General features: G+C 52.0%; 54 protein-coding genes and 1 pseudogene (2 of these 55 cut by a window edge). 29 read left to right on the top strand and 26 right to left on the bottom strand.

What is annotated here, in order from left to right; all coding sequences use genetic code 11:
• A protein-coding gene (gene dcp / locus KE671_RS15505) for a peptidyl-dipeptidase Dcp (protein WP_206163673.1) crosses the window boundary here: on the top strand, positions 1 to 1098 show its 3' portion. The gene continues 948 nt to the left of window position 1, outside the view; the window shows 1098 of its 2046 coding nt (coding positions 949-2046); its start codon lies beyond the left edge, outside the window; it ends in the stop codon at positions 1096 to 1098.
• A gap of 124 nt (positions 1099 to 1222) precedes the next feature.
• Positions 1223 to 2389 carry a serine hydrolase domain-containing protein gene (locus KE671_RS15500; RefSeq protein ID WP_206163672.1) on the top strand — a complete coding sequence of 389 codons (1167 nt, stop codon included), beginning with the start codon at positions 1223 to 1225 and terminating at the stop codon, positions 2387 to 2389.
• 411 nt (positions 2390 to 2800) lie between these two features.
• Here the strand turns inward: KE671_RS15500 and KE671_RS23090 are convergent, their stop codons facing one another.
• From KE671_RS23090 to ftrA, 3 genes are all read right to left on the bottom strand, one after another.
• Positions 2801 to 2899, bottom strand: coding sequence for a hypothetical protein (locus tag KE671_RS23090; RefSeq protein ID WP_432759336.1), 99 nt, complete (start codon positions 2897 to 2899; stop codon positions 2801 to 2803).
• Positions 2899 to 2994: a protein MgtS gene (gene mgtS, locus KE671_RS15495; protein ID WP_000901367.1), complete on the bottom strand. Its 96-nt coding sequence runs from the start codon at positions 2992 to 2994 to the stop codon at positions 2899 to 2901. The genes KE671_RS23090 and mgtS overlap by 1 nt, the downstream gene beginning before the upstream one ends.
• A 104-nt stretch (positions 2995 to 3098) precedes the next feature.
• Positions 3099 to 4091 (bottom strand): transcriptional regulator FtrA, encoded by a 993-nt coding sequence (gene ftrA / locus KE671_RS15490; RefSeq protein WP_206163671.1) that lies wholly within the window; start codon positions 4089 to 4091, stop codon positions 3099 to 3101.
• Positions 4092 to 4164: 73 nt separating this feature from the next.
• On the opposite strand from ftrA, the gene KE671_RS15485 reads away from it, so the two are divergent.
• On the top strand, positions 4165 to 4566 hold the full coding sequence (locus KE671_RS15485; protein WP_206163670.1) for a rhodanese-like domain-containing protein: 402 nt from the start codon (positions 4165 to 4167) through the stop codon (positions 4564 to 4566).
• Between the two features lie 151 nt (positions 4567 to 4717).
• Positions 4718 to 5821: a cobalamin-independent methionine synthase II family protein gene (locus KE671_RS15480; protein ID WP_206163669.1), complete on the top strand. Its 1104-nt coding sequence runs from the start codon at positions 4718 to 4720 to the stop codon at positions 5819 to 5821.
• Positions 5822 to 5889: 68 nt separating this feature from the next.
• Here KE671_RS15480 and KE671_RS15475 read toward each other — a convergent pair whose 3' ends face one another.
• Positions 5890 to 6207 carry a DUF1493 family protein gene (locus KE671_RS15475; RefSeq protein ID WP_206163668.1) on the bottom strand — a complete coding sequence of 106 codons (318 nt, stop codon included), beginning with the start codon at positions 6205 to 6207 and terminating at the stop codon, positions 5890 to 5892.
• Positions 6207 to 6659 (bottom strand): annotated as a pseudogene (locus KE671_RS15470) (STM2901 family protein). The gene KE671_RS15475 and the pseudogene KE671_RS15470 overlap by 1 nt, the downstream one beginning before the upstream one ends.
• 257 nt (positions 6660 to 6916) lie before the next feature.
• On the opposite strand from KE671_RS15470, the gene urtA reads away from it, so the two are divergent.
• The 5 genes from urtA (at position 6917) to urtE (ending at position 12524) form a co-directional block, all read left to right on the top strand.
• Positions 6917 to 8188, top strand: a complete 1272-nt coding sequence (gene urtA, locus KE671_RS15465) for an urea ABC transporter substrate-binding protein (RefSeq protein ID WP_206163667.1) — start codon at positions 6917 to 6919, stop codon at positions 8186 to 8188.
• A gap of 183 nt (positions 8189 to 8371) precedes the next feature.
• Entirely contained in the window at positions 8372 to 9946 is a 1575-nt protein-coding gene (gene urtB, locus KE671_RS15460; protein ID WP_206163666.1) for an urea ABC transporter permease subunit UrtB, read from the top strand.
• On the top strand, positions 9946 to 11019 hold the full coding sequence (gene urtC, locus KE671_RS15455) for an urea ABC transporter permease subunit UrtC (RefSeq protein ID WP_206163665.1): 1074 nt from the start codon (positions 9946 to 9948) through the stop codon (positions 11017 to 11019). The genes urtB and urtC overlap by 1 nt, the downstream gene beginning before the upstream one ends.
• Positions 11019 to 11816 carry an urea ABC transporter ATP-binding protein UrtD gene (gene urtD, locus KE671_RS15450; protein WP_206163664.1) on the top strand — a complete coding sequence of 266 codons (798 nt, stop codon included), beginning with the start codon at positions 11019 to 11021 and terminating at the stop codon, positions 11814 to 11816. The genes urtC and urtD overlap by 1 nt, the downstream gene beginning before the upstream one ends.
• Before the next feature lie 9 nt (positions 11817 to 11825).
• Positions 11826 to 12524: an urea ABC transporter ATP-binding subunit UrtE gene (gene urtE / locus KE671_RS15445; RefSeq protein WP_206163663.1), complete on the top strand. Its 699-nt coding sequence runs from the start codon at positions 11826 to 11828 to the stop codon at positions 12522 to 12524.
• Between the two features lie 34 nt (positions 12525 to 12558).
• On the opposite strand, the gene ydeE is transcribed toward urtE, so the two are convergent.
• Positions 12559 to 13746, bottom strand: coding sequence for an efflux MFS transporter YdeE (gene ydeE / locus KE671_RS15440; protein ID WP_206163662.1), 1188 nt, complete (start codon positions 13744 to 13746; stop codon positions 12559 to 12561).
• Positions 13747 to 13942: 196 nt separating this feature from the next.
• Here ydeE and eamA point away from each other — a divergent pair, with 196 nt between their 5' ends.
• Entirely contained in the window at positions 13943 to 14842 is a 900-nt protein-coding gene (gene eamA / locus KE671_RS15435) for an O-acetylserine/cysteine exporter (RefSeq protein WP_206163661.1), read from the top strand.
• 35 nt (positions 14843 to 14877) lie between these two features.
• Here the strand turns inward: eamA and marB are convergent, their stop codons facing one another.
• Genes marB through marR form a run of 3 tightly spaced genes read right to left on the bottom strand, consistent with a single transcriptional unit; the run spans position 14878 to position 15964 of the window.
• Entirely contained in the window at positions 14878 to 15096 is a 219-nt protein-coding gene (marB, locus tag KE671_RS15430) for a multiple antibiotic resistance protein MarB (RefSeq protein WP_043000725.1), read from the bottom strand.
• A gap of 33 nt (positions 15097 to 15129) precedes the next feature.
• Positions 15130 to 15510: an MDR efflux pump AcrAB transcriptional activator MarA gene (gene marA, locus KE671_RS15425; RefSeq protein WP_139155862.1), complete on the bottom strand. Its 381-nt coding sequence runs from the start codon at positions 15508 to 15510 to the stop codon at positions 15130 to 15132.
• A 19-nt stretch (positions 15511 to 15529) separates the two neighbouring features.
• On the bottom strand, positions 15530 to 15964 hold the full coding sequence (gene marR / locus KE671_RS15420; protein WP_046480788.1) for a multiple antibiotic resistance transcriptional regulator MarR: 435 nt from the start codon (positions 15962 to 15964) through the stop codon (positions 15530 to 15532).
• A 259-nt stretch (positions 15965 to 16223) separates the two neighbouring features.
• Here marR and KE671_RS15415 point away from each other — a divergent pair, with 259 nt between their 5' ends.
• Positions 16224 to 16886: a MarC family NAAT transporter gene (locus KE671_RS15415; protein ID WP_206163660.1), complete on the top strand. Its 663-nt coding sequence runs from the start codon at positions 16224 to 16226 to the stop codon at positions 16884 to 16886.
• A gap of 35 nt (positions 16887 to 16921) precedes the next feature.
• On the opposite strand, the gene KE671_RS15410 is transcribed toward KE671_RS15415, so the two are convergent.
• Both KE671_RS15410 and ptrR read right to left on the bottom strand, forming a co-directional pair.
• On the bottom strand, positions 16922 to 18118 hold the full coding sequence (locus tag KE671_RS15410) for a sugar transporter (protein ID WP_206163659.1): 1197 nt from the start codon (positions 18116 to 18118) through the stop codon (positions 16922 to 16924).
• Positions 18119 to 18211: 93 nt separating this feature from the next.
• A complete protein-coding gene (ptrR, locus tag KE671_RS15405) occupies positions 18212 to 19072 on the bottom strand; it encodes a putrescine utilization regulator PtrR (protein ID WP_206163658.1) in 861 nt (286 codons plus the stop codon).
• A gap of 99 nt (positions 19073 to 19171) precedes the next feature.
• Here ptrR and sad point away from each other — a divergent pair, with 99 nt between their 5' ends.
• The 10 genes from sad to KE671_RS15355 all read left to right on the top strand — a co-directional run bounded on the left by sad (position 19172) and on the right by KE671_RS15355 (position 32259).
• Positions 19172 to 20560 (top strand): succinate-semialdehyde dehydrogenase, encoded by a 1389-nt coding sequence (sad, locus tag KE671_RS15400; protein ID WP_206163657.1) that lies wholly within the window; start codon positions 19172 to 19174, stop codon positions 20558 to 20560.
• Between the two features lie 99 nt (positions 20561 to 20659).
• Positions 20660 to 22249: a methyl-accepting chemotaxis protein gene (locus KE671_RS15395; RefSeq protein ID WP_206163656.1), complete on the top strand. Its 1590-nt coding sequence runs from the start codon at positions 20660 to 20662 to the stop codon at positions 22247 to 22249.
• A gap of 62 nt (positions 22250 to 22311) precedes the next feature.
• A complete protein-coding gene (gene glsB, locus KE671_RS15390) occupies positions 22312 to 23238 on the top strand; it encodes a glutaminase B (RefSeq protein WP_206163655.1) in 927 nt (308 codons plus the stop codon).
• Positions 23238 to 23597, top strand: a complete 360-nt coding sequence (locus KE671_RS15385; RefSeq protein ID WP_206163654.1) for a DUF4186 domain-containing protein — start codon at positions 23238 to 23240, stop codon at positions 23595 to 23597. The genes glsB and KE671_RS15385 overlap by 1 nt, the downstream gene beginning before the upstream one ends.
• Before the next feature lie 183 nt (positions 23598 to 23780).
• Positions 23781 to 25217: a sensor domain-containing diguanylate cyclase gene (locus KE671_RS15380; protein WP_206163653.1), complete on the top strand. Its 1437-nt coding sequence runs from the start codon at positions 23781 to 23783 to the stop codon at positions 25215 to 25217.
• 75 nt (positions 25218 to 25292) lie between these two features.
• Positions 25293 to 25820 carry a GNAT family N-acetyltransferase gene (locus KE671_RS15375; RefSeq protein WP_206163652.1) on the top strand — a complete coding sequence of 176 codons (528 nt, stop codon included), beginning with the start codon at positions 25293 to 25295 and terminating at the stop codon, positions 25818 to 25820.
• A 106-nt stretch (positions 25821 to 25926) separates the two neighbouring features.
• Positions 25927 to 27378 (top strand): tagaturonate reductase, encoded by a 1452-nt coding sequence (locus KE671_RS15370; protein WP_206163651.1) that lies wholly within the window; start codon positions 25927 to 25929, stop codon positions 27376 to 27378.
• Positions 27379 to 27584: 206 nt separating this feature from the next.
• The gene (locus KE671_RS15365) at positions 27585 to 28499 is read left to right on the top strand and encodes a bestrophin family protein (protein ID WP_206163650.1); all 915 of its coding nucleotides are present in this window, start codon (positions 27585 to 27587) and stop codon (positions 28497 to 28499) included.
• 223 nt (positions 28500 to 28722) lie between these two features.
• On the top strand, positions 28723 to 31512 hold the full coding sequence (locus tag KE671_RS15360; RefSeq protein ID WP_206163649.1) for an autotransporter outer membrane beta-barrel domain-containing protein: 2790 nt from the start codon (positions 28723 to 28725) through the stop codon (positions 31510 to 31512).
• Positions 31513 to 31776: 264 nt separating this feature from the next.
• The gene (locus KE671_RS15355) at positions 31777 to 32259 is read left to right on the top strand and encodes a CaiF/GrlA family transcriptional regulator (RefSeq protein WP_206163648.1); all 483 of its coding nucleotides are present in this window, start codon (positions 31777 to 31779) and stop codon (positions 32257 to 32259) included.
• A 2-nt stretch (positions 32260 to 32261) separates the two neighbouring features.
• On the opposite strand, the gene tam is transcribed toward KE671_RS15355, so the two are convergent.
• On the bottom strand, positions 32262 to 33020 hold the full coding sequence (gene tam / locus KE671_RS15350; RefSeq protein ID WP_206163716.1) for a trans-aconitate 2-methyltransferase: 759 nt from the start codon (positions 33018 to 33020) through the stop codon (positions 32262 to 32264).
• 91 nt (positions 33021 to 33111) lie between these two features.
• On the opposite strand from tam, the gene KE671_RS15345 reads away from it, so the two are divergent.
• Positions 33112 to 33477, top strand: coding sequence for a hypothetical protein (locus KE671_RS15345; protein WP_206163647.1), 366 nt, complete (start codon positions 33112 to 33114; stop codon positions 33475 to 33477).
• A gap of 154 nt (positions 33478 to 33631) precedes the next feature.
• Here the strand turns inward: KE671_RS15345 and KE671_RS15340 are convergent, their stop codons facing one another.
• A complete protein-coding gene (locus KE671_RS15340) occupies positions 33632 to 34885 on the bottom strand; it encodes an enolase C-terminal domain-like protein (protein WP_206163646.1) in 1254 nt (417 codons plus the stop codon).
• A 337-nt stretch (positions 34886 to 35222) separates the two neighbouring features.
• On the opposite strand from KE671_RS15340, the gene KE671_RS15335 reads away from it, so the two are divergent.
• The 4 genes from KE671_RS15335 to KE671_RS15320 all read left to right on the top strand — a co-directional run bounded on the left by KE671_RS15335 (position 35223) and on the right by KE671_RS15320 (position 39305).
• Complete coding sequence (locus KE671_RS15335) at positions 35223 to 35990, top strand: SDR family oxidoreductase (RefSeq protein ID WP_206163645.1); 768 nt, start codon at positions 35223 to 35225, stop codon at positions 35988 to 35990.
• 83 nt (positions 35991 to 36073) lie between these two features.
• Entirely contained in the window at positions 36074 to 37435 is a 1362-nt protein-coding gene (locus KE671_RS15330) for an MFS transporter (protein ID WP_125368091.1), read from the top strand.
• The gene (idnD, locus tag KE671_RS15325) at positions 37404 to 38495 is read left to right on the top strand and encodes an L-idonate 5-dehydrogenase (RefSeq protein WP_206163644.1); all 1092 of its coding nucleotides are present in this window, start codon (positions 37404 to 37406) and stop codon (positions 38493 to 38495) included. Before KE671_RS15330 ends, idnD begins: the two co-directional genes overlap by 32 nt.
• A gap of 90 nt (positions 38496 to 38585) precedes the next feature.
• Positions 38586 to 39305: a FadR/GntR family transcriptional regulator gene (locus KE671_RS15320; RefSeq protein ID WP_206163643.1), complete on the top strand. Its 720-nt coding sequence runs from the start codon at positions 38586 to 38588 to the stop codon at positions 39303 to 39305.
• A gap of 116 nt (positions 39306 to 39421) precedes the next feature.
• Here the strand turns inward: KE671_RS15320 and KE671_RS15315 are convergent, their stop codons facing one another.
• From KE671_RS15315 to KE671_RS15260, 12 genes are all read right to left on the bottom strand, one after another.
• Complete coding sequence (locus KE671_RS15315) at positions 39422 to 40033, bottom strand: DJ-1/PfpI family protein (protein WP_206163642.1); 612 nt, start codon at positions 40031 to 40033, stop codon at positions 39422 to 39424.
• A gap of 513 nt (positions 40034 to 40546) precedes the next feature.
• Complete coding sequence (yjjJ, locus tag KE671_RS15310) at positions 40547 to 41851, bottom strand: type II toxin-antitoxin system HipA family toxin YjjJ (RefSeq protein ID WP_206163641.1); 1305 nt, start codon at positions 41849 to 41851, stop codon at positions 40547 to 40549.
• A 128-nt stretch (positions 41852 to 41979) separates the two neighbouring features.
• The gene (locus KE671_RS15305; protein ID WP_206163640.1) at positions 41980 to 43638 is read right to left on the bottom strand and encodes a PglL family O-oligosaccharyltransferase; all 1659 of its coding nucleotides are present in this window, start codon (positions 43636 to 43638) and stop codon (positions 41980 to 41982) included.
• A 74-nt stretch (positions 43639 to 43712) separates the two neighbouring features.
• Entirely contained in the window at positions 43713 to 44606 is an 894-nt protein-coding gene (locus KE671_RS15300; protein WP_206163639.1) for a fimbrial protein, read from the bottom strand.
• Positions 44607 to 44620: 14 nt separating this feature from the next.
• Positions 44621 to 45166 (bottom strand): fimbrial protein, encoded by a 546-nt coding sequence (locus KE671_RS15295; RefSeq protein WP_206163638.1) that lies wholly within the window; start codon positions 45164 to 45166, stop codon positions 44621 to 44623.
• A 9-nt stretch (positions 45167 to 45175) separates the two neighbouring features.
• Positions 45176 to 45676 (bottom strand): fimbrial protein, encoded by a 501-nt coding sequence (locus tag KE671_RS15290; protein ID WP_206163637.1) that lies wholly within the window; start codon positions 45674 to 45676, stop codon positions 45176 to 45178.
• 10 nt (positions 45677 to 45686) lie between these two features.
• Positions 45687 to 46250: a fimbrial protein gene (locus KE671_RS15285; protein WP_206163636.1), complete on the bottom strand. Its 564-nt coding sequence runs from the start codon at positions 46248 to 46250 to the stop codon at positions 45687 to 45689.
• Complete coding sequence (locus tag KE671_RS15280) at positions 46243 to 46845, bottom strand: fimbrial protein (RefSeq protein WP_206163635.1); 603 nt, start codon at positions 46843 to 46845, stop codon at positions 46243 to 46245. The genes KE671_RS15285 and KE671_RS15280 overlap by 8 nt, the downstream gene beginning before the upstream one ends.
• Positions 46846 to 46857: 12 nt before the next feature.
• Positions 46858 to 47607 carry a fimbria/pilus periplasmic chaperone gene (locus KE671_RS15275; RefSeq protein WP_206163634.1) on the bottom strand — a complete coding sequence of 250 codons (750 nt, stop codon included), beginning with the start codon at positions 47605 to 47607 and terminating at the stop codon, positions 46858 to 46860.
• Positions 47608 to 47666: 59 nt separating this feature from the next.
• Positions 47667 to 50171, bottom strand: coding sequence for an outer membrane usher protein (locus KE671_RS15270; protein ID WP_206163633.1), 2505 nt, complete (start codon positions 50169 to 50171; stop codon positions 47667 to 47669).
• 2 nt (positions 50172 to 50173) lie between these two features.
• Entirely contained in the window at positions 50174 to 50650 is a 477-nt protein-coding gene (locus KE671_RS15265; RefSeq protein WP_211986792.1) for a fimbrial protein, read from the bottom strand.
• A 183-nt stretch (positions 50651 to 50833) separates the two neighbouring features.
• Positions 50834 to 51361 carry a fimbrial protein gene (locus KE671_RS15260; RefSeq protein ID WP_206163631.1) on the bottom strand — a complete coding sequence of 176 codons (528 nt, stop codon included), beginning with the start codon at positions 51359 to 51361 and terminating at the stop codon, positions 50834 to 50836.
• A gap of 341 nt (positions 51362 to 51702) precedes the next feature.
• On the opposite strand from KE671_RS15260, the gene KE671_RS15255 reads away from it, so the two are divergent.
• Positions 51703 to 53031: a glycoside hydrolase family 10 protein gene (locus KE671_RS15255; RefSeq protein WP_206163630.1), complete on the top strand. Its 1329-nt coding sequence runs from the start codon at positions 51703 to 51705 to the stop codon at positions 53029 to 53031.
• 153 nt (positions 53032 to 53184) lie between these two features.
• Here KE671_RS15255 and KE671_RS15250 read toward each other — a convergent pair whose 3' ends face one another.
• Complete coding sequence (locus KE671_RS15250; RefSeq protein WP_206163629.1) at positions 53185 to 54297, bottom strand: DUF2235 domain-containing protein; 1113 nt, start codon at positions 54295 to 54297, stop codon at positions 53185 to 53187.
• A 564-nt stretch (positions 54298 to 54861) separates the two neighbouring features.
• On the opposite strand from KE671_RS15250, the gene KE671_RS15245 reads away from it, so the two are divergent.
• Both KE671_RS15245 and dosP read left to right on the top strand, forming a co-directional pair.
• On the top strand, positions 54862 to 56244 hold the full coding sequence (locus KE671_RS15245) for a diguanylate cyclase (protein ID WP_206163628.1): 1383 nt from the start codon (positions 54862 to 54864) through the stop codon (positions 56242 to 56244).
• A gap of 26 nt (positions 56245 to 56270) precedes the next feature.
• Positions 56271 to 57671 carry the 5' portion of an oxygen-sensing cyclic-di-GMP phosphodiesterase DosP gene (dosP, locus tag KE671_RS15240; protein ID WP_206163627.1) on the top strand. It continues 1005 nt past the right edge of the window, so 1401 of the gene's 2406 nt are visible here — the first part of the coding sequence; its start codon is at positions 56271 to 56273; the stop codon falls past the right edge of the window.

The following is a 57671-nucleotide window of genomic DNA, read 5'->3' as shown; positions in this document are numbered from 1 at the left end:
GCCGATATCCAACAGGTGATTGACGATGAACAGGGCGGGTTTACCGCCCAGGCCTGGGACTGGTCTTTTTATGCCGGGCAGGTACGGCGTGCGAAATATGCGTTAGATGAATCGCAGCTCAAACCGTATTTCGAACTGAATACCGTTCTGCACGAAGGGGTGTTCTGGACCGCCAACCAACTGTTTGGCATCAAATTTATCGAGCGCTTTGATATTCCGGTCTACCACCCGGATGTGCGCGTCTGGGAAATCTTCGATCATAACGGCGTCGGGCTGGCGCTTTTTTACGGCGATTTCTTTGCCCGGGATTCAAAAAGCGGCGGTGCCTGGATGGGCAATTTTGTCGAGCAGTCGACGCTTAACGAAACTCAACCGGTTATCTACAACGTCTGTAATTATCAGAAGCCTGCCGCGGGACAACCTGCACTGCTACTCTGGGATGATGTTATCACGTTGTTTCATGAGTTCGGTCATACTCTGCACGGACTGTTTGCGTCACAGCGCTATGCGTCGCTGTCGGGAACCAATACGCCGCGTGATTTCGTCGAGTTTCCGTCGCAAATCAACGAACACTGGGCGAGCCATCCGCCGGTATTTGAGCGCTATGCCCGCCACGCGGTCACCGGCGAAAAAATGCCAGAGGCATTACAGGATAAAATGCGTAAGGCAAGCCTGTTCAATAAAGGCTATGACATGAGCGAACTGCTCAGCGCCGCGCTGCTGGATATGGGCTGGCACCGTCTGTCTGTTGACGAGCCCCTTCAGGACGTTGAAACGTTTGAAAAACAGCGGCTGGCGGCGGAACAACTCAGTCTTCCGGCGGTGCCGCCGCGTTATCGCAGCAGCTACTTTGCCCATATTTTCGGCGGCGGATACGCGGCGGGCTACTATGCCTATCTCTGGACGCAGATGCTGGCGGATGACGGCTTTCAGTGGTTTGTGGAGCAGGGTGGCCTGACGCGTGAGAACGGCCAGCGTTTTCGTGACGCGATTTTGTCTCGGGGCAACAGTGAAGATTTAGAACGCCTTTATCCGGCATGGCGGGGTAGTGAGCCGCAGATCGGCCACATGCTCAAACACCGAGGCCTGGCGGGATAACACAATCAACACCTCATTATTAGCAACTTGATGTACAATGCGGGCTCCTTTTTCCGGAGTCCGTATTGTACATGTCTGTTTTCCTGCTTTTCTGCGTTGATATCCTTCTGGCGACTTTCTGCTCATGAACGCGTTCGCGCCTCTCCTTCTTTCTTCTGTTTTGTTGCTGAGCGGTTGTAGCAACAGCACCTTATCGCAGTTGGATATGCCAGCCGAACAGAGAGCGCAGGCGGTGGTGGGGTACTACGCGCGCGGCATCGATCCGATGATCCGTCAGTATATGCAGGAAAAACAAGTGACCGGAATGGTGGTGGCGGTCATTCAACATAACGGCCCGGTGGAGTTCCACAGTTACGGTGTGACCGACAGCCGACATCGTTATCCGATCACCCCGGACACGCTGTTTGCGCTGGGGTCGCTGAGTAAAGGGGTGACGGCCGAAATCACTACCGTGCTGGTGAACCAGGGGGTGTTGCAATGGAACGACACGCTGGCGCAACTTCTCCCGGCGAATACACCGCTGAGCGATGACGCCAGAAAAATTACCCTGCTGCAACTGGCGACGCATACCTCCGGGCTGCCCAGGCAGCCGATGGATCTTCTGACTCTGGAAAACCTTCTGCGCTATTTCAGTACGGGTGAAAATTTCTATACCCAACTGGATAACGATACGGTGCTGACTTCTCTTGCCGATTTCACCGCGCCCGAGGCACGTGTACCGCACTATTCCAATATCGGCTATGCGCTGCTGGGTTACATCGTGCAGCGTCGTACCGGCGAGTCGATCCCGTCGCTGGCGAATCGTCTGATCTTCCAGCCATTACAGATGAACAACAGCAGCTTTGAGCCCATGACGCTCAAAGCCTATCCGTATCGCGCATTAGGCCATGCGGGAGATCAGCCCAGGTTCATTCGCCGCGGCCAACTGACGCCAGACTGGACGTTTACCCACAACATGGTCGGGGCGGCGAGTTTATACAGCAGCGCACGCGATCTGGCGGGCTATGCGCGAGCGCATTTTACGTCGCAAGACAACGCCTTGCTTGCCCGCGCCTTTGTGGACGTCGCCCGTACCCAGTTTTATCGTCAGAAAGAAGCCGCGAATATCGCGTGGGTAACCGATACGTTAGCCGATCGTCAGGTCACTTATCAGGTCGGATATATTGGCGGTTATTCCAGTTATATTGGCTTTGATAAACAGAACCAGAATGCGGTGGTGGTTCTGCAAAATAGTTTTAACTGGAGTAATTATCTGGGGCACACCATTCTGAGTCAGTTAGCGCCGCTGTAAATAATACGTGGTGGGTTCCGTCTTTACAAAACAGACGGTTTATTGACATTAACCTGCACTCGTTATGCTAAATTCCCATCAACAAGTTGATTAATGGACTAAAACAGTGACAACCGGAGGTAATATGCAGCTGTTCATGCGCAAGAAATTACAGAGAAAACGCTGGAATTCCCGCCCCGAATCGCAGGACTTGCAAAACACACGTTCTGCACAGCCGTGGTCTTCCCGTACTGCCTGTTGTCAGAGTAAAAAAGAGTGGAAACGAGAAACGCCTGAATCTTAGCGCCTGTCGTTTAACGTTCATTGAGAATCGGCGTGGTAGGGTGTAAGCGATCCATTGTCGCTGCCGGGATTGGCGGGACAGTGGAAAAAGTAAAATACAAATCTATCCATGCAAGCATTCACCGTCGGTTATCCGGCGGTTTTTTTTTGCCCATCAGACATAAAAAATGGCCCCTTGTGCAGTGATGCGACAAGGGGCCTTATCGGTTCAGGACTTTCTCCGTTCATTAGTCATCCCATTTGTGGCTGAAATACGCGGCCAGAAATCCAGAAAATAAAATAATTCCCAGAACGGCCATAAATACGTTCATATTACCCAGCATTGTTGCCTCCATCTAATTGATAGTGTTTTTCCTCGCTTACCTTAATTTCGTTTGGTGAAAGAGATAATAGCAGCTTTAACCTAAACAAAAGCTGAATTAGGTGATTATTTAGCGATAACAGTAAATTTCTTTCGATATTGTGAAGGGGACAGACTATACGTGTGTCGAAAGTGGTGGCGAAATAACGCGGCGCTGCCAAAACCGGTTTGTTCCGCGATCAGTTCCACGCTGAGCGGTGAATTTTCCAGGTAATCGCGCGCCCGTAATAAGCGTTCGTTGAGGATCCAGCGTGCAGGCGTAGTGCCAGTACAATCGGTAAAGCGGCGCAAAAACGTTCGTGGGCTCATCCCGGCGCGTTTGGCCAGCGAGGCGGTATCGTGATTTACCGTCAGATTCTGATGCAGATAATCAAATAACCGGCCCAGCGTCTGGTTTTCACGCTGCCGGGCAACAGGACGGAGAAGGTGCTGCGGCTGTGCGCCGTCACGATGAGGCTGCACCACCAGCCGTCGGGCAACGCAGTTAGCAGCGTCAAGACCGTAGTCTTCGCGGATCAGATAAAGACACAGATCGATCCCCGCGGCGCTGCCTGCCGAGGTCAGCAACTGTCCGGCATCATGGTAAAGAACGTCATCAAGCACTTCGATCGCCGGAAAACGCTGCCGGAGCGTGTCCGTGTATCGCCAGTGAGTGGTGGCTTTGTGCCCGTCCAGCAACCCTGTTGCTGCCAGCACAAACACGCCAGAACAGATCGACAACAGACGGCAACCTCGCGCCCATGCGGCACGCAGCGCGGCACACAAGGCTTCTGGTACCGGCGCCTCGCAGTCCCGCCAGCCTGGAACCACAACGATATCGGCCTCCGCCAACAGTTCCAGCCCTCCATCGACCATCATCCGCACGCCGCCTGTAGCGCGAAGTGCGCCTGCATCGACTGACGCGACGGCAAAGCGATACCAGTCGGCGCCCAGTTCCGGGCGCGGCAGGCCAAAGATTTCGACCGCCACGCCAAACTCGAAGGTGCACAGTCCGTCATAGGCGAGAGCGACCACCAGCGGACGCGGTGATTTTGGCATAATCCTGGTGTTTTTTGGCATGGTTGAAGGCGGTATGTGCGGTCAGGGATGGTTAAATTATTGTAAACACAATCGTCCCTGAGGAGAAAGCAGAATGAGTCATGTCACTGAGTTTCCAGTCGCCGCATCCGCCGTTGCGGTCAACCATTTCCTGTCGCGTCTGAGTCTGGAAACGGATTGCGCCGATGTTTATGAGAGCATCCATAGCGGCGAGCCTGATTTCGTTTTACTCCACGTGGTGGGGAAACCGGAGACGTTTGCTCGTCGCCATCTTCCAGGGGCGATTCATCTGCCGCATGCCATGATGACCGCCGAGCGGATGGCGCAGTGGCCTGCTGATACGCTGTTCGTGGTTTACTGCGCCGGGCCTCACTGTAACGGAGCGGACCGCGCGGCATTGAAGCTCGCAAGGTTGGGCATAGCGGTGAAGGTGATGATTGGCGGCATCACCGGATGGGCAGATGAAGGCTACGCGTTTGCCTGTCCCGCAGACTGAAGATGAATTTTTTTCAGCATTCATGAATTTATCTCGTTTGCCTGGACGGCCATTGCGTGTCAATTTGGACGCATAGACATCCAGAAGTCTGAAAGTTCAAATAAGAAACTATCACGTCAGGCAATCTTTGCCTGACGACGGAGGAGATCACATGCAAAGACAACAGGCCCCATTTCGCGCAGAAGTCGTTGGCAGCTTTTTACGTCCCGACGACATCAAAGTTGCTCGTCAGCAGTTCTCACGCGGCGAGTTAACCGCACCGCAGCTGCGCGCCATTGAAGACAACGCCATTCGTCGGGTGGTCGAACAGCAGTGTGCCTGTGGTCTGCACGTGGTGACGGACGGTGAGTTCCGCCGGGCCTGGTGGCATTTTGATTTCTTTGATGGTTTACAAGGGGTTGAGCGCTATGACGCACAGCAGGGCATTCAGTTTAATGGCGTTCAGACCAAAGCGCACGGTGTGCGGGTTACCGGCAAACTGGCGTTCGGCGATCATCCGATGCTGGAAGATTTTCGCTATCTGAAGCGCATCAGCGGTAGCGCCCAGCCGAAGATGACCATCCCCAGCCCCAGCGTGCTGCACTTTCGCGGCGGACGTAAAGATATCGATGCGACGGTCTATCCGGATCTGAAGGACTATTTTGACGATCTGGCGACCACCTGGCGCGATGCGATCCACGCCTTCTACGCCGCGGGCTGTCGTTATCTGCAACTCGATGACACGGTGTGGGCTTATCTCTGTTCCGATGCTCAGCGCCAGCAAATTCGCCAACGTGGTGACGACCCTGACGCGCTGGCACGGATATATGCCGATGTGATCAACCGTGCGCTGGCGGATAAACCTGCCGACCTGACGGTGGGACTGCACGTCTGTCGCGGTAACTTCCGTTCAACCTGGATCTCAGAAGGTGGTTATGAACCGGTTGCGGAGATCCTGTTTGGCACCGTTAACGTTGATGCATTCTTCCTGGAGTACGATAACGATCGCTCTGGCGATTTTGCGCCGCTGCGTTTTATCCGTCCAGGCCATCAGCAGGTGGTTCTGGGGCTGGTGACCACCAAAAATGGCGAACTGGAAAACCCGGATGGTGTGAAAGCGCGGCTGCAGGAAGCGGCGCAATATGTCGACAAAGCGCAAATTTGTCTCAGTCCGCAGTGCGGTTTTGCTTCAACGGAAGAGGGAAACACGCTCACGGAAGCCCAGCAGTGGGACAAAATCAAACTTATCACCGAAATCGCTCAACAGGTCTGGTAAGTTGCCTCAATAATGCACACCGCGTTGCACATAAATAATGCAACGCGGATCCATTTTGGTTCATTTTCTTAGTCATACAGCCAGCATCCAGCCTTTGCTGATTCAATAATCATTTCGAGCGTCAGCGGCTTCAGTTGGCGACCTTTCCACTCTTTTTTGCGCTTCCATTGCCACCAGAACAGTTCAGGCTCAAAGTAGTTATCGAGTGTAAAATTAGCGTGCTCAATGCCATATCTCGTGAATAAGTCAATGAGCATATCCTCCAGATCTTCAGGCACGAGATTAAAAAACTCCTGAAACGTCCATTCCTTGCGGACAGGGCGTTTGTGCTCGCTATAGTTATCGGTGACGTAGTTTAAGAACTCTTGCTCATCGGGTAATAGCATCAGAAATATATCCAGGCAATACGATCTTTGGGTTTTACTATCAGGTTGTATTTATATCTCGTTTCTCTGGCAACAAGGCTAAATATTAGCGCTGCTTGCGCATAGCCGACATATGGAACGGCTCTACCTATTGCAGATCCTATTTAATTAGTGAACCGACTCTTACCCATACCTATCGTGGTTTCAACTCTAATGCCATCCGGGAATCGGGCGTCCTTGAAAATTTTACGAGCGAGTTTTGATGCTAAACTGGTTCGGGAGCCTGATGCTCCAAGGACTTTACGCTTAGGTATAAGGGGCAATCCGGTTAAAATCGTTGCCGCTGTCTCTATGGATATCCCCAAGTGATTTGCCAGGCCTTCGGCGAATATTAACCAGAACAGTTCTTGCGGTGTTACATTTGCATTGCCTTGATAAAAATAGGTGCTACCAAGTTCCTCTGTTGTATCCATAACCTAAATCTCATTCAGATAGTTACCTCAAGTTAAAACGTCTATTTTTTTGTGGCAATAAGGCAAGTTTGAGGCAAATGTAACTGCGTCTTTCACACAGCCTTGAATAAGGACAAATAGCCCGATAAAAGAGTTTTGATCCTGAAAAATCGTTCTGGCATCTTTTTTGCTTTATTCCTCCTGAACTCATTTTTGCGCCGTGTTGTTTGTCGGGTCGCACCAGAACTCACAGCATTTTTCTTTTCAGGAGTGAAATTATGCAGCGTCGTACCTTACTCAAAGCGTTTGCCCTCTCGGCCTCGGTTGTCGCCATGGGCCTCAGTTTTAGCGTTCAGGCCGCCGATACCATCAAAGTGGGCATTATGCACTCACTGTCCGGCACGATGGCGATCTCCGAAACGCCGTTAAAAGATGTGGCCCTGATGACGATTGATGAGATCAACGCCAAAGGGGGCGTACTGGGCAAAAAGCTGGAACCGGTGGTGGTTGATCCGGCCTCAAACTGGCCGCTGTTTGCCGAGAAAGCCCGACAACTGTTGAGCCAGGATAAGGTGGCGGTGGTGTTTGGCTGTTGGACCTCTGTGTCACGTAAGTCGGTATTGCCGGTTTTTGAGGAGCTGAATGGCCTGCTGTTCTACCCCGTCCAGTACGAAGGGGAAGAGATGTCGCCGAATGTCTTCTACACCGGCGCGGCACCCAACCAGCAGGCGATCCCGGCGGTGGAATATCTGCTGAGTGAGGATGGCGGAAGCGCTAAACGCTTCTTCCTGCTGGGCACCGACTATGTTTATCCGCGCACCACCAACAAAATTCTGCGTGCGTTCCTGCATTCAAAAGGGATTGCCGATAAAGATATTGAAGAAGTCTACACGCCGTTTGGTCACAGTGATTATCAGACCATTGTCGCGAACATCAAAAAATTCTCCGCCGGCGGCAAAACGGCGGTGGTATCAACCATTAACGGCGATTCCAACGTCCCGTTTTATAAAGAGCTGGCAAACCAGGGGCTGAAAGCCACCGACGTACCGGTGGTCGCGTTTTCCGTGGGCGAAGAGGAACTGCGTGGGATTGATACCAAACCGCTGGTGGGTAACCTTGCCGCCTGGAACTACTTCGAATCGGTTGATAACGCCACTAACCAGAAATTTGTCGCCGATTATCGTGCATACGCCAAAGCCCACGCGCTGCCTAATGCCGACACCGTTGTGACTAATGACCCGATGGAGGCGACATACGTTGGCCTGCATATGTGGGCGCAGGCCGTTGAAAAAGCCGGGACGACGGACGTAGATAAAGTCCGGGCGGCAATGGCCGGTCAGTCCTTCCCGGCGCCGTCGGGCTTCACGCTGACGATGGATGCCACCAACCACCACCTGCATAAACCGGTGATGATTGGCGAGATTGAAGGCAACGGTCAGTTCAACGTCGTCTGGCAGACCGAAGAACCGGTTCGCGCTCAGCCGTGGAGCCCGTTTATTGCCGGTAATGACAAGAAATCAGAACAGCCGGTGAAAACAGCCAGCAACTAAAATCAACCGCTTCGGCGGATGCAGACGGCGAAATGCCCGATGGCGCAAGCTTATCGGGCCTGGACAGAGCATGGGTAAGCAGATGTAGGCCGGGTAAGGCGTAAGCCGTCATCCGGAGAAAGCGTCGCAAGGTTTGTCAACGTTTTATCCCTCCCGCGGAGGGGGACTTCTGGAGATCACGACATGAAGGTCATGAGCTTTATTCGCGGCTTGCTGCTGGCGCTCGGACTCCTGCCAGGGTTCGTGCAGGCCAGCGATGCCGACGCGTTTGCCGCCGCCAGCCGTACCGGTCAGGCGCAACTGCTCGAAGAGTGGGCGGCAACACCTGACCCCCAGCGTTTGCCGCTGCTGACGGTTCTGAGTCGGGAGGCGCTGCTCACCGACAGCACTAAACAGGCTTTCACCCGTGAGGGGACGCAGGTTGTGGCTCTGGGAGCGGCCAGTCGTCCAACAGGGAGCTTAAAACCCCTGCGGCTGACCAACCGACTGCGGATCCTCGTTGCCGGCGCGCTGGCGACGCATCAGCTTGTGAGTGACAGTGTCACACAAAGACTGGCGGCTACCCGTACGCTACAGCGCGACGCCCAGCCGACCATGCTGCCTTTTATCCAACAGCGACTGGCGCAGGAAACGGATACGGAAGTGAGATCACGCCTGACCCGCGTTCTGGCTAATCTGCAACTGAGCAGTCCGTCGGCGCAGATCCGCCGTCAGGCGATCTTGCTGCTGGGTGATTCCAGCGATCCGGAAATGCAGGCGCGGTTGCAACCGTTTACCGATAACGCGCATGAACCGGATGCCAGCGTGCGAGCGGCGGCCAGTGACAGCCTGGCGCGCATTCACCAGCGGATGGTGATTGGCGATCTGCTCGGGCAGGCATTTATGGGGCTGTCGCTCGGATCGGTGCTGCTGCTGGCGGCGCTCGGTCTGGCGATCACCTACGGCCTGTTGGGGGTGATCAACATGGCGCATGGCGAAATGCTGATGCTCGGGGCTTACTGCACGTGGCTGGTGCAACAGGCGATGTCGCAGTTTGCACCACAGTGGCTGGCCTTTTATCCGCTGATCGCTTTACCGGTCGCCTTTATGTTTACCGCTGGTGTGGGAATGATTCTGGAACGCGGGGTGATCCGCCATCTATATGGACGCCCGCTGGAGACGCTGCTGGCGACCTGGGGCATCAGCCTCATGATTATCCAGCTTGTGCGGATGACCTTTGGAGCACAAAACCTGGAAGTGGCGAATCCCGCGTGGTTGTCAGGTGGCGTACAGGTTTACGCCAGTCTGGTGCTGCCGTGGAACCGCATTGTGGTGCTGGGTTTCGCGCTGCTGGTGCTGTTCTTCACCTGGCTGTTGCTGAATAAAACGCGGCTGGGCATGCGCGTTCGCGCCGTGACCCAGAACCGCAGTATGGCGGCCTGCTGCGGCGTTCCGACCGGGCGTGTGGATATGCTGGCCTTCGGACTGGGTTCAGGCATTGCCGGACTTGGCGGCGTCGCCCTGTCGCAACTGGGTAACGTCGGCCCGGAACTGGGCCAGGGCTATATCATCGACTCTTTTCTGGTGGTCGTGCTGGGGGGCGTCGGTCAACTTGCGGGTAGCGTGGCGGCAGCGTTTGGTCTTGGTGTGTTCAACAAAATCCTCGAACCGCAGATGGGCGCGGTACTCGGGAAGATAGTCATACTGGTGCTGATCATTCTGTTTATCCAGAAGCGACCCCAGGGACTGTTTGCTCTGAAAGGGAGAGTCACTGAATAATGACGATGCCAATGACCTTAACACTGGCGCGTAAAGCGCCGCGCATCAGTCGGGCGCTGGGAGGGATTATCCTGCTGGCGCTGATAATCCTGCCGTTCCTTGCCTTGCTGCCTGCCGATCATCCGCTCGCGATTTCCGTGTGGACGTTGACGCTTGCCGGAAAAATTCTCTGCTACGCGGTGGTGGCGGTCGCGCTGGATCTGGTCTGGGGTTACGCCGGGATGCTGTCGCTGGGACACGGTCTTTTCTTCGCGCTTGGCGGTTATGCGATGGGGATGTATCTGATGCGCCAGGCCTCCGGTGACGGGTTGCCCGCATTTATGTCCTTTCTCTCCTGGAGCGAGTTGCCGTGGTTCTGGTGGGGAACCCAGCATTTTGCCTGGGCGATGGCGCTGGTGGTACTGGTGCCCGGGGGACTGGCGCTGATCTTTGGCTACTTTGCTTTCCGCTCGAAGATTAAAGGCGTCTACTTTTCGATCATGACTCAGGCGTTGACCTTCGCCGGTATGCTGCTGTTCTTTCGCAATGAGACCGGTTTTGGCGGCAACAACGGGTTTACTGGGTTTACCACGCTCCTGGGGCTGCCGGTCACTGCCACTACCACGCGTATAGGGTTGTTTCTGGCAACGCTATTGTTGCTGGTTCTGGCGCTGTGGCTGGGGGTTGCGCTGGCACGCAGTAAGTTTGGTCGGATCCTCACCGCCGTGCGCGACGCGGAGAATCGGCTGATGTTTTGCGGCTATGATCCGAAAGGTTTCAAACTGCTGGTCTGGACGCTTTCCGCCATGCTGTGCGGGTTGGCCGGGGCACTGTATGTGCCGCAGGTCGGGATTATTAACCCCAGCGAAATGTCGCCCACTAACTCTATCGAAGCCGCTATCTGGGTGGCGCTCGGCGGGCGTGGCACGCTGGTCGGCCCGGTCATTGGCGCAGTGGTGGTGAACGGCGCCAAAAGCCTCTTCACCGTTATCATGCCGGAGTACTGGCAGCTGTTTTTGGGGCTGATCTTCATTGGCGTCACGCTGTTTTTACCCCGTGGCGTGATTGGCCTGTTCCGCAAAGGAGACAAATAATGCAGCCAGATGAAGGACTTTTTACCCGCCAGGTTCCCGGCGATCGCTATCGCCAGCAGACGGATCCGGTGCTGCAACTGGAAAACATCAACGTCAGCTTTGACGGTTTTAAGGCGTTAACCGATCTCACGCTGAATATTGGCGTCGGCGAGCTGCGTTGCGTTATTGGCCCTAACGGCGCCGGGAAAACCACACTGATGGATGTGATTACCGGCAAGACGCGTCCGCAAAGCGGCAAGGCGCTGTATGACCAGTCAACCGATCTGACCACGCTGGATCCGATTGCTATTGCCCGCAAGGGCATAGGCCGTAAGTTCCAGAAGCCGACGGTGTTCGAAGCGCTGACGGTGGAAGAAAACCTCGAACTGGCGATGAAAAACGATAAATCGGTGTGGGCGTCACTGCGCGCAAGGTTAAACAGCGAACAGCACGACCGCATCGATGAAATGCTCGGTTTGCTCCGCTTGCGGGCAGAAAGAGGGCGCCGTGCCGGGATGTTGTCACACGGCCAGAAGCAGTTTCTCGAGATCGGTATGCTGCTGGTACAGGAACCGCACCTGCTGTTGCTGGATGAACCCGCCGCCGGCATGACCGATGCGGAGACGGAATATACTGCGGAACTGTTTCGTACGCTGGCGGGCAAGCATTCGCTGATGGTGGTGGAACATGATATGGGTTTTGTCGAAACCATCGCTGACCACGTCACGGTACTCCATCAGGGAAGCGTGCTGGCAGAAGGCAGTCTGCGTGAGGTACAGGCCAACGAACAGGTGATTGACGTCTATCTTGGGCGCTAAGGAGAACAGATGCTACAGGTAACTGAACTGAATCAATATTATGGTGGCAGCCATATTCTTCGCGGCGTCACTTTTGATGCCAGCCCTGGCGAAGTGACCTGCCTGTTAGGACGTAACGGTGTCGGTAAAACCACCTTGCTGAAGTGTCTGATGGGGCTGATACCGGCTCGTAGCGGAACGGTGAACTGGCAGGAGAAGAATATCACCCATCGTAAGCCGCACCAGCGGGTACAGGCGGGTATCGCGTACGTACCGCAGGGCCGCGAGATATTCCCGCGACTCACGGTCGAAGAAAACCTGCTGTTGGGGTTGTCGCGTTTTTCGTCGCGTGATGCCAAAACGGTACCGGAAGAGATCTACACGCTGTTCCCGGTACTGAAAGAGATGAAACAGCGACGCGGCGGCGATCTGTCGGGCGGTCAACAGCAGCAACTGGCGATTGGTCGCGCGCTGGCGAGTCGTCCACAGTTGTTGATCCTCGATGAGCCGACGGAGGGGATTCAGCCGTCCGTTATCAAAGAGATAGGCCAGGTGATCGCTCAGCTCGCCCGTCGTGGTGACATGGCGATTCTGCTGGTTGAACAGTTCTACGATTTCGCGGCGGAACTGGCGGATAATTATCTGCTGATGTCCCGCGGTAGCATTATTCAACGCGGACGCGGCGAAAATATGGAATCGGAAGGGGTACGCGGTTTAGTGGCTATCTGACAGACGTGCAGGCCTGGACCTGCACGAAATAAGGTCAGCACAACGCAGGTTGCCCCCACGGTTTGACGCGCATACCTTTTAGCATCAACACCCACGCGGCAATAATCGCCACTATCAGGACGATAAACAGCGTCCAGGCGGGGAAGGAGGTCAGAATGACGCCGCTGACCAACGGGTTAAACGCCGCGCCCAACCAGCCCAGCGACTGCGCCGAGAAATAGCTGGCCTTCATACCTGGCGGAGCGATGTTATCGATCAGCATGTATTCGCCCGGCGCGTAGATCACTTCGCCAAGCGTAAAGATCGCGGTGGATACGCCCCAGAGCAGCAGGCTGTTGCCGGAGATCATGAACCCGCCGATGCCAATGACAAAACAGACGGTGCCAAAGCCCATCAGAGGACGAATGTTAGCCGGCGTCAGTCTGCGTCCCACGGCATACTGTAAGCCGACGACCACCGTGGCGTTGACGGGTAACACTACCGCCACCACTTTCTCTGCAAAATCGCCATCGGCGACGACCATAACATACTGGGAGAGGCAGGAGGCAAACGCGCCGGAAACAAACGAGGCCAGAAACGCTGACAGCGTAAACCAGAACAGCGCTTTATCGTGCAGCAGTACCGCAGGCGACCACGCGACGCTGTTGTCGCGATTAACGGCGGCGGCAGAACGCTTAACCAGAAACTGGATAAATACCAGCGGAAAGGCGGAGCAGAAGGCGGCAAGCCAGAAGGGTAAGTTGATGCTCTGCATCACCAGCAGCGTGCCGAGCGGCGGGCCAACGGTCCAGCCGATATTCAGTACCGTATAGTTGAGCGAGAAGATTTTTGCCTTCGCGCCGGGTGAGAGATGGTCAGCAAACCAGGCCTTCAGTACGGTGGCAAACACCGAATAAGCGCAGTTGATCAGGGCAAAAAGCAGCACCACCAGCACCACGCTGTCAACCAACGGAATAGCGATAAAGCCAAAGGCAAAGGCAGAAATCGCCAGCAGCATATAGCGCTTCTTGTCGAATTTGTCCGCCAGAATACCAAAGCCCAGGCTAAAGACCACGCCGATGGTTAACGCAATAGTCATGGCATAACCGATCAGATCCACGCTCAGGTCGTACTGGCGACTCAGATAAATGGTCATGAAAGGCAGCGTTGCGCCACGACCGATCGTCAGTAACAGTGAGGAGGCAAGTAAAGCGAGGGTGGATCGTCTCAGCGTCTTGTTCATTTATCTGCCCGACAGTGCAATTCGTTATGTTTTTTTTAGATATGTAAAGGAATAGCACGGCAAAAGTGTGATGTATAGCGGATAAATTGTTCTATTGTGCCAGGCAAACCCTACCAGAATTAATGATCTGTTACGTGGTTATGATTTCCGTTACTTTAACTTGTTTACAAAAATTTAAACTTCGCGGAGCGGTGGTATGACGCGCAAAGACGGGCTGTTGGCATTACTGGTGGTGGTGGTTTGGGGGCTGAATTTTGTCGTCATTAAGGTGGGCCTGCATGCGATGCCGCCGCTGATGCTGGCGGGACTACGTTTTTTACTGGTGGCCTTTCCGGCGATATTTTTTGTTGCGCGCCCGCGTATTCCGCTTTCCCTGCTGCTGGGTTACGGTCTGACGATAAGCTTCGGTCAGTTTGCCTTTCTGTTTTGCGCGATCAAATTTGGCATGCCGGCAGGGCTGGCGTCGCTGGTATTGCAGGCTCAGGCCTTTTTCACCATCGTGCTGGGGGCGTTTGCCTTTGGCGAACGTTTGCAGGGTAAACAGATTACCGGGATTGCGCTCGCCATCTTTGGCGTGCTGGTGCTGATTGAAGGCAGTCTCAATGGGCAGCATGTCGCGCTGCTCGGCTTTATGCTTACCCTGGCGGCGGCATTCTGCTGGGCCTGCGGCAATATCTTTAACAAAAAAATAATGGGACATGCCTCGCGTCCGCCGGTGATGTCGCTGGTGGTCTGGAGTGCGCTGATCCCTATACTGCCATTCTTTGCAGCCTCGTTATTCCTTGACGGTACGGCGCAAATCGTTGAAAGCCTGATTGCCATCGATCTGACCACGATCTTATCGCTGGTCTATCTGGCCTTTGTTGCCACGATAGTCGGCTACGGGATCTGGGGCACGTTGCTCGGTCGCTATGAAACCTGGCGCGTCGCGCCGCTCTCCCTGCTGGTGCCGGTGGTGGGGCTGGCAAGTGCGGCGCTGCTGCTCGATGAAACGCTGAGCGCCTTACAATTATTGGGGGCAGTGCTGATCATGGCAGGTCTGTACATCAACGTGTTTGGTTTTCGCTGGCGCAGGACGGCGCAGGTGAGAGGATAAAAAAAAGCCCCGCTTTTCAGCGGGGCAAAAACGAATCACAGGCTGTGCCGGTTGTAATAGGGCACGCCCAGTTCGTCGGACTTATCGCTTCCCGCGCCCATATGGTTAAAATCAAACGGTGATTGTTCCTGAGAAGTGGGGACAATCATCGTGTCACGACTGTTTGTCGTGGTGGGCTGCGCGGATTGCTCCGCAACGCTCTGACCTGAGACAACAAGCAGCAGGGCCAGCATTGCAGAAGACAACAGTTTCATGATTTCCTCGATTACGTCGTTTACAGGCGATGGTTAGTTACAATGATTCAGCGGAAGCAAATACCGTGATTCGCCGCGCATATTGGTAATACGGTATTTATGCGGCGGTACGTCGAAATAGTTTTTGAATGTCCGGGTCAGCGTCTGCTGCGACTCGAAACCGTAACGTTCGGCCAGATACAATATCGGCTCGTTACTCTCTTTTAATTTTTGCGCTATTTCGGTCATTTTACGGCTGCGGATGTACTGGCCTAATGAATGGCCGGTCTCTTTTTTGAACATCCGTTGCAGGTGCCATTTGGAGTAACCTGAACGCTCTGACACTTTTTCCAGTGAGAGCGGCGATTCCAGGTTATCTTCGATCCAGTCCAAAATGCTATGAATGGTGATAGCGTCAGTATTGCGTCTGGACATCGTCATACCTCTTCTTGTTTTACGGCAGTACTTTCTTAAGCAAATGCTCAAGCGTTGCCACTTCGTCCGCCGTTAAGTTTTTTGTTAATTCCTGGTGCAGGTCTTGTCCTACTAATTGATGACATTGCTCACAAATTGCCGCGCCGTGTTCGGTGAGCTTCACCAGCACACCACGCTTGTCATTCGGGTTAGGAAGTCTGTCGATCCAGCCTTTGCAGACCAGACGGTCGAGCATGCGCGTCAAGGCGCCGAGATCGACAGACAGTACTTTTTTCAGTTCAACCGGGGTAATGCAGCCCGCACAACGGATAGAGCAGAGCACCTTAAACTGTGCTGCCGTGATATCCAGCGGTGAGAGATAGTCGTTCAACAGACGATCTTTCTTCTGATTGACCATGTAGATCAAGCGACCCAGTGGGATGATTTCATTGAATAAGTCACTGGTGCTTTTCACAATGGTTGCCCTGGCAAGTATTTAGTTACGGCAGATAATATTGCCCAGGCAACTATAAGTCAAACGAATGGATTTACCGATCACACGTTTTGCTAAAAGAGAAAAGACCCGCGCCATATCACATTTTATTTTGTTAATGATAATTACTAGTTATCTATCTGGCCGCTAACGAATGCTTACAGCACCAGAATGGCTAACGTCATGGTTTTCCACTTATACTTGCCGCTAACCAATGAGTGAAACAGGAATGACGGCCAATATGATGGATTTGTTTAAAGCAATAGGGCTGGGGCTGGTGGTGATTCTCCCTCTGGCGAATCCGCTGACGACCGTCGCGTTGTTTCTCGGTCTGGCCGGGAACATGAACAGCGCAGAACGAAATCACCAGTCGCTAATGGCATCGGTTTACGTGTTTGCCATCATGATGGTGGCCTATTATGCGGGCCAACTGGTGATGAATACCTTCGGCATCTCCATTCCGGGTCTGCGTATTGCCGGGGGATTAATTGTGGCTTTCATTGGTTTCCGCATGCTGTTTCCACAGCAAAAAGTACATGAGTCGCCTGAGGCGCGAAGTAAGTCGGAAGAACTGGAAGACGAGCCGACCGCCAATATCGCCTTTGTGCCGCTGGCAATGCCAAGCACGGCGGGTCCGGGCACCATTGCGATGATTATCAGCTCCGCCTCCACGGTACGTCACGGAACGGATTTTCCTGACTGGGTGATTACCGTCGCGCCGCCGATCATTTTTGCCCTGGTGGCGGTGATCCTGTGGGGATGCCTGCGCAGTTCCGGGGCGATTATGCGGCTGGTGGGCAAGGGCGGCATTGAAGCGATATCTCGCCTGATGGGCTTTTTGTTGGTCTGTATGGGCGTGCAGTTCATTATTAACGGTGTGCTGGAAATTATAAAAACCTACTGATAAAAAAAGCCCGGTCGGGATGACCGGGCTTCCTGTCAGGAATGCTGTGGCTGCTCTTCCAGTGAGACCGGCCATTTGCGGAAGATGATGACCGACCAGATAAGCGCGGCAAGGGCCGGGACGGCGCCCACATAGCCAATCGTTGACATTGACCAGTGCAGACTCACCTGATTTCCTACCAGCGCACCCGCGCCAATGCCAATATTGAAAATACCGGAAAACAGCGCCATCGCCACATCCGTGGCGTCCGGGGCCAGCGCCAGCACTTTCACCTGCATCCCGAGGCCAATCACCATGATGGCAATCCCCCAGAAAATACTCAGGACAGCCAGATGAGATTCACTGTCAGCGGCAGGAAACAGCAGCACCAGACAGACCAGCAGCAGCGAGATGGCGCCGCTGATGAGCGCCGACGCGTGGCGATTGCCGAGCTTACCAAAAATAATACTGCCGATAATACCCGCGCCGCCCAGAATCAGTAACAGTACTGTGGCGAAGTTCGCGCTCAGCCCGGCAACAGTTTGCACAAACGGTTCGATATAGCTGTAGGCGGTGTAGTGCGCTGTCACCACGACCACCGTCAACAGATAGAGGCACATCAGCGCCGGGCGGCGGAACAGCAACGGCAGACTTTTCAGCGAGCCGGAGTGTTCACTTGGCAACGTCGGCAGCAGCTTGATCAGGCAAATCAGGGTAATTAGTGCCCCCATCCCGATGGCGAAGAAGGTCGTTCGCCAGCCAAAATACTGACCAACAATACGACCGAGCGGTAAGCCCAGCACCATCGCCAGCGCCGTTCCGGTGGCGAGTAAACTTAACGCCTGAGCGCGTTTGCCTGCCGGGGCAAGGCGGATCGCCAGTGAGGCGGTTATCGACCAGAAGATTGCGTGGGCAAAGGCAATCCCGATGCGGCTTATCACCAGCACGGTGAAATTCCACGCCAGAAACGAGAGCACATGGCTGGCGATAAACAGCACAAACAGGCAAATTAGCAGCTTACGCCGCTCAACCTGACTCGTTAGCAACATGAACGGCAGAGACAGCAGCGCGACAACCCAGGCGTAGATTGTCAGCATGATCCCGACCTGTGCGGTCTGCATTGCAAAACTCTGTGCGATGTCGGAAAGCAGTCCCACGGGGACAAATTCGGTGGTATTGAAAATAAACGCAGCAATAGCCAGCGTAACGACCCGTAACCACGCGACTTTGCGGGAAACCGTTTGAGTTGTCATAAAAATGAATCGGTTCGTTGCGAAAAGGAGAGGATGAGATCTTAAAACGTTTACTGATGAAAAGACAACCGTTTTGTGATTCAGATCTCGTTTTTAGCCCTGTTCCGTCAACAGTTCAATGAACGCTTCCAGTTGCCGCATCTTCGCGCCGCGCCGCCAGACCAGCCAGGTCGTTAGCCAGCGCCAGTTCCCGGCCAGCGGCCAGGCGTCCACCTGCTGATGTCCAGGCATACTTTCCAGCATCGAACGGGGGATCAGCGCGATACCGGCACCGGCAATCACACAAGCCAGCATGCCATGATAGGACTCCATTTCGTGGATCGTGCCCGGCATTGCCCGGTCGGCATGAAACCAGCTTTCGAAATGGCGACGATAGGAACAGTTGGCGCGAAAGGCGTAAATGTTACTACCGTTGACCTCGCTGGCACATGTCACCGGCGCATGACCTCGCGGCGTGACCACCATCATCTCTTCCTGATACACCGGCATCCCTTCAAGACCGGGGTGGGTAATCGGTCCGTCCACAAAGGCAGCATTGAGATGACCTTCAAGCACGCCATCCAGCATGTTGCCAGAGGGGCCAGTCGCCAGAGAGAACTGGATTTTGGGGTATCGCTGATTGTAGCGGGCAAGCGTGGCCGGTATGCGCACAGCGGCCGTGCTCTCCAGCGCGCCCAGCGCAAAGAGTCCCTGGGGTTCATCGCCCGCGACGACCATGCGCGCCTCGTCAACCAGCGCGAGGATCTGCTGACTGTAGCGCAGAAAGTTATGCCCGGCCGGGGAAAGCCGCAGACGCTGGTTCTCACGTATGAACAGATCGACACCAAGATCGGCCTCCAGTTGGCGAATACGGGTGGTGAGATTGGAAGGAACACGATGCACCTTCGCCGCTGCCTGGGTGATACTGCCCGTTTCGGCGACCGCGTTAAACATCTCCAGTTGGGTCAGATCCATGATTTTCTCTCTTTGTGAATAACCTGGTTAATATTATTCATTTTCAGGAAAGAGTAAACGCGTCCATGATGATGACATCTGGAACGACGGAGAGACTGTATGACGATTTCATCGGCAACCCATGCCATTTCCATCAACCCTTACAATGGCGAACACCTTTCTGCGCTGCCGTGGGCGGCGGCTCAGGAGATCGAGCTGGCGCTAGGGCTTGCGGCTGCGGGATATCACGGCTGGAAGCAAACTTCGGTGGCATATCGGGCGCAGAAATTACGCGACATCGGCCACGCCTTGCGCCTGCGTGGCGAAGAGATGGCGCAGTGCATTACCCGCGAGATGGGCAAACCGATTAAACAGTCACGTGCGGAAGTCGCCAAATCGGCGGCGCTGTGTGACTGGTATGCCGAACACGGCCCGGCGATGCTGGAAGTCGAACCGACACAGGTGGAAAACGCCCAGGCGGTGATTGAGTATCGTCCGTTAGGGACCATTCTGGCGGTCATGCCGTGGAACTTTCCGCTGTGGCAGGTGCTGCGTGGCGCGGTGCCGATTTTACTGGCCGGGAATGGGTATCTGCTTAAGCCTGCGCCCAACGTCATTGGCTGTGCGCAACTTATAAGCCAGGTCTTTGCCGACGCAGCGATCCCCGCTGGCGTCTACGGCTGGCTGAATGCGGATAATCAGGGCGTCAGCATGTTGATTAACGATGCGCGCATTGCGGCCGTGACGGTGACCGGTAGCGTCCGTGCCGGGGCGGCTATTGGCGCTCAGGCCGGTGCGGCGCTGAAAAAATGTGTGCTGGAACTGGGGGGTTCCGATCCGTTTATTGTCCTTAACGATGCGGATTTGGATTTGGCGGTGAGGGCGGCAGTGGCCGGACGCTATCAGAATAGCGGGCAGGTTTGCGCGGCGGCGAAACGCTTTATCCTTGAAGAGGGGATCGCAGAATGCTTTATCGAGCGCTTTGTGGCGGCGGCAGGCGCGTTGAAGCAGGGCGATCCGCTGGCGGAGGAGACCGAACTCGGACCGATGGCGCGAGCTGACCTGCGCGACGAGTTGCATCAGCAGGTGCAGGCTACGATTGCCGAGGGCGCTCAGCTATTGCTTGGCGGTGAGAAGCCTTCCATTGGCGGGAACTATTATCCGGCCACCGTGTTGACGAACGTGACTCCAGAGATGACCGCATTTCGCGAAGAACTTTTCGGGCCGGTTGCGGCGATCGCTGTGGCGAAGAGTGCTGAACATGCGCTGGAACTGGCGAATTGCAGTGACTTTGGTCTGTCGGCAACCCTTTTTACCGCTGATGAAGCCCTGGCACTGGAGATGGCGGCGCGTCTGGAATGCGGCGGTGTCTTTATCAATGGTTTTAGCGCCAGCGATGCCCGGGTAGCGTTTGGTGGGGTGAAGAAGAGCGGTTTTGGGCGTGAACTTTCGCATTTTGGTCTGCATGAATTCTGTAATGTGCAGACGGTCTGGAAGAATCGACGCTAATCTTTCTGGCGCTGCGGCGCGCCTTGTCACAATTCTGCCATAGTTTTGTCATTTACGCTTCGTAGACTCGCGTTTAACGTGTTGATACTGAAGAATATTATGAACTTAACTCAAACTTTACGTCACCTTGCGCGCCGTTTTCTGCCTCAGCAGTTTGGCCTGTTGACCGGGATCTTTTGCATTATCGCGCTGTTTTCCGTGCTGCAAATGACGTCGTCACTGATGCTGTCGATTTCGGTTAGCCAGGCCCGGGAAAATGAACAGCGTAACCAGCAGGCGTTGCGTCAGCAGACAACAGTCGAAGAGGCGCGGATTGCGCTTCTGACGGCGAGCGATCTGCTCAACCGGGCGGGAGTCTACTTTATGCAGGACGCCGCTACGGGTTCTGAAGGCAGTTGGCAGCCGTTGATCGACGAAGCCCGGCAGGCGTTAACCCAGTCTGGTGTGGCGTGGCAGGCATGGCGCGAGATGAACCCGCAGGCGGACGAAGGGCTGGTCGACAGTTATCTGCGCTTCAGTGGTGGTATCCAGGAACAGGTGACAGGGCTAAGCCAGACGCAGTCGATCGATGCGTTCTTTGCCGTGCCCATTCAGGCGTTTCAGTCCGACTTCAATGATAACTATGCCAGAGTGCAAAAGGTTAATGCACAGGCGCGAGAAAGCGGACGACAGCAACTGCTGGATCATCTACTCGATCTCCAGCATCTGTTCCTGCTACTTCCGGTGATGCTGCTGGTCATTGCAGTTGCGGTCTGGTGGGGAATGTCGCGCTGGGTAATTTCTCCGCTACGTCGGCTGATTGCGCATATCGATATTCTGGCGGCGGGCGATCTCTCACAACCGCTTCCCGTCGTACCCGGCTCCAGTCGGGAAGTGTCACAACTTCACGTGCGTATTGGCGCGATGCAGCAGGGGTTACGTGAGCTGGTCCAGCAGGTCAGTGAGGCAACGACGGCGATGGCCGACAATATCGAAAGGCTCGCGCAGAACAATACGCGCCTGTATCAGCAGTCGGCGAAACAGAACGAAGAGTTAAATAACGTCACCTCGCACATTTCTGTGCTGGAAACGCACGTTGAAGATAACAGCGGGTTTGCCCAACTGGCGAATCAGCGGGCGGCGGAAGCCCGCGCCATTGCGGCTGGCGGTGACCGAATGATGGATACCGTGAATCGTTCAATGCAGGCGATTGTGACGCGCTCGGCGGAGATGCGCGGGATTATTGCGCTGATTGATAACGTCGCCTTCCAGACTAACATTCTGGCGCTGAACGCGGCTATTGAAGCTGCCCATGCTGGCGAGCAGGGACGCGGCTTTGCGGTGGTGGCCCGAGAGGTGGGACTGTTGGCACGTAAGAGCAGTCAGTCCACGCAGGATATTCAGGCGCTGATCTATCACTCCTTACAGGGGATTGAAGAAGGGTCGAGCGCGGTGACACGGCTGGAAGAGAATTTACAGCAGGTTATCGCGCTGGTGGAAAATCTGGGAGCCTCGCTGAATGATATTTCAGCCGCGACGTTGCATCAGGGAACCCGGATCCATCAGATGACGCGTCAGCTACAGGTGCTGAACCTGGTTGCCCGCGATACCCGCGAACTGGTAGACACGGCATCGGCCTCCTCGCAGCAGTTGCATAATGAATCTCACCAGTTGATTCACGCCGTGGCGAGATTCCGACTTCCGGCCTGACGTGAGTATTCCGCTCTGCTATACTCGCAGCCCTTTTCAGACCGGCAGGCAAGGAGCGTGGTGTGGCAATCACCCTGGACAATTCAATTTTAGAGACCATTCTGGCGGAGGTTCGCCCGCTGATTGGTCAGGGCAAGGTGGCGGATTATATTCCTGCACTGGCCTCGGTTGAGGGTTCCCGTCTGGGTATTGCGATTTGCACGGTAGACGGTCAGCTCTGGCAGGCCGGGGATGCGACTGAACGCTTCTCCATTCAGTCGATTTCAAAGGTGCTTAGTCTGGTGGTGGCGATGCGCCACTATTCAGAGGATGAGATCTGGCAACGGGTGGGGAAAGATCCGTCCGGTTCGCCGTTTAATTCGCTGGTGCAGTTAGAAATGGAGTACGGTATTCCACGTAATCCGTTTATTAATGCCGGGGCGCTGGTCGTCTGCGATATGTTACAGGGGCGACTCAGTGCACCGCGTCAGCGTATGCTGGAAGTGGTTCGCGCACTGAGCGGCGTGCCAGATATTGCTTATGATGCCGTGGTAGCCCGTTCGGAGTTCGAGCATTCCGCCCGCAATGCCGCTATTGCCTGGCTGATGAAATCATTCGGCAATTTTCATCATGATGTTACGACGGTTCTGCAAAACTATTTTCATTACTGTGCGCTGAAAATGAGCTGTGTGGAACTGGCGAAGACGTTTGTCTTTCTGGCGAACCAGGGGAAAGCGTTTCATCTTGATGAACCCGTGGTAACGCCGCTGCAGGCGCGACAGATTAATGCATTGATGGCGACCAGCGGTATGTATCAGAACGCCGGGGAATTTGCGTGGCGCGTCGGCCTGCCCGCAAAATCAGGCGTGGGTGGGGGAATTGTGGCGATAGTGCCGCATGAGATGGCGATTGCCGTGTGGAGCCCGGAACTGGATCCGACCGGTAATTCGCTGGCGGGTATCGCCGCCCTGGAACAGCTTACCCAACGATTAGGACGCTCAGTTTACTGATGAACAGGTTTGATCCGCTTTTTGCCCGACTGTCTCGTTCGCCGTTTCGCTCCCGTTTTCGTCTGGGTACGAAAGAGAGACAGTATTGCTGGGACAAAGGGGCAGAGGTGATTGACAGGCATGCTGCGGATTTTGTGGCAAAGCGACTTGCTCCAGCCCTACCGGTCAATGACGGCAAACAAACGCCGATGCGCGGTCATCCTGTCTTTATCGCTCAACATGCCACGGCGACCTGCTGCCGCGGCTGTCTTGCCAAATGGCATAATATCGCTCAGGGTCAGCCGTTAAGCGATGAGCAACAACAGTATGTGGTCGCTGTTATCCATCACTGGTTGGTGATCCAAATGAATAAACTGTAATAATTAAACGGTTACGTTAATCCCTTAAAATAAGCAGGGTTTATTGCTGTTGGATTTAACAAATAAAAATGTTAACGCGGCGGGAGCACTGCTATCTTTGAGAATAAATCATGCTATTCTCTTTAATATTATAACCCATAAGCAGAGATAATTGCCGACGGCAATTATATGGATAGATATTTAATGCACGCACTCCGTATCCCTCCTTTCCGGTTGTTTCAGGAAGGTCATCCACTGCGTAATGCCAGCGCTATTTTCGCGTTAACGACACTGTTTTACTTTATTGGTGCGGAACTGCGTCTGGTGCATGAACTTTCTCTGTTCTGGCCGCTCAACGGCGTGATTGCCGGGGTTTTTGCGCGCTATGTCTGGCTAAATAAACTGCATTATTATGCCGTCAGCTACGTTGCAATGCTGGGCTATGATGCGATCACCACCGAGTGGGGCTCGGCGTCGTTAGTCATTAATCTTTCCAACATGGTTTTTATCGTAATTGTCGCTCAGTTGGTGATCCGCGATAAACGACTGGGGAAAAATAAATACGAGCCCATCAGTGCGTTACGGTTATTTAATTACTGTCTGATTGCGGCGCTGTTCTGCGCAATAATTGGCGCGATGGGTTCTGTTGGCATCGATCGACTGTCATTCTGGCCACTGGTGGCTGACTGGTTTAGTGAACAATTCTCGACCGGGGTGCTGATTGTGCCCTGTATGTTGACGCTGGGTATACCGGGTGCGGTAAAACGCTTCAGGGCTGAACAGCTAATGCCAGTGGCGGCGTTAATTATCTCGGTACTGGCCTCGGTCATTATTGGGGGAGCCGGAAGCCTGGCCTTTCCGCTGCCGGCGCTAATCTGGTGCGCGGTGCGCTATACCCCGCAGGTTACCTGTCTGCTGACCTTTATTACCGGCGCCGTTGAAATTGTGCTGGTGGCAAATTCGATTATCAATATCGCGGTGGCGTCACCGCTATCGACGCCGCAGATGTTCTCTGCGCGACTGGGAATTGCCACGATGGCGATTTGCCCCATTATGGTTTCGGTCAGCGTGGCGGCGATTAATTCCTTGATGAAGCAGGTTTCACTGCGCGCCGATTTCGATTTTCTCACCCATGTCTATTCACGTTCCGGACTCTATGAAGCGCTGAAGCGTCAGGCGTATCCGCACTCGCAGCATATTACCGTTATGCTGCTGGATATCGACTATTTCAAGAGCATTAATGACAATTTCGGTCATGAATGTGGCGATCGGGTGCTTAGCGTATTTGCGCAGCGTATTCAGCAGATTATCGGCGACCGGGGACTGGTGGCGCGTATGGGAGGGGAAGAGTTTGCCGTTGTGGTTCCCTCAAAGCATCCCGAAGAGGGTATGCAGCTGGCGGAAAATATTCGCCACGCTGTCGCTCATGAGCCCTTCACCTGGAACCAGCAGAACATCTATCTGACAGTGAGCATTGGCCTTGGTAATGGCAGTATTGGCGCCCATTTGCTGACAGAGGTGTTCAACAAATTGTTAGTTGAAGCGGACGAGTGTCTTTACCGTTCGAAGAAAGAAGGCCGTAATCGTACCAGCGACCGGCGAACAGACAAGGCCATCTTCGCTGAAAGCGATCTGGCATAACAATATCCTATGTCACCCGCTGTTGTGTTATCACAATGTTGATTGCATGGTGTTGTCTCACTTTAAGGAGACAACATGCCCCCATCAAAACCCTGTTATGTACTGGATGCAGCCGCCATCGAAGCAAGAATCGATGAGCTTTGTGATGTCCTGATCGACTGCGTTGCACGTGGCGCATCGGTCAGTTTTCTTTTACCGTTTACACAGTCAAAAGCACGTGTGTTCTGGCATGATGTCGCGCAAAGCGCAGGCAGAGGGGAGCGCGTTGTTCTTGCAGTCGATAACCCTTCAGGCGTGATTGTCGGCACGGTGCAACTCATTCTTCAGCAACCGGAAAACCAACCTCATCGCGCTGACGTGGCAAAACTGCTCGTTCATTCCAGCGCGCGTCGCCAGGGATTAGCCCGTCAGCTGATGATGGCGCTGGAAACATGCGCAGTACAGCAGCAAAAAACGCAGCTGGTGCTGGATACCGCAACGGGAAGCGATGCTGAGTTGTTCTACCACTCTTGCGGTTGGCTCAAAGCCGGTGAGATCCCCGATTATGCGCTGATGCCCGATGGAAAGCTGACAGGGACCACGCTTTTCTATAAATCTCTATAAATAGTTGTCATGAATTGATCAAAACAGGGTTTTACTCTCGAAAAGTTTTGCTAACCTGTTCTACCAATTTAATCAGGTTGTATGACTAATCGAAAGGGAACCCATTGTGAAAACACTTAACCGTCGCGATTTTCCCGGTGCTCACTATCCTGAACGCATCATTCAGTTTGGTGAAGGTAACTTCCTTCGCGCCTTTGTTGACTGGCAAGTTGATCTACTGAATGAACATACCGATCTGAATTCTGGTGTGGTCATTGTTCGACCTATCGAAAGTACATTCCCACCGTCACTCAGTACGCAGGATGGCCTTTACACGACAATCATTCGTGGTTTGAATGAACAGGGCGAAGCCGTCAGCGATGCTCGTTTGATTCGTTCGGTAAATCGTGAAATTAGCGTTTACGGTGATTACGATGCGTTCCTGAAACTGGCGCACAATCCTGAGATGCGTTTTGTATTCTCTAACACCACGGAAGCGGGCATCAGCTATCATGCCGGTGATAAATTTGATGATGCGCCAGCGGTCAGTTATCCGGCGAAACTGACGCGTCTGTTGTTTGAACGCTACAGTCATTTCAACGGCGCGCAGGATAAAGGCTGGATCATCATCCCTTGCGAACTGATTGATTATAATGGTGATGCGCTGCGTGAACTTGTGCTGCGCTATGCTCAAGAGTGGGCACTGCCTGCGGCTTTTGTCACCTGGCTGGATCAGGCCAACGTCTTCTGCTCCACGCTGGTGGACCGAATCGTCACGGGCTACCCGCGCGATGAAGCGGCGCAACTGGAAGCCGACCTGGGCTATCACGACGCTTTCCTCGATACCGCCGAACATTTCTACCTGTTTGTCATTCAGGGGCCGAAATCACTGGCCACAGAACTGCGTCTCGACAAATATCCGCTTAACGTTCTGATTGTGGATGATATTAAGCCGTATAAAGAGCGTAAAGTCGCCATCCTTAACGGCGCGCACACCGCGCTGGTACCGGTGGCATTTCAGGCCGGACTGGATACCGTCGGTGAGGCGATGAATGACACAGAGATTTGTGCCTTCGTCGAAAAAGCGATTTATGAGGAGATCATCCCGGTTCTCGATCTGCCGCGTGATGAACTGGAATCATTTGCCAGTGCGGTAACCGGACGCTTTCGCAACCCGTACATCAAGCACCAACTACTGTCGATTGCGCTTAACGGGATGACTAAATTCCGTACCCGTATTCTTCCGCAGTTGCTGGCAGGGCAGAAGGCGAGCGGAAAACTGCCGGCTCGTCTGACTTTCGCGTTAGCCGCTTTGATTGCTTTCTATCGCGGTGAGCGTAACGGAGAGGCTTACCCGGTTCAGGATGACGCGCACTGGATCACCCGTTTCCAACAGCTCTGGAGCCAACATGGCGATCGTCAGATCACGACTCAGCAGCTTGTGAATGATGTTCTGGCGGTAGAAGCGCACTGGGAACAGGACCTGACGAAAGTCACGGGGTTGGTTGAGCAGGTGACTGCCGATCTCGATGCCATTCTGTCAAAAGGCATGCGTGAAGCGGTGAAGCCGCTGTGCTAACACAGTGACCCGGCTAAAGCCGGGTTTTTTATACCATCATTATAGTTACAACATACAACATGATTAATAAAATATACCCGCAGTAACACCTGTGCATAAAAAGGTCAGTCAACGCCTGACAGGTGACAACGTCACGCGCAATGGACTTGAATGTTTGATCCAGATCACGTTTAATAGCGGGATTCGTCTCTTTCCAGAAAATCGTCATGATTGTTCGTCCTCAGCAGCATTGGCTGCGCCTGATCTTCGTCTGGCACGGCTCTGTACTGGCAAAAATTTCTTCCCGCTTATTGCTCAACTTCCTGCTGTCTATTGCCGTGATTGTCCTGCTTCCGTGGTATACGATGCTGGGCATCAAATTTACCCTCGCACCGTTCAGCATTCTCGGCGTGGCGATCGCTATCTTTCTGGGCTTTCGCAATAATGCCTGTTATTCACGTTATGTCGAGGCGCGTCAACTCTGGGGACAACTGATGATCGCGTCTCGTTCGTTGTTGCGGGAAGTCAAAACGGTTTTACCGGACGATCGCGAGTTAGGGCAGTTTGTCCGGCTGCAAATCGCCTTCGCACACTGTCTGCGTATGACGCTGCGGCGCAAACCGCAGGCAGAGTCGTTAGCGAAGTATCTTAGCGCGGAAGATCTGCAGCGCGTGTTTGCCTCTCACTCTCCGGCAAACCGCATTTTGCTGATAATGGGAGAATGGCTGGCAACACGTCGCCGCGACGGGCAACTTTCGGATATCCTGTTTCATAGTTTAAACAATCGATTGAATGACATGTCCGCCGTTCTTGCCGGCTGCGAAAGAATTGCCAATACGCCGGTGCCGTTTGCCTATACGCTAATTCTCCATCGCACCGTTTACCTTTTTTGCATCATGCTGCCTTTTGCCCTGGTGGTCGATTTGCATTATATGACGCCTTTTATTTCGGTACTCATCTCCTACACCTTCATTTCTCTGGACGCCCTGGCAGAAGAGCTGGAGGATCCGTTTGGCACAGAAAATAATGATTTACCTCTTGATGCCATCTGCAACGCAATCGAAATCGACCTCCTGCAAATGAATGATGAATCGGCTATTCCGCCAAAACTGATGCCGGATAAGCACTACCAACTGACGTGAAAGTAAGGAATCTTCCAGTAAATGAACGACAGACTGTGCGTGTCAATGCACTAATGCCACTTTTTAGGATTATCTTATTACTGATGATTGAATTTCAGATAATGGCCACATAATTTCTGTACGATCATAAATATCTCTTGATAAGGGACTTAAGGCGTTCTTAAAACATCCGCATGCCATCAGCGCATATCAGGATGTTAAACGATGATCAGGAGGATTATCTATGAACGCTATTCACTCAGGAATGAACACAACCCCACGCGTCGATATAAAGAAGCCGACGCCATCACTATTATCAATAAAGTCTCTGTCACCATTGCCGGTTATTCAGGGACTGTTACTTGCCTCCACCGGTCTTATTGCCCCGACAAGTCTGTTAGCAGAAGAGATACGCTGCGAAAGTGAATCGGCAACCTATTGTGTTGAGAAAAAGCTTAAAACGGCAAATAACGTTATGGGGATCTGGACGCCCACAGCCCCAAACAGTAGTGTTCTTATTAACAATAATGACCAGGTGATTTTATCTGCCGAAGAGAATGACGAACCGGGTTGGCGTGAGTTTGGCTCCCTGACAGTCGGCAAAGGAACAAAAGGCGAACTTACAATAATCGGGCGTACCATTAAATCATTAACAGGCACCATTGGTGATGCTACCGCCGGTATTGTGACGTTAACTACAGGTGCGCAATGGGATCTAAGCGGCAAGAATTTGTTTGTGGGTAAAAATGACGGCGATGGGACATTAACTGTTAAAGAGGGAAGTCAGATCTCTAATATTGGCGAACTGCGTATTGGTGAGTATTATGCTGATGCAAAAGGACTGACTACGATTGAAGGTGATAACTCGTCGATCAACTCCGGTTGGGCTGTTGTGGGCGATCAAGCACAGGGCCGACTGGATATTTTAAATGGTGGACAACTCTCTGTGCGTAACCATATGAACATTGGCTATGTCGGAAAGACGTTAAACACAATTCGCAAAGGAAACGGCGTCGTCAATGTCGATGGAGGAAATTCTCTTTTAGAGGTTGGTACATCACTTATTTTGGGAGGGGTTGATGTCAATCCAAATGATGCCAAAGGCGAACTCAATATCAGTAATGGCGGCAAAGTTAAGGCAGGGGATAGAATCAGGCTCGGTATTGGGACAGGAAGTACCGCTACAATTAATATCGGTGGCAAACCCGGCGAAACCGCGCAAAAAGCGGGATATATCGACACGCCGCTCATTATTCTGAGTAACATAAATCAAAATATCAGTACAGCAACCCTGAACTTTAACCACACCAGCGATGATTATTCTGTGAATGCATCAGTTGTAGGCTATGGTAATGTAAACCACAGTGGGCCGGGCACAACGCAACTGAACGGCGATAATCGTTATACCGGAAATACTCACATCAGTCGCGGAACACTCAGCGCCGGAAGCGTTACAGGTTTTAGCCCGAATTCTGATTTCGCCGTCGGGGAAGGTGCCACACTCGATCTAAACGGTTACAGTCAGACTATTCAGTCACTTCAGCTTAGCGGGAGGCTGAGCTTTGGCAATCCGTTGGCCAACCGTGATGCTCTGGCGCTGTCCAGCAGCGTCTTGACGGTCAGCGGCGATTATGCCAGTGACAATGGTTTACTGATCCTGAACACCACACAGAATCAAGTACAGCAAAAGCCCGTGGTTAACCAGCTTAATGTTTCAGGAAACACGGCAGGAACAACCCGGGTCGTGTTGCGGGAATTAGGCAGTGCCGCGATTGGTGATTTGAACGGTACGCGAGTAGTCCAGGTTGCAGGGGATTCAGCGGGGGAATTTGTTGCCCAAAACCGTCTGGTTGCCGGCGGGTATGACTACGCGCTTTTGCGCGGCGTTAAAAGTGAAAATGACGACGGGATCATGGATTCCAACCACTGGTATCTGGTCAATACCTGGGCGCCAATTGACGATACGGATCCGACAGATGATCCTGACCCGATTATCGAACCGGAAGAAGGTGATCAGAAGCCCTTGCCTGCGCCATCCCCTGGCGTCGAGCGCTCATCCGCTGCGGTGATGCGCCCGGAAATGGGGGCCTACCTGGCAAACCGCAGGGCGGCTAACACCCTGTTTGTTACCCGTTTGCACGATCGGTTAGGTGAAACGCAGTATATCGATCCGTTCACTGGGGAAACGCGTGTCACCAGTCTGTGGTTACGTAATGTTGGCGGGCATACTCGTTTTCATGACCGTTCCGGGCAGTTAAGCAGCCAGAGTAATCGTTATGTGGTACAAATTGGCGGCGATCTGGCTCAGTGGAGTTCCGGTCTGGAGGATCGCTGGCATCTTGGTGTCATGACTGGTTATGCCAACAGTCAGAGCAATACCCGCTCATCTTTATCCCATTATCGTGCCGACGGCACGGTTTCGGGTTACAGCGCAGGCTTGTATGCAACCTGGTATGCTGATAACCCCGCGAAGGAAGGGACCTGGCTCGACGCATGGGTGCTCTACAACTGGTTTGATAACACGGTGCGCGGAGAATCTCTGGCGGAAGAACGCTATCGCTCGAAAGGAATAACCGCGTCTCTTGAGATGGGGCATACCGTTAAACTGGCTGAACAACCGCGACGGAGTTACTGGTTGCAACCGCAAGCACAGCTAATCTGGATGGGCGTATCTGCCGACGATCACCGTGAAGATAACGGCACATGGGTGCGGGATAAAGGGAAGGGTAATCTACAAAGTCGTCTTGGAGTAAAAGCCTTTATGCAGGGCTATTCTGTTCGCGACAAAGGTAAAGATCGACACTTTCAGCCTTTTGTTGAATTGAACTGGCTGCATAATACGCGTAATGATGCGATCTCAATGAATGAGATCAGTGGCTCGGTTGATGGAGCGAAAAATATTGCAGAGCTCAGAACGGGCGTTGAGGCAAAAATAAATTCGCGCTTGCATCTGTGGGGAAATATTGGTCAGCAGATTGGCAGTGAGGGATTTAGCGATACCCAGGCAGTGCTTGGTCTGAAGCTGCTCTTTTAACGCATAAACCCGCGCATTCTGCAGAATGCGCGGGGATGTCTTTAACACCAACAGCTCCCTGAGCTATTAACGAAAAGTGTGAATTAATAGACTGCATCACTCTATTACCTGACGAATAACGCAGGAAACCTCCGTTACAAGGTAATTAAAGTGATTTATCGCAGTCGCGTTGAGATCAAATAAATCCACTCTATTTGCGTGATAAATGTATTGGACACTTTTAATCCACCTGATAGTCAGGCCAAACGTTATCAAGGGAACGCGATGTTTATTAATCTATCGTCCTCCACCACGAAAAGACGCGTGGAGCACCGTTTTCACATGCCCGAAGAAATCCAGCATTTAGGGGAAATGCCGCTGTTCAGAGCCGTTGCCTGGTGGGGATTTTTGCGCAATAAGGAGTTTTCGCGCAATGACGTAAGCCAGGCATTTCATATTGACCTGCGCCGGGCCAGCGGGATACTGCATTATCTCTGTCACCGCCACGATAAACGCGACATCGAATTCAGCGTTCGCAAGACGGCAGTGCGGGGCGGACATTGTCAGCTATTAGTCAAAATACACTCTCCAGCGACGGCAGCAATCTTAACGGCGCCGTCTTCCAAAGTGGCACCTGCAACTCGTCAGGTAAAGAAGAGTACCGCAATGGACGATCGTCAGCTTTCACAATGGCTATTATCACGGCCGACAGGGAATAATAAAGCGAAGCTGGCCGCCTGGAAAGCAGCCTGTCCGCTGAGAGAGTGAGATCAGGACTGGCGGCGCGCAACCAGAAACAGGCGGGGAAAGGCCAGTAGTATCTGGTTATCTTCCTGAAGCGGGTATTGCTCTTGTAGCAGTTGATGATAGCGATTCAGGAACCGTTGCCGCTCGTGTTCATTCAGGTCCTGCAGCCAGGGCCGTAAACCTGTCGCGCTGACCCAGTCAATAATCGCCTGATGGGAACGCATCTTGTGATAATAGGTCGTGCGCCAGATGTCAACGTCGCATCCCGCCTCGCTCAGAATGTCGTAATAGGCGTGAACGCCGGGTAGGGGGTCGCGACCACGATTCGGATAATCCTGTTCATAGGCCACCTCACGCATCAAAACGTGCGAAGGCTCCAGCCAGTTATCTGGCATTTGCACAGCCAGAATGCCGTCAACGTTTAGCAGGGCGACGAGCCGGGGAAACAGATCATAATGATCGGGGATCCACTGCAAAGAGGCATTTGCGTAAATGACATCGGGCGGAGTGATAGGCTGAAACTGACGAATATCCGCTTCAACGAAATGACAATTTGGTAAGGCCTTTCGCGCCTCATCCAGCATCGCCGGGGAGGTATCAACGCCGGTGATACTCGCGCCAGGCCAGCGCTGTTGCAACAGCGTCGTACTGTTACCAGGTCCGCAGCCCAAATCAACCACAGAAGAGACATGCTCAAGTTGAATTCTGGCCAGCAGCTCAGCGGCGGGTCTTGAGCGTTCTGCACCGTACCGCATATATAACGCCGGATTCCAGTCGGACATCATCAATTCTCCCGTTATTGGTTGGCTAAGCGAGCACAAGGTATGAACTATACTAGTTTAGTATTGCTCGCGAGCGGTAAGGAAATCCCTTATGAATAAACCAGATATCAAAGGTGGCATCGACATCGCGATGAAGGTTCCATCACATCAATATCAACAGACGATTGATTTTTACCGGAATATTATCGGGTTGCCCGAAATTGCTGATAAACCGCCCGCGATCGGATTTGAACTCGGGCCAAACAGGCTCTGGATTGATGAAGCGCCGGGACTCAGTCAGGCTGAACTCTGGCTGGAATTATTCACACCTCATTTCAATGCCGCAGAAAAATACGTCGAACAGTGCGGCGTGGTACGTTGTGATGCAGTAGAACAGTTGCCCGACGGTTTCAACGGCGGCTGGATCATGAATCCGTGTAATATCGTCCATATGTTAAGAGAACCAGAGGCCTGGTGAGTGGAACCGTAGTTGAGGAAATCCATCAAGCTTTTATGGGGGAGAGCAGGGTAAGTGGATTGATCGATGAGGGGGGCAAACGCAAATTTCATATAGAAACTTTTCACGGGAACCAAAGAAAACGACCCGGCAGTCTATACCGGGTCATTATTATTTATGGTCTTGAGGCTGTACCGTCCGGTGTACGTGCCATTGTCCAGGATGGGATCCCCCCCTCACACGGATATTTCGCTGCTTTGACTTCATCAAGGTCAATACCCAGGCCCGGTTTATCGTTCAGGTACGCATAACCCTGGTCGATCTCAGGACAGCCCGGGAAGACATCGCGCAACGCGTCATTCATTGGCGTGTATTCCTGAATGCCAAAGTTTGGTGAGCTCAAATCAAGATGCATATTAGCGCATACCCCCACAGGAGAGATGTCTCCTGGCCCGTGCCAGGCGGTGCGCACACCGTTCAGTTCGCTATAGACGGCGAGTTTCTTCGCTGGCGTAATGCCCCCGATGGTGCTCACGTGGCAGCGAATATAGTCGATCAGTTTCTTATCGATGAGCGGCTTCCACTCATTCACATTCACAAATAACTCCCCCATGGAAATCGGTGTGGATGACTGCTGGCGCAGCATTTTCAACCAATCAATATTTTCCGGCGCGACCGGATCTTCAAGATAAAATAACTGATACTGTTCGAGCGTTTTTGCCAGATTAATGGCGGTGACAGGCGTTACGCGCTCATGTACATCATGGATAAATTCGATGCCAAAACCGAGTTTGTTACGCAGATGCTCGAACAAACGCGGAACACTTTTTGCGTAGGCGTCCGGGTCAAAGTAGATACCGGCCGTTTTATTGCGCGGAGAGCGCTTCGGCTGAATATTTTTCGCTCGCGCCAGCTGTGTGGCGATCAGTTTGAGGTCATCAGTTCCCGCGCCGCCATACATGCCCATCTGACAGCGAACATATTGATAACCTTCTTCCATTCTGGCGCGGATATTATCTTCCACTTCGACTTCATCGCCGCCGTCGGTGTGGCAGTACAGAGGGATCCCGTCGCGGCATTTACCGCCCAACAGATCGTAAACCGGCATGCCAGCTAGCTTACCCTTGATATCCCACAGTGCCATATCCACACCGGATAACGCATTGTTCATGACAGGTCCATTACGCCAGTAACCACTTACCGCACCCGACTGCCAGATATCCTCAATACGCGTCGGATCTTTCCCCATCAGGAAGGGGGTCATGTACTCATCAATCGCGCTTTTTACCGCAAAGATACGTTGGGTAAACGTCGCGCATCCCAGTCCATACAGCCCGGGTTCGTTGGTCTCAATCTTAACAACCGCCAGGTCAATACCGCCCGGCGCCGTCAGAATCGTTTTTACATTGGTGATCTTCAGATTACTCACTTTCACTCCTCAACTCAGCGTATTTACAGCATGTCGTAACATTAAGAACGACATGACTCTTATTTGTAAGTTGTCCTACAACATGGCGTTGTTATATCACGCATCTTCCCATGAGGAACAATGGGAGTGTCATTTTGTGATAATGATCAAACTACACGATTTTTAAAACATTTATATAGAATAAAATCAATATATTAATGTTTTTTCATTAGCTGCAGTATTCAGCTGTTTGTGATCGTTGTTGCAAATGTGCGGGGGAGTTGTTGATTTTATCTGAGTGAAAACTCAACCTTAAATAAGACAGTCGTCATACAAGTTAATTGAGTGAGGAAACAACATGACCGCTTTATTTGATTTAACGGGGAAAACGGCACTAGTGACAGGCTCTGCGCGCGGACTGGGTTTTGCCTATGCAGAGGGACTTGCCGCTGCGGGAGCGCGGGTTATTCTGAATGATATTCGCGATGCATTGCTGGCAGAGTCAGTGGATTCGCTAGTAAGTAAGGGGTACGACGCGCACGGAATAGCTTTTGACGTTACTGATGAGCAGGCAATAGAGGCCGCCTTTAGCAAACTGGATGCGCAGGGAATCGATGTCGATATCCTTATCAATAACGCCGGTATCCAGTACCGTAAACCAATGGTAGAACTGGAACTGGAAAACTGGCAGAAAGTGATCGATACCAATCTGACCAGCGCTTTTCTGGTTTCACGAGCGGCGGCGAAACGTATGATTGCGCGCAACAGAGGGGGCAAAATTATTAATATCGGCTCACTCACTAGTCAGGCTGCCCGCCCGACCGTTGCCCCGTACACTGCGGCAAAAGGAGGGATTAAGATGCTCACCTGCTCGATGGCGGCGGAATGGGCGCAGTTTAATATCCAGACCAACGCCATTGGTCCGGGTTACATTCTGACCGACATGAATACGGCGCTTATCGAAGACAAGCAGTTCGACAGTTGGGTGAAAAGCAGCAACCCTTCGCAACGCTGGGGTCATCCGGAAGAATTAATTGGTACCGCAGTCTTTTTATCCTCTAAAGCATCTGATTATATCAACGGACAAATTATTTACGTTGATGGTGGCTGGCTCGCCGTACTGTAAGCCGACCGTATTCTACTGACTCGCCTTTAAAATTCACGGCATGTGTTTATTATTAAGCATGCCGATATAACACAGGTATTATTATGAAGGCTTCAAGATCACGACTCTTTATTCTCACATTGCTGTTCATTGTGACTGCAATTAATTATATGGATCGCGCCAATCTTGCTGTTGCAGGAACGAATATCCAGAATGACTTCAGTCTGACACCAACGCAGTTAGGTCTGCTTTTCTCTATGTTTACCTGGGCCTACGCTGCCAGTCAAATCCCTGTCGGCTATGTTCTTGATCGCATTGGCTCACGTATTCTTTATGGCGGCGCGATTATTCTGTGGAGTATTTTCACCTTTATGATGGGATTTGCTTCACACCATTTATTTGCAACGGCGACAGCTTCATTTGCGATGTTGTTAGCCTGTCGTGCATTAATCGGTGTTGCCGAGGCGCCATCCTTCCCGTCCAATACAAAAATAATCGCCACCTGGTTCCCGGATCATGAACGCGCACGAGCTACTGCTATTTACTCCAGTGCACAATACATCGGGTTGGCCTTGCTTACGCCTGCGCTCTCTTTTATTGTGGCCAATTACGGTTGGGAGATGTCCTTCTATCTGTCTGGCGGTGCAGGTATTCTGTTTGGTATCTATTGGTTATTGTATTATCGCGATCCGCAGCACAGCACCTCCGTCAACCAGGCCGAACTGGACTACATCAAAGCGGGTGGCGGCTATGGTTCAGCCAACCAGTCCAGTGTTAGCGAAAAAATAAGCTGGCATGATATTAAATTCTTTCTCAGTAAGAAGACCATCTGGGGATTATTCATCACGCAATTCGCCTGTTCGTCCACACTTTATTTTTTCCTGACCTGGTTTATTGTCTACCTCGAGAAAGGGCTACACCTCTCAATTTCTAAAGCCGGTGTGGGTGCCATGCTGCCCTATATTATGGCTATGTTTGGTGTGCTCTGTGGCGGGACCTTGAGTGATATGTTGCTGAAGAAGGGTAAATCCAGAACACTGGCCCGAAAATTACCGGTGATGGCGGGACTGTGCGTCACTATGATTATTGGCCTGGTCAATTTCTTTGAAGACCAACCGGTCATTGCAATTGTGATTCTGTCGATCGCGTTCTTTGCTAATGCCTTCTCTAATCTGGGTTGGGTTGTCTGGAGTGATGTAATCCCTCGCAATTTCCTCGGCACAATGGGCGGATTTTTAAATATTTGTGGCAACCTTTCGGGGATCGTGAGTCCCATTGTCATTGGGGTTATTCTCCAGCGCACACAAAACTTCCAGTATGCCATGTGGTATATCGCGGGCATTGCTGGGTTGGGCTTACTGGCCTACATCTTCCTGGTCGGAAAAATTGAAGTGATCGTTCCCGAAAAAAAGAATGCCGATACAGTGGACAAGAATGCAATTAATCCGGCAACTGCCAACAAATAAGAAGGTCATGATGAAAATGGAAAAAATTACCTGTAATGCTTGCCTGGCCCATGCGGAAAAAGACGTACGTTTTGAATCACGTGAAATAGAACGTGGAGAAAATGATGTTGTTGTGAAGGTAGCGTGTGGCGGTATTTGTGGCTCTGATATTCACTACTACCAGCACGGTCGGGCAGGGATGTCGATTCTCAAACATCCCATGGTGATTGGTCATGAGTTTGTCGGAGTAGTCAGCAACGTCCCGGCAGGTAGCGATCTGACTGTCGGTCAAGCGGTTGCGGTGAATCCGTCCAGCCCTTGCAATCAGTGCGAGATGTGCCTTTCCGGGCACCAGAATCTGTGTGGATCCATGCGATTTATGGGCAGTGCGCAGTTCAATCCTCATGTGAATGGCGGGTTTTCTGAATACGTGGTGGTGAAACCGGAGCAATGTGTTCCGTACGACAGTCGCGTTCCTGCGAATGTAATGGCTTTTTCAGAACCATTGGCGGTCGCTATTCACGCGGTAAAAATGGCAGGGCAGTTAACCGGTAAACGCGTATTGGTGATCGGCGCAGGTCCCATTGGTTGTCTGATTCTTGCCGCAGCACGCTGTGCCGGGGCATCAGAACTGGTGGCCTCCGATCTCAGTCCGCGTTGTCTGGAACTGGCTCGTCAGATGGGGGCAACAGCAACGATGGATCCACGAGATGAAGGGCAGGTGGCGCATTATCAGCAACGAAAAGGCTATTTTGACGTCGTGTTTGAGGCCTCTGGCGCACCGCTCGCCGTGGCATCAACCGTGGATTTCACTCGTCCTGCGGGAACGATTGTCCAGGTAGGGATGGGGGCAAGCCCTATCAGTTGGCCGGTTTCCTCCATGCTGGTCAAAGAGATCAACTGGGTTGGCTCATTCCGTTTTATCGACGAATTCGTGATCGCGGTTCGCTGGCTGGAAGACGGGCGTGTTGATCCTCGTCCTCTCATCAGCGCTGAATTTCCCCCTCATCAAATTGAGGATGCGCTGATTACCGCCACAGACAAAAATATCTCTGCTAAAGTACTCATTCGTTTTGATTAACGCACTGGAGCGCCCGTCCGGGCGCTTTGTTCTTAAAAGTGATTTGTTATACAATGAACAACCTAAGCGACATCGTAGCGGAAACCCACTTTGAGCATAAAGTCCATTCAAAAACAAAATGTTGTAAATGAAATTTATGATCAGATAAGCGGCAAACTGCTGGACGGCAGCTGGGCCCCAGGTAGCCGTCTGCCTTCAGAAGCGGAGATGACCGCCTCATTTAACGTCAGCCGGGTCAGCGTTCGCAGTGCGGTTCAGCGCTTTCGCGACCTGGGGATAGTGGTGACACGTCAGGGCAGCGGTAGCTACGTAAGTGAAAACTTCACTCCGCAGATGTTGAGTAACGATCCCCGTCCAATCATGCACCTCAGTCGTGAAGAGTTTCACGATATGATGGTTTTCCGTCAGACCGTAGAGTTTAAATGCGTGGAACTCGCCGTCGCACACGCCACCGATGAGGACATCCGTGAACTCGGTGACGCGCTGAACAATATGCTGATCAACAAGGGCGACTACAAAAAATACTCGGAAGCGGACTACGCGTTTCATTTGGCAATTGTCAGAGCATCACACAACAGCGTGTTTTATAACGTGATGTACTCAATTAAAGATATCTATTACTACTACCTTGAAGAGCTGAACCGTGCGCTGGGGATCACCCTTGAGAGCGTGGAAGCCCACATCAAAGTCTATATGTCGATTAAGAACCGCGATGCCAGTACGGCCGTCGAAGTTCTCAACGAAGCGATGTCTGACAATATTATTGCCATCGAAAAAATGAAATCGACAGAGACCTACGAAACGAAGTAACAGCCATCAGCATCTGACATTAACGTGGCGGCGATCTCACTGGATACGCTCATCCAGTATGAGATCCGCCGTGATGCGTATTGCCCGACATGAGACCGACCGCAACGGGAAAAACATCATATTTCCGGGAAAATACCAGAGGTGAATGCCTCTCTGATCCCCTCGATATTCTTTTCATCGGTGACGTTCAGCGCGGTCAGTACGTTGCAGGTAAAGCTGAGAAAACCGCATCCGCTGGCGGTAATCAGATTACCGTCACGAACCGAAGGTACAACCTGGTATCTCGCCGCACCGGTGTAGGCTGAACCTGCTCGTTCCTTGAGATAGGCCAGCCCATTGGAGGTGTGATCGACGTCATTCAGGAAGCCGTTGGCCCCCATAAAGGCAGAAGCATCGCAAATTGCACCGACCACTTTATCCCTTGTCAGCGCTTGTTGCACGATAGGGACGACACGTTTTGCCTCTTCACCCCACCAGTTCATACCGCCGACCAGGATCAACGCGGCATAATCTGCTGGGAGGGAATCAAACGTGTAATCTGGAAGACAGCGAATCCCTCCGATGGACATCACTGGCCCTTCATCAGGTGCCACAATCTTGACCGCGTACTGCGGGGCCCAGATCCCGAATCCCCGGCGTAATCCTGGCGCCAGTAACGCAAATTCCCAGTCTGCATATTCCGGAATAAGCAGAAACAACACTTCGTTGGATGTACTCTCTGAGTTCATATATTTTCCTTTATATTATTATCCTTGAGTGTTCGATAGTGGCCTGGCGGCCTATATTATAAAACCAGAAGGTGATATCCCTGATATTATCGCTGACGTCTTTGCTTTGCGAACTAAAAGTGGAGGACGAAAGAATGGAGCGTAGTTGTACTGTTGATGGAATTGAGTGCAGCAGGAACGCGAGTCAAAGCGCTCAATGCCTGGAAAAGAAATCGCTGTGGCCATTCGTTATGAACAGATGAACACAGACATAGTATCAGCACTGGAGAATGAACTGAAGGAAGCGCTGAATCACCAGGTCAATGACGACCGGGGAAATGCCAGATTCTGGTTAATTTCATGTTGGTGCGCATAATGTATATTATGTTAAATGCGATTAAAGCAAACCTGTAGCGCATTTCTGTATCACGGCTATGGCCTTCCCTTGCCCTGTCCTGTCCTGTGTTGATTTTGTCCTGGCCGTTTATGGCGAATCACTCAGGGCCACGCTCAACGGTGGACCTTTCTGACCAGTTACCCCAGACGTGATATACGTGTTCTTGCTTCATTAAGATGGTCTCGTAATGCCACAACACATGGCGTGAAGCGCTCAGAGAAACGATCGCAATCGCTGACCAGCGAAAAAAAGGTTTCTGCCAGTTCGAGTGCTTCATGCCAGATCTCTGTGCTGACCGTTTCGGATAGCATCGCGGGTCGAAGCGTATTGACGCTTTCACCACCGGATTTTGGTGCAAAGCCCATGGGCAACATGTCATAAGCCGGCGCAAGCTGGTATGGACGCCCGTGGCTGCTGATGAATGACAGATTACCATGATGCATATCCGTATTGCCGATTAGCGTTCCAAACGCCCACAACCGCGCCGCGCCAGCGGCGGCATCAGGATGAACATGTCCCTGCTTAATGAGTTCATTCACCAGAACAGGCCATGCTTCCCTCGCCCGCCCAACAAATTCTGCCTCCAGCGCGCGTAAAGAAAAAAGGCCTTTACGACCCAGTTTTCCTGCGCGATCAAATCGGGGGATCTCAAGGAAGCGCTGTCCGGCAATATCGAACACTTCGGTTTCTACGCCCAGTACTTTTAACGCCAGATGTTCTGCCAGCAACAGATCACGCCAGCGTTCGCTGACGGGGTTGTCATCCCGCGCCGTGAATTTCACCAGGACATGACCACGCCCGGTATAGGCACAAAACTTTGGCTGCTCACCGCCGGCCGATGAACCAGGCGCCTCTCCGGAACTTACCGCCTGGGCTAATAAAGGAAAAGCAGTCGCGCGATTTACGGGGTCAGGTAATGCCATCTCCAGAAACTGATGTCTTGCCTGTTCGCCAATTAACAGATTTCCTACGGCGTCGAGGCCATGAGCCAGTAGCGCTCTGATAACCTCTGCATCAGTCCAGTTTTCTGGATTTGATGATAAGCCCAGTCCGGCTGAAAACGTGGACGCGTACGCTCTGCCGAGATACCCCTGCAGCCGCATGTCAAAGAGCCACCATGGTAGTCCGTCACTGTGGAGGCACACATTGTCGCCCTGCTCCATAACAAATCCATTCGGATGCACGGGAATCAGTTTACCCAGCGATTTGACCTGGCCTTCCTCGCTGATGCGATAAACGGGGGCGTAAGGGAATCCGCGATGCGTGTCCCGCAAGGCGTATTGAATAGACGGCCCGGCGCCAATCCGCACGACGTCTTCCCCCAGCGCTTTTAGCGCACGAGAAACGGTAGGCTGACTAATTCCTTTTTTATCAGCGAGTTGTCTTGCTGTCATCGGTCCCTGACTCAGCAACTGGCGGATTATGTCAGAATGGTTTGGCATCGGGATGAATCACTATATGAATAGGTAAATGAATAGATAACATAACAGGTATGTCGTAACCTGTCATCCTTCACGGGATGTAAAAAAGCCGGCACAGGTGCCGGCTCATGACGTAAATGATATGAAGATTACTTACAATTAAAGCGGGTATCATCTGGCCACAGCGTACTGGCCTGGATACAAATCTCTTTCGCCTTGTCGCTTTTTTGCGCCCTGTAGATCATCATCAGGCTGTGATAAACATCCGGGCTATTGTGAACCTGGCGGTACTGCTCGGCCCACGCCTGGAAGCGCGTTAATAAGTCAGGATCTCTTATCAAATTAAACCGTAGCAGTAGTGCTACGTGGCGGTCAAAATCCAGCCGGTCGTACTGGCTCCAGGGATTGATCACTGCCGCGACGGTTGCGCTCTCGTCCGTCGCCAGCGGATAAAGCCCTTGCTGCTCGATGGTGGTCATTTGCACTTCGGAAACCACGCCGGTTACCATAAAGATCACAACAGATATCGCAGCAATACAGCGTACTGCGCGTTTTATCAGCATACCACGCGGGACGGTGTTTTTAACGGGCCTCGCTGTCGGTCCGCAAATGAATAACAGCAGGATCAGCAACAGGCCATGTGTAACTGATTGATAGAGCGGATATTCCAGGTTCATATGGAGCGCCAGAGGCAATAAGATGGCGAGGCCAGCCCATCGACGCCCTCCCCGACTCCACAGCCGTTTCAGAATACCGCCGATCATCAGAATCACACCCGCGACGGCAACGAGTCCCCCTTCCATCCAGGTGTAGAAAAATTCATTGTGTGGATAGAGAATAGTCTTGCTTTCTAGTCCTCGAGACGTCTGTTGCGCCAATTGGGCAAGTAATGCTTCAAAACTGCCGTATCCATTGCCGATGACAGGATGGTTCTGGATTAGCTGCCAGGTCAATTGCAATATATACCAGCGTTGACTATCGGAATCACCTTTATCCACCAGTCCAGGCGCAAAACCAGGAAATAACAGTGGACCCACATGCAGCACCATAAGCCCCAGACTAACACCCGCTAATATCAGTAACAGTGAAGAACGTCTGCGGCTACGATGCTTTTTATATCCCACAAGCAATACGATCAGGCACCCGCTAATGGCGCCCAGATAACCCGCCCGGCTTTGCAACAGGACCAGCATGGCAGGTAGCATAATCAGAGACAGGGAACAGAAACGCGTTACCCACTTCTGGCGTGCCGTTGCGTTTAGCCACAAGGCACAGACCATGCCGGTGGCCACAAATGACGCCAGCACGTTCACCTGCTGAAAGATGCCGTATGGACGCCCACCGGGTAATGCTGCCCTGTCCGCTAATTGACAGACAGAATAAATAACCTGCAAAAAAGCCGACATGACCAGAATCAGCAGCCAGTAACGTCTGGCTGCTGAGCTGATGGGGGTTTTAAGCAGCTCCAGCCAGACAATGAGCAGCCCCCACAGCGCCATCACTTTCGTTGCGGCATTCCACTGCCAGGCTGAAGACGGTGACCATAGCAGCGGCAGTGACCACAGAATGGCGCCCGTTACGATCGGTCGGGTGCCAGAGGGAAAAACAAACTTTACGCGGCGCTCTGTCAGCGTACACCACAACACCAATAGCGCCATCGCGCACCAGGCCAGCAGGTTTTGCGGTAATGCCAGTCCGGATCCGCCATGATTCGGCAATATCCAGAGCAAACCACAGCATAACCAGATGCCAGCGATAAATAAGATACCGCGAACCGGTGAATTATAATTACAGTTTATATTTAACATGAATATATTCATAAAAGTCGGAACGGAAAATAATTTCCGTCCCGTAATAAGATGAGCAGGGATTATATCAGGAATTATTGTTGGGTCATTACCATTACCGCGCCGGCGGTAAACGCGCCGGTGGGAATATCTTTCACCGCCACCGCTGAGTCGCGAATTGCCTGAAAACCCAGATCGACCGTATTTGATCCACTTTTTAAGTTAATTGTGGCTTTGCTGGTTGGGGATACGGCGGCGTTGTTATAAATAATCGCCGTACCAACCCCATTTGCCGAGGTTAATACTGCCTGCGTGCTGCCAATGGTGATAGCTGCATAAGTGATATTCATTGAAACCGTGACGTCCCCCCCCGTACAGCTCACCGGGATCTTTATGTGCTGCGCAGTGCCTGAACTTGGCGTGGTGGGTAATGTGGCGCGATCCAGCGAGCCCAACGAGACATTCAGAGCGTTACCGCTGTTGATGGTACACGAAGTGTTTACGACTGGGGTCGGCGGGAGTTTTTGTCCGGTACAGGAACCATAAGTATTCAGGTAATAAACCTTGCCATCGGTACCTTTCAATATATCACAAGCATCGAAAGACAAATTAGCAGGAGCACCATTACCGCCCTGTGTTCCCGGATCTACATCCTGGCTATTCAACGATTTTGAAGCATCAATATAGGTAACTTTATTTGCATAATAAAAACCACCGCCATTCCCAGATAACTTAACCCCAACGGTATAATAACCCGATATAGGGACATAATATGTTGACTCCAGATTTACGGGGCATCGCCCCTGTTGCAGAGCATGTGAATACGAGCCCACAGGCGGAACGTAGCGCGGTAAACCGCAGCCGTTATCAATCGCGAATCCCATTACCGTCGCTGTGGCACTGTTCTGATTCAATAACATGATGATGACAAAGACAAAAATACTGATTATCGCCTTAACAGTTGGATGAAATCTATTATTAATATTCATGCTTTATCTCTTTATTAAGGATAGGTCAGCATAAAGGTAGACACCGCCGTAAAATTACCAGGAGTAATGGTCTCTTGTCGTAAGTGTGAAGGTTCTCCCTGGATATAAGCCATCAGAGTAAATGTATTATCACCGCTGTTCAGTACATGTTCCGGGGTCGGTTTATTAAAGGGTATGGCGATGCCGTCTTCGGTTTCTACACCAATGGCGATACCCGCAGCCTCCCCGGTAACGGCTAATAAGCCAGGCAATTCTGTACTTTCTGTTCCTTTAAACGTGATCGAGGCTTTATTGGCTATCGATAAATCACAGTCCGTCAGAGTGATGGTGAACGGTACGCCCTTGGTACGGGCATAAGCATATAAATCGGGTTCCATGATCATGTCAAAATCGACGCTCAAATCGGTGGTCAGTGGGTCCAGCCCGCAGGGTGCACTGGTCAGCGTACCGCTAAAGTGCAGGTTATCCTCAATCGCCAGAGCTGGCGTAATGGTCAGGCCGGATGCGAAAAGTATTGCCGCTATACCCCGGCTTGTCGCCTTCACAAGTCGTATGTTCATCGTTGTGCCTCAGAAATAATCCGCGGTTAGCGTTGCGGTGGCCGTAAAGGTCTGTTCGCTCAGCACTTTTGCCGGATCTTTGACCGGCACAGCGCTCAGCACCAGGGATTGCAGGCCGCCCAGAGTGGTTTTCAGCGGCTGGTTGAGCTTCATCGGCACGCCGTTGGCCTGAATCTGAATGCCCAGCCCGTCAGCAGAAGTGGTGACGGCCGAGTCGTCAAAAATTTCAGCCACCCCGCTCACCTGAATATTGAGCGCGGAATCATCCGGGGCGCCGTGACAGTCGACGGTATAAGGGATGTCCTGTTTATTGTCGATGCCGTTCACTTTACCCACGCTGATGTTGCCAAACGACACGTTGATCTCCTGATCACCCGAAACCGTACAGGGTGTAGTAATGATAAAGATGCCTTTAAAATTGACAGACATTTGGTCACCGACCTGTGCGGCGTGAAGCGTCCCTGCCAACAGAAAACACGACATGGTGGCAATGAGGATTGTTCTGTTCATAACCGTCCGTTTAATTAAAGGAAAGTTGTAATGTGGCTGTAGCCGTGAACGTATCGCCATTTTTCACCTGTTTACTGTTTGTTGAACTGATCTGAACCAGTTGCGCTTCAAGTGTCGGCGGTTTGCTCTGGTCGACAGTGAACCACTTTCCTGATGCCTGCGGCGCGCCATTTACTAACAGTTCAACACCCAGCATTCCTTTGTCTATCTCAATCACGTCGATCCCGTTATACGGGGTATAGCTACCCGAAACGCTGCCCAGTTGCATCTGCAGGAGTCCGGCAGTGTCGCCGGTACAGGTAAAATCGCTGGTAATCGATTTACGATAATTCCCATCCAGCTTCATGGTGTCTGTACCTTCCGGGAGCATTTTCACATCGCCGAAGTCAACCGTCAGGCTATCTCCCTGGTTAAACTGACAAGAGCCGTTTGCCACCAGGGTGCCATCGATATTGATGTTCAATGAGTAGGTATCGCCTTTATTCGCCTGGCTTACCATCGGGGCCAGCAGAACTAACGCGAGGAGCGGAGCGCTGGCAAGGCGTATAAACGTCATCACGCGTGAACTAGTCATAACTGATTCCGAAATCAACTGAGGCGCGAAATTCTCCCGCAATCAGCGGAGCGATGGTTCGCACAGGAATAACGGTGTAGGTCAGTTCATCACTGCCCGTCGTCACAAACTGCGGTTTGCCGCGCGTACCGGGAATCACTGTCCTGCCGTTACTGTCCTGGATGCGAAGGCCGACGCCAGACATCCCGGCGATCAGTAATAACGTGGGATCGTCAGGATCCGTCGCGCCCATGAAACTCACTGTTACCACCGGTTGGGTTTCATCCCATGTCAATGGCCCTATTCGACCGCTACGCTGAAGGCCACCGGTGCTTTCGCAACCCAGAAGACGAAATACGATTTGTGTCGGATTGCCGGTATCGCCCGGACGTTTCATCGCCCCCAGCGCGGAGTTATCCATTACCACCTCCTGCAGTTTCGAACGCATGCTGATCAGGCAACTTCCGTTACGCAGAACGCCATGAACGTGCAATTGACCATTTTCACCCTGAACATTCCAGTCATCGACAGCCAGAGCATTATTCGCCATGCTGCCGCTCAGAAGCAGACTCAACGCAAACGTGCGTGAGCAGCGGTAAAATGCTTTTCCGTTCACAGGTCGTTCCCCTTAACCCGCTTTAACATGGTCCACTGCACAAGTATTCCCGGCACAGTTAAAAACAAGTTTCGGACGTCCGCCGTAATCATTCACGGAGGTGAGAACCGGGTGTGCGCCTAATGAAGCTGCGGTTGCGCCCAGAGCAATGCTCTCTTTTGGCGCGACCATTACGGGTTTAAAACTCGCGATATCTCCGCCATTCTCTGAGGTTGCAGCAGCGACAATGGTCAAGTAGTAAGGGGTCGGATTATTTAACTGGAATCCCTCACCCTGATGGGTCAGCGTCAGTTTTTTCGCAGCATCGTTCTCCGCCCCGTTTTGTAGCTGCAACGCTTCTGGCCGGTAAAAAAGTTTGACGCGGGTCTGCAACGCAAGCTGAAGCGTGTTCGGTTTGCTACTCTTCGGCGGAATTTCACGCACGTTAAAATAGAACAGCGATTCTCTGTCCTGCGGCAGCGCCTGGACGTTATTTCCCTGAATTTTCACCTGACCTTTTGCGCCCGGTTCAACGCGTTGAACGGGTGGCAATGCCATAAAAGGCGTCTCGGTTTTATTACCGTTACTGTCCTCAATCCAGGACTGCGCCAGATACGGCAAGGATTTATTTTGATTCGTTACGGTCACACTCATGGATTTCTGATTGCCGCTATAAATCACCCGGGTGCGATCCAGCGCAATGGCCGCATTCACCTGCTGCGCGACCAACGCCAGCGCAAGAACACCCAGCGTTAGACCGATATTTTTTTGTACAAAACGCATAACTCACTCTCTGTTTTACAAAATGATGATGAAGAATCTGCCTGACCCCAACACGCCGCTTAGCGTGAGTGGCAAGGTAATAACAGATTTTTGATGGTTTCTGGCAGCGTTGATGGCAACTCGATGTAACACTGCACGTCGTTGCTCCAGTACACATCCATGCGCTCTCCAGGTCGTATACCTGAAAGCCAGACGCTACCGTTTTCGGCGATAATCCCTGTTGTCATGTTGTCGCTATTGCGTACTTCTGCGCCAAACGGCGGTTCACCACCGTCAGCCAGTTTGATCACCGCCATGCCCTTCTGCCCGGCGAGAATGCCAAAGGCACGGTAGCCAATCGCGCCTTCCGTTAACGTGTCCTGCACAATTGAGCGTGTGGCATCGACGTTTTCCGGCAGGCTGTCCAGATCCACGCTCACGCTGCTTCGGTAGTAGCTGCTGACGTCTGCCACAACCGCCTTACCGAAGGCATTGGTGCGAACAATTCCCGCCATGCCCTGCACGGGCACATCTTCCACCCCTGCTGTATCCACCAGCATTCGGGTTCCTCCCGTTGCATTGGTTCTGTGCAACGCTGCACCTTTGGCGGTAGCGGTAACGCCCCCTTGCAACGAAAGACCTGCGGCACTGGATTTGCTGCCGGTAAAGCTGGCATTCGCCGTCACCGTTGCGTTGTCGCCATCATGGGTAAAGTACCCGCTCCCGGTGCCTCGACCGTCAGTCGTGCTGCCGGCGTTAACCTGGTAATAATTGTTGGCGTTAATACGCTGGTAATAACCAAGCGTATTGCTACTGCTGTCTCCGCTGTACTGGCCGTTGTAGCTCAATGTCGCGCCATTGGACCATGGCACAGACAAGCTCAGATAGACGCCATCATCTTTAGAATCGTCATATTCGGTCCGGTAGGCTGAGAGTGTCAGGCTGATGTTCTTGAAGCGGTTAATGTCAAAAAAAGTCGATAAGGAAACGTTCCAGGTATTGGTCGCTTCCCTGTCCCAATAAGTCTGGTGGCTATAGTTCAGAAACGCGCTCATATTCTGTTCGCGGAACTGTTTATTCATGGTGATCGTGTACAGTTCTTTATCGCGCCCACCGTTATCGCTGTTGTGATAGCGACGGTCGAGATACTGAGACATGCTCATAAAGTCACGTTCCGAGAAACGGTAACCCGCAAAGGTCACCTGGCTGTCAAATTCATCGAAGCGTTTTGAATAGCTGACGCGATAAGATTTGCCGCTTAACGTGTCCTGATTCGGAATCGACGCTCGGGACTGGGTAACGTCAAAGGAGATTGCCCCAAACATCAACAGGTCACGGCCCACGCCTAAGGAAAGCGCGTTGTAATCCCCAGCCAGAAGCGCGCCACCATAAAGTGACCAGCCGCTATTGACCCCCCATGAGGCTTCGCCAGTGGCGAAATTTGGCCCCTGCGAATGGTGGTCATAGTCAGATGGTTTGCCCATCGCGACCCGATAACGCACCAGGCCTGGCCGCGTCAGATAAGGAATGGAGGCGGTATCGACCTGAAACGTTTGGGTGGTGCCATCCTGCTCTTCTACTTTGACATCCAGTTTGCCGGAGACCGCTGAGTTGAGATCCTGAATGCGAAACGGACCTGCCGCGACGGTGGTTTCATAGATCACTCGGCCCTGCTGGCTGATGGTAACCTTGGCGTTGGTCTTCGCGACGCCAACCACTTCCGGCGCATATCCGCGCAGATTGGGCGGCAACTGATTGTCGTCCGTCACCAGACTGGCGCCGGTAAAGCGGAAGCTGTCGAACAGGGATGAGTTTAAATAGTCCTCTCCCAACACCAGTTTTGCCCGCAACGCGGTGATCGCCCGGTAGGTATAAACCCGGCTCCAGTCCCAGCTTTGCTGCTTTTGGCTGTCGTTTCCGGTATTGCGAATATATTGCGCCTGCCAGTCACCACGAAGACGCCAGGCCCCCAGATTTGCACCTGTCGTCCCGTTACCGGTGATGGAATTGGAACGCTGCTCCTGTTGTTTTGACGACGTCGCATTAACGGTGTAATCAAACAGGATGCCCGGAATCCCCTCATCCCAGCGGGAAGGCGGATCCCAGTTTTCGGCAGTGTATTCAAGATAGGCCTGTGGGATATTGAGATATAAGGTACTGGTACCCAGATCGGCTCTGGCTATCATGCCCTCCAGAGAATGGAGATCCAGACACTGTCCGTTATGCCACCATGAAGCCCCTTTAACGATGGACGCTTTCAGACCAATTTGTAAGACATGCTCTGCTGTCAGGCAAACTTCGCTCCCTTTCGGATCATCTTCAGGCGGGAAATACTCTACCGTTTGATCCGGTATATCGGTTTTATTGACTTTAAGCGTAAGCTGATATTTGCCGGGCATTAAATAGCCGGCCCTGGAAAACTGGCTTAAATCGACATTATTCCGCTCTTTGATGTCGAGAACATCGATGTTGAATTCGACGTTATCTTCAGCATGCGCACTTTTCACCGCAAGAAACGCGAGAAATACGCCAAGCGCAATGGGATGTAACTTAGCCCGCAATATACCGTTATTTATATTTTTCATTTTCAAAAGTAATCAACTTTGAAACGTATCGTGGCCGTATATTCCCCTACTTTAAGGCGGTCGCGATTACTCATCAGACGCAACTGGTACTGTAGTGTTTGAGAACCGTTGCTCAACGTGCCGGGAGGAAGCGCTTTCCCTGGCTGTGCCACATTTCCGGCGTCATCCGTAATTTCAAGCCCTACGCCTGAAGCGCCGTCAACGGAAAACAGTCCGTCTGATGACGGGCCGTCAAACGTCGTCTGAAAATGGGAAGAAATAGTTTGCGTTTCCTGGTTTACATGAAGATTGCAATTGACCAGCGTTAACGAAAAGGGATTTTTATTTCCACTACCGTTGTGAATAATTTGACCCACGGTGGTGGTCATCATTTCAATGCTTTGCTCACGATCGGCGGTAGCGATCGCGCAAGGGGTATCAATTATACTTCCCTGCATATTGACAATACCCTGACCCTGATCGGTCTTTGCAGCACGCATATTATTTGCGGCGACACTTACGTGAGATATCAATATACAGGGAAATATAATCGCCCGAAATCCAGATAATACAATCATAAAAATACGCTCTGGTTTTATGAAAAAAGTGCCAGTGATTAAGGTATTCTAATAATCACCGGCACAATGATATGTTAATTACTTACGTAATGGCTTATGCCGGGATTATGGGTAATCCAGTGCAAAGCTGGCAATCGCCTGGAATTTACCCGGGACGATTGTCGCAGAAGCGCCATCACCCTGCAGATAAGCAGCAAACGTCAGGTCATTATCACCATTCAGCAGCGCCTGCGCCGGGGATGCCTGGCCCAGTTTAACCGGAACACCGGTATCCGTCGTAATTGCAACAGAAGCGCCTTTCGCGGTGCCCTGAATACCGAGCAGATCCGGGTTAGCCGCAGATGCAGTACCCGAGAAGGTGGTGGTCACAGTCTTTTTGGTATCAGTATTACACTGTTGCAGTTTGATGGCGAAAACCTGCGGAATAGATTTACCGCCATCTTCCAGCGCCAGGTTAGAAACCTGACCCAAATCAACGGTTTGATCAGCACTGTCCGGGGTAATAGAACAAGGCGCATCAATAATAGAACCCGTAAACGTTACGGTACCATGTCCCTGATCTTTTGCATTCGCATTTGCGATCATAGCACCCGCTATCATCGCAACCGCGATAGCGATTTTCTTTGCCTTCATATAATAACTCTCTTCAATAAGATGTTGCCCATTTGGGTGCATTGCTTTCTCAGTCTTCCTGACAAGAGCAATGTAGATATATTGTTTTCTTTTCCTGGATGAGGTTCAACAATAAGAAAGTGTCAAATGGGACTCAAAAAAAGATTATTTAAGGAGGGAATGGCGATATGGATGTAAATATTTATTTCAGAAGCCAGGCGAAATATAATTATTGTATTTCCTAAATGCAACTTCATTTCTCTATAAATTTCATCAATGCGCCAACAGGCGTTGCGACTTGACTTGACGCCGATTCGGGCCACAATAATTGCACTTTCGCGCTACCCGGACAACAGGCGTATATGGATATCGGTTCTCGTAATAATTCCTCTTTAACCCGTCTCAACAAAACGGCTGTATTGTTCGCAGCCTCGCTCATGCTGGCGAGCTGTTCATCTACCCCCCCCGTTTCACTGGTAACACCCCCTGCCGCCACGCCGACTTCGCCCGCCAAGGCGCTGAAAATGAAAGAACCTGTTCGCGGGGTCTGGCTGGCTACGGTCTCACGGCTCGACTGGCCGCCGGTACAATCGGTCAATGTCAGCAGCGCTTCTGCGCGTATCGCCATGCAGAAAAAGGCCTTAACCGACAAGCTGGATAATTTACAGACGCTGGGCATTAACACCGTTTTTTTTCAGGTAAAACCGGACGGCACCGCGCTGTGGCCCTCTTCCATTTTGCCCTGGTCCGATATGCTCACCGGCAACATTGGCGAAAATCCGGGCTATGATCCGCTCCAGTTCATGCTTGATGAAGCCCACAAACGTGGGATGCGGGTTCATGCGTGGTTCAACCCGTATCGCGTCTCGACCAATATCAAACCTTCCACAACCCGCGCGCTGAACCGCACCGTCTCGCTGCAGCCTGCCAGCGTGTTTGTTCTCCACCGTGACTGGATCCGCACCGCCGGTGACCGCTATGTTCTCGACCCGGGGATCCCGGAGGCCCGTGACTGGATAACCAGTATCGTGGCTGAAGTGGTTAAACGGTATCCGGTGGATGGCGTGCAGTTTGATGACTATTTCTACGCAGAATCGCCAGGTTCGACGTTGAATGACAGCGCAACCTTCCAGCGTTACGGCCAGGGATTCAGCTCAAAAGCCGACTGGCGCCGGCATAACACCCAGTTGTTAATAGAACAGGCTTCCAGGACGATCAGACAGATCAATCCGAACGTGGAGTTTGGCGTCAGTCCGGCCGGCGTCTGGCGTAACCGTTCACACGATCCTGCCGGATCGGATACCCGTGGCGCGGCGGCTTATGATGAGTCGTACGCTGACACCCGGCTTTGGGTTCAACAAGGCCTGCTGGATTACATCGCGCCACAAATTTACTGGCCCTTCTCCCGTGATGCCGCACGCTATGATGTGTTAGCTAAATGGTGGGCGGACGTCGTGAAACCGACGAAAACGCGGCTCTATATTGGGGTTGCGTTGTATAAGGTCGGCGAACCTTCTCGCAATGAACCGGACTGGACGGTCAACGGCGGCGTTCCGGAACTGAAGAAACAACTCGACCTGAATGAGTCGATGCCACAAATCAGTGGCACTATTTTGTTCAGAGAAAACAATCTTAATCAGCCGCAGGCGCAGCAGGCCGTCAGTTACCTGAGAAACCGTTGGTCTAAGTGACGATGTCACGAAATAAGAGGCACCGTTTACTCTAAGCGAAAAAGATTATTCAACCAGTGAAAATCATACTGAGGCATTAATCTATTAACCCTGCTCGCGATATTCAGAACAGGGTTAATCATGGCAATAATAACCAGGTGATCGTGCGTGTATTCAGGGCAAACTTGCGATACCCGGATCATCCCCTTCGACCGAATAATAACGAGGAAGATTCGGCGGGCGATAATCCGGATTCGCGTTCATTAAATTAACCACCGACGCATGTACGCTGATTGCGCCCGTCATGGGCCGTGGTACCGGCTGACCAAACGGTGGCATCGCGCCAATTTTGAGTTCACGTTGATGATCTTCTCCGGTCCAGACCAGACGAGGCAGCCATTCGGCAAACTTCCATCCCAATAACATGGAGTCGTGAATGGCCGGAAATCCCGGGAAGCGAATTGACAGCTCCTTTTTGGCGCGGGAGAAATCGATGCGTAAACCTGCGCGCCAGGCCTCTCCCAGCATCCAGCGAAAAGCTGTCAACGCCAGTTGCGCCTGCTGCGGCGGATATCCCCCGCCAACGTCAGAATGGACCCCGGCAAACCACACCTCTTTCAGGTCTGTTTTTACATCGTCATTTCTGCGCCAGAGATGCTGGCGAAAAAAGCAGCGCCGTTCGTCAATCGAGACCGCATGACGGACGATGTCGACGGCGGGATTCTTCGCCGTGTAGGGAATTATCACCGGGTCATAAATCCAGCCTACCGATTTCACCGTATCAAACAGGCCAAGAAAATGGACGTTTACCCGCCGGCCAAAGGTGGATTTGAAGCGCGCCTGCAGTTTGAAGTCAGGCGCATTATTCTCCCCGCTTTTGGCCAGCAGCATCGCCCACGCATAGTCAAAGAGATGAGCCTGGTGGCCTTCAACAATACCCGCCGTGTGAATCAATGCCGCCAACGCTCTGGCGGCATAGGCACCGCGGGAAAAACCAAACAGGTAGATCGCATCTCCCTCCCGGTAATTTTCCGCCAGGAAATGATAAGCCCCTTCAACATTACGTTTAAGTCCCCAGCCAAATGCCAGGCCGCAGATCCGCGACGGTAATTTTTGCCATTCAAAAAGCGTCTCCTTGACGCCAAACGTCCCGACGCCCTGATCGTAATAGGTCAGTACGTCTGCATCCCCTTTCGGCAGCGATCGCAGCAGTCGAATCACATTTGTCGGTTTATGACTGAAGCGATTGCCCGTGCCATCGAGGAAAATAACCAGTTGCCGTCCCATCGTAACCTCCACTGTTTCGCTGCGGATATGCTGTGACTGAAGAGAAAGTAGAACGTAATGCGTATGCCGATGGATTGTTGGCGATCAATCCTGTGGCGAATGGTCAATAAATGACGGAGATAAATAATGGTTCAGTACACGCTAATTAATTCCTGGCATCAAAAACAGGATTTATTACATAATGATGACGATATTGCGCAAAAAATCCCTCATATCATTTTATGATTTGAAAAAAACTGACATTAAAAAATACGCTGAATGACCTTACCTGGGTTGCATGATTAGTCTCAACGATCAAACGGATGGACTATACTTTTCAGAAGTCGATTAGTTTAAAAAGTCGCTTAAAAAGGATTTTTCTTGCTACTTTTGGTTATATCCATAATTGTTTCAGGCTTACTTTGCCTGAACGCGTGAAAATATGACTTAAGGCATTACACTATTTCATTAATGTCACTCTGCACCATTTCGGCTGTTTTGTGTTTTAGACTCGTCTTACTATCCAGACTGTGCTTATGACCCAGGACGCAATGTTGCTCGCTAACCACTGTAAGGATCTACATCATGGAGATGTATCTTAAAAGAATGAAAGACGAATGGGTTGCTCTGGTTGAACATACCGACTCCCATATTCGGAAACTTGCTTCGGAGATAGCAACTGCGCATGCCCATGCATTGAGCATTGAGTTCTATCGCAATGTCCTCACCGATCCACATGCCGAAGAGTTTTTGAGTAATGAACAGGTTGAACGCCAACTCAAAAGTGCGCTTGAAAAGTGGATTGTGGATGTGCTCTCCAGCGAACCCGAGCATATTGATGAACTGATAAAGATTCAGCATACGGTTGCTGAGGTTCATGCGCGTATTGGTATTCCGGTTGAACTGGTCGAAATGGGATTCCGGGTTTTGAAAAAGATCCTCTACCCGATCATTTTTGATGGTCACCATGATTCCATGGAAAAATTACAGGTTTATCATTTCTCCATCAACAGTATCGATCTGGCAATGGAAGTGATGTCCCGGGCCTTCTCTTTCAGTGAAAGCACTGCCGCTAAAGAAGATGAAAACTATCGTATTTTTACCTTACTGGAAAATGCAGAAGAAGAGAAAGAGCGGCAGATTGCCGCACTGCTTTCATGGGAAATGGATGTCATTTATAAAGTGCTGCTCGATTCCGATCTTGGCAGCAGTCTTCCATTAAGTCAGGCAGATTTTGGTCTGTGGTTCAATCACAAAGGCCGGCACTATTTTAGTGGCATTGCCGAAGTCGGCCATATTTCGCGTTTAATTCAGGATTTTGACGGCATTTTTCATAACGCCAATGGTTCGACAAAAGCGCTGAACAATAAAGCGGCACGCGTGAAGTTCCTGCTGCAGATTCGCAATTCTGTCTCGCAAATCATCACCTTGTTGCGTGAACTGTTTGAAGAAGTCTCCCGCCATGAGGTGGGGATGGATGTGTTGACGAAATTACTCAATCGTCGCTTTCTGCCGACTATTTTTAAACGTGAAATTGCCCACGCGAACCGCGCTAACACCCCACTCTCGGTGCTGATTATCGACGTCGATAAATTTAAAGAGATCAATGATACCTGGGGACACAATACCGGTGATGAAATTCTGCGTCGGGTTTCTCAGGCCTTTTATGATAACGTTCGCAGTAGTGATTATGTTTTCCGCTACGGTGGCGATGAGTTTATTATCGTTCTTACCGAAGCTAACCAGACGGATACGCTGCGCACGGCCGAGCGCATTCGCAGTCGCGTTGAGAAAACTAAAATTAAATCGCCGAATGGCGAAATCATCCCGCTTTCACTGTCAATTGGTGCCGCCATGTTTAATGGTCACCCGGATTACGAGCGCCTGATTCAGATCGCTGATGAAGCTTTATATACGGCGAAGAGACGAGGCAGGAATTGTGTTGAACTCTGGAAGCCAGCTTCCTGAGACATATCCGGATGCAGAGGTAAAAAATGAATCTATCCGACGTTGAAGGCTCCGGAGACAGCATTTTCTTTCCTGCTCTTGAGCAGAATATGATGGGAGCGGTATTAATTAATGACAATGACGATGTCTTGTTTTTTAATCCCGCAGCGGAAAAGCTCTGGGGATATCGCCGTGACGAGGTGATCGGTAATGGTATCTCGATGCTCATTCCCCACGATTTGCGCGCGGCACATCCGGATTACATTCGTCATAACCGTGAAGGTGGACAGGCTCGCGTAGAAGGCATGAGCCGGGAATTATTGCTGGAACGTAAAGACGGCAGCAAAGTCTGGACGCGTTTTGCCCTGTCGAAAGTGAACGTGGCGGGCAAAATTTTCTATCTGGCGCTGGTGCGTGATGCCAGCGTCGAGATGGAACAAAAAGAACAGAAACGTCTGCTGGTGCTGGCGGTCGATCATCTTGACCGTCCAGTGATTGTACTCGACCCGGCGCGGTGTATTGTTCAGTGCAACCGTGCGTTCACAGAGATGTTTGGCTACGATATCGCCGATTCGACAGGTCAACAGTTGGATAAACTGCTCACTATTCCCGAAGAACCGTCGGATAATCGCCAGCGGCTCAAACAGCTACTCTGGAAAACAGCCCGCGATCAGGATGAGTTTCTGATGGTCACCCGCGCCGGCGAAAAGATCTGGATTAAGGCCTCTGTCAGTCCGGTTTATGACCGGCGAAACGAACTGCAAAACCTGGTCATGACGTTTTCCGATATCACCGAAGAGCGGCAGATTCGCCAGCTTGAGGGCAATATTCTGGCGGCGATGTGCAGCAGTCCACCGTTTCACGAAATGGGCGACATTATTTGCCGCAACATTGAAGCGGTGCTGCGGGATACGCATGTTTCGCTGTATGCGCTGAAAGATAACACCCGCCAGTTCTGGGCGTCGTCATCGAAAGAGATCGACGCGAAAGATCTGAGCGTCTGGACGCTCACCATCCGGCAACGTGATGGTGAGCCAGCCGGGACGCTGTTAATTAAAACGGCGAAAGGAAAAGAGACCAGTGCTTTCATTGAACGCGTGGCGGACATCAGTCAGCATATGGCGGCCCTGGCGCTGGAACAAGAAAAGAGCCGTCAGCATATTGAACGTCTCTTGCAGTTTGACCCGCTAACCGGTTTGCCCAACCGCAATCACCTGCACGCTCATCTCGACGATCTCATTAGCGGCGCAAAAGGCTTTTCGCCGGTGGTGTTTCTCATCAGTGTCGATCACTTCCAGGATGTCATCGACAGTCTCGGCTATGCTGTGGCCGATCAGGTATTGCAACAGGTTATCAATAAAATCCGCGAGCGGCTCAAACCCGATCAGTATTTGAGCCGCATTGAAGGTACACAGTTCGTGCTGGTCAGTGACGACAACGAAATGAGT

This window comes from Citrobacter amalonaticus (assembly GCF_018252635.1).
GTDB lineage: Bacteria > Pseudomonadota > Gammaproteobacteria > Enterobacterales > Enterobacteriaceae > Citrobacter_A > Citrobacter_A amalonaticus_E.
Note: the sequence above shows the minus strand (reverse complement) of the source record. Positions and strands in the feature narration are given on the sequence as shown.

Coding starts and splice junctions, on each gene's coding strand:
- ptrR (WP_206163658.1), bottom strand. CDS start 19,072: ATGGATCTGACCCAACTGGAGATGTTTAACGCGGTCGCCGAAACGGGC.
- KE671_RS15380 (WP_206163653.1), top strand. CDS start 23,781: ATGCACGCACTCCGTATCCCTCCTTTCCGGTTGTTTCAGGAAGGTCAT.
- KE671_RS15485 (WP_206163670.1), top strand. CDS start 4,165: ATGAGTCATGTCACTGAGTTTCCAGTCGCCGCATCCGCCGTTGCGGTC.
- mgtS (WP_000901367.1), bottom strand. CDS start 2,994: ATGCTGGGTAATATGAACGTATTTATGGCCGTTCTGGGAATTATTTTA.
- KE671_RS15330 (WP_125368091.1), top strand. CDS start 36,074: ATGAAGGCTTCAAGATCACGACTCTTTATTCTCACATTGCTGTTCATT.
- urtC (WP_206163665.1), top strand. CDS start 9,946: ATGACGATGCCAATGACCTTAACACTGGCGCGTAAAGCGCCGCGCATC.
- KE671_RS15395 (WP_206163656.1), top strand. CDS start 20,660: ATGAACTTAACTCAAACTTTACGTCACCTTGCGCGCCGTTTTCTGCCT.
- KE671_RS15300 (WP_206163639.1), bottom strand. CDS start 44,606: ATGAATATTAATAATAGATTTCATCCAACTGTTAAGGCGATAATCAGT.
- urtD (WP_206163664.1), top strand. CDS start 11,019: ATGCAGCCAGATGAAGGACTTTTTACCCGCCAGGTTCCCGGCGATCGC.
- KE671_RS15285 (WP_206163636.1), bottom strand. CDS start 46,250: ATGACTAGTTCACGCGTGATGACGTTTATACGCCTTGCCAGCGCTCCG.
- KE671_RS15250 (WP_206163629.1), bottom strand. CDS start 54,297: ATGGGACGGCAACTGGTTATTTTCCTCGATGGCACGGGCAATCGCTTC.
- KE671_RS15335 (WP_206163645.1), top strand. CDS start 35,223: ATGACCGCTTTATTTGATTTAACGGGGAAAACGGCACTAGTGACAGGC.
- KE671_RS15315 (WP_206163642.1), bottom strand. CDS start 40,033: ATGAACTCAGAGAGTACATCCAACGAAGTGTTGTTTCTGCTTATTCCG.
- marA (WP_139155862.1), bottom strand. CDS start 15,510: ATGTCCAGACGCAATACTGACGCTATCACCATTCATAGCATTTTGGAC.
- ydeE (WP_206163662.1), bottom strand. CDS start 13,746: ATGAACAAGACGCTGAGACGATCCACCCTCGCTTTACTTGCCTCCTCA.
- marB (WP_043000725.1), bottom strand. CDS start 15,096: ATGAAACTGTTGTCTTCTGCAATGCTGGCCCTGCTGCTTGTTGTCTCA.
- KE671_RS15265 (WP_211986792.1), bottom strand. CDS start 50,650: ATGCGTGCTGCAAAGACCGATCAGGGTCAGGGTATTGTCAATATGCAG.
- KE671_RS15500 (WP_206163672.1), top strand. CDS start 1,223: ATGAACGCGTTCGCGCCTCTCCTTCTTTCTTCTGTTTTGTTGCTGAGC.
- urtE (WP_206163663.1), top strand. CDS start 11,826: ATGCTACAGGTAACTGAACTGAATCAATATTATGGTGGCAGCCATATT.
- urtB (WP_206163666.1), top strand. CDS start 8,372: ATGAAGGTCATGAGCTTTATTCGCGGCTTGCTGCTGGCGCTCGGACTC.
- yjjJ (WP_206163641.1), bottom strand. CDS start 41,851: ATGCCAAACCATTCTGACATAATCCGCCAGTTGCTGAGTCAGGGACCG.
- KE671_RS15295 (WP_206163638.1), bottom strand. CDS start 45,166: ATGAACATACGACTTGTGAAGGCGACAAGCCGGGGTATAGCGGCAATA.
- tam (WP_206163716.1), bottom strand. CDS start 33,020: ATGTCCGACTGGAATCCGGCGTTATATATGCGGTACGGTGCAGAACGC.
- sad (WP_206163657.1), top strand. CDS start 19,172: ATGACGATTTCATCGGCAACCCATGCCATTTCCATCAACCCTTACAAT.
- KE671_RS15305 (WP_206163640.1), bottom strand. CDS start 43,638: ATGTTAAATATAAACTGTAATTATAATTCACCGGTTCGCGGTATCTTA.
- urtA (WP_206163667.1), top strand. CDS start 6,917: ATGCAGCGTCGTACCTTACTCAAAGCGTTTGCCCTCTCGGCCTCGGTT.
- KE671_RS15260 (WP_206163631.1), bottom strand. CDS start 51,361: ATGAAGGCAAAGAAAATCGCTATCGCGGTTGCGATGATAGCGGGTGCT.
- KE671_RS15375 (WP_206163652.1), top strand. CDS start 25,293: ATGCCCCCATCAAAACCCTGTTATGTACTGGATGCAGCCGCCATCGAA.
- KE671_RS15360 (WP_206163649.1), top strand. CDS start 28,723: ATGAACGCTATTCACTCAGGAATGAACACAACCCCACGCGTCGATATA.
- ftrA (WP_206163671.1), bottom strand. CDS start 4,091: ATGCCAAAAAACACCAGGATTATGCCAAAATCACCGCGTCCGCTGGTG.
- KE671_RS15355 (WP_206163648.1), top strand. CDS start 31,777: ATGTTTATTAATCTATCGTCCTCCACCACGAAAAGACGCGTGGAGCAC.
- KE671_RS15415 (WP_206163660.1), top strand. CDS start 16,224: ATGATGGATTTGTTTAAAGCAATAGGGCTGGGGCTGGTGGTGATTCTC.
- idnD (WP_206163644.1), top strand. CDS start 37,404: ATGCAATTAATCCGGCAACTGCCAACAAATAAGAAGGTCATGATGAAA.
- KE671_RS15365 (WP_206163650.1), top strand. CDS start 27,585: ATGATTGTTCGTCCTCAGCAGCATTGGCTGCGCCTGATCTTCGTCTGG.
- eamA (WP_206163661.1), top strand. CDS start 13,943: ATGACGCGCAAAGACGGGCTGTTGGCATTACTGGTGGTGGTGGTTTGG.
- KE671_RS15270 (WP_206163633.1), bottom strand. CDS start 50,171: ATGAAAAATATAAATAACGGTATATTGCGGGCTAAGTTACATCCCATT.
- KE671_RS15385 (WP_206163654.1), top strand. CDS start 23,238: ATGAACAGGTTTGATCCGCTTTTTGCCCGACTGTCTCGTTCGCCGTTT.
- KE671_RS23090 (WP_432759336.1), bottom strand. CDS start 2,899: ATGAACGGAGAAAGTCCTGAACCGATAAGGCCCCTTGTCGCATCACTG.
- KE671_RS15345 (WP_206163647.1), top strand. CDS start 33,112: ATGAATAAACCAGATATCAAAGGTGGCATCGACATCGCGATGAAGGTT.
- KE671_RS15475 (WP_206163668.1), bottom strand. CDS start 6,207: ATGCTATTACCCGATGAGCAAGAGTTCTTAAACTACGTCACCGATAAC.
- KE671_RS15245 (WP_206163628.1), top strand. CDS start 54,862: ATGGAGATGTATCTTAAAAGAATGAAAGACGAATGGGTTGCTCTGGTT.
- KE671_RS15480 (WP_206163669.1), top strand. CDS start 4,718: ATGCAAAGACAACAGGCCCCATTTCGCGCAGAAGTCGTTGGCAGCTTT.
- KE671_RS15290 (WP_206163637.1), bottom strand. CDS start 45,676: ATGAACAGAACAATCCTCATTGCCACCATGTCGTGTTTTCTGTTGGCA.
- KE671_RS15255 (WP_206163630.1), top strand. CDS start 51,703: ATGGATATCGGTTCTCGTAATAATTCCTCTTTAACCCGTCTCAACAAA.
- KE671_RS15410 (WP_206163659.1), bottom strand. CDS start 18,118: ATGACAACTCAAACGGTTTCCCGCAAAGTCGCGTGGTTACGGGTCGTT.
- KE671_RS15275 (WP_206163634.1), bottom strand. CDS start 47,607: ATGCGTTTTGTACAAAAAAATATCGGTCTAACGCTGGGTGTTCTTGCG.